We start from the raw sequence: 57,485 nt of genomic DNA on the forward strand, positions 1-57,485 counted from the left end.
GTTCGAGGTACTAGGGTTTATTATTACTATGACTTAGGTGGTAAACCCAGAAAAGAAATAGCCCTAGGCACTGATTATGTGCTTGCCCTGCAGAAGTGGTCAGAGCTAGAGCATCAACCACAAGCCTTCCGGCCAACATTTAATGATGCTGTTGACAGATACCTTGTTGATGTTCTGCCGTTTAAAAGCGCTCGCACGCAAACCGATAACCTTGCCGAGTTGGTTACCCTACGGGAGTTTTTTGGCGATGCCAGGTTAGAGGAAATTGAGCCGGTCCACATAAAGCAATTTATGGCATGGCGAGTAGACAAGACTCGAAAATGGCTTGCTGAAAAAGGTAAAAAAGTCACCAAGCAAAGCGGCAACGTCCGTGCTAATCGTGAGCGTGCTCTTTTTAGTCATGTGTTTAATTACGCGCGAGGAAAAGGGCTTACCTCTTCTGCAAACCCATGTTTGGGGATTTCAGGATTGGCAGAGTCAGGGCGGGACGTATATGTTGATGACGGGACATATACAAAAGTATGGAATCACGGCAGTGACCCGCTGCGCGACGCTATGGATCTCGCATACCTAACCGCACAACGCCCAGCTGATACGGTTTCAATGTCAGAAAATGACATCATAGACGGGTACCTTCATGTAGAACAGGGCAAAACATCCGCAAAACTGCGGATCGAAATCACAGGGAAACTGCAAGAGGTGATTGAGCGAATTAGAAAACGACGTAAGTCAATGCGCTCTGCCCACCTGAATTTAGTGCTAAACCAATATGGTCGCCCTGTTTCAGGCAGAACCGTATCAGAATGGTTACGGCAGGCAAGAGAGGATGCCGGTGTGGATCATGACTCATTTAAGTTTATGGACTTGCGAGCCAAAGCAGGTACAGACAAAGAGGACTCCCATGGCATGGCAGCGGCAAAAGATCAGCTTGGTCACACCTCTGAAAAAATGACGGCGCATTACGTAAGGCACCGACTTGGCAAGCGAGTTACGCCCACTAAATAGTTCCGCATCACCTCCGCAAAACCGCATAAACACTAGGTAAAAATATGCAGTTTTTCTTTTATTTGCGGAACAAAAAGCGCCCCCTAACTAGCATGAATTCTGACTTTCGTTGGTGGCTTGCAAATCCGTGTAGGTCGGTTCGATTCCGGCTTGCGCCTCCAAGAATTTAAGAAAGCCCCTAGGTTTAGCGATCTAGGGGCTTTTTGTTTTTTGCATCACACCCAAACACCTATGCAACACCCCAGCATGCTCTAAGACGCAGGGGCTCAGCCAAAGTACAATACCCTCGACTTACACACTGGAAGCACGATGGATAGAAACACAGAAGACCGCTTTACTGCGTTTTTGCACGGTAAAGCAAATGAGATGAAAAGAGAGCTGAAGTACACCCCTAGGCAGTTTATTGCCATGTTGGGTAGTGACGGCGGTTTGGCTACGGCTCAAAAATTGGTACGCAAGGAAGAGCTGTCCTACGGTATATCTGAGCTGTATATGGGTAACAGACTGGATCTATCCATAGAGGCGCTGATTCTAGAGACTGAATGGATCAGCTATTTCGATGAAGAGCTGTTAGCGCAAGCAGAAAAGAAGCTCAAGAAACTGAATTACCCCTACACACGATACGCAGAAAACGATTAACTGGCTGTGGACGTGATAGTTATCGCAAAGGCTTAGGCTTACCCCTAAGCCTTTTTGTTGGCCATCGTTTTCAGGCTCTGCGCTTGCACGTAGAATAAGTGCTCATTACCCAGATACACTGTCTTTCGTACACAGCACTTCACAGGGAACCGGTTTGGCATACGAACTAGAACACCGCCTTGTTATAGGCCTCGCCTCCAGCGCGTTATTTGATCTATCCGAGACAGACAGGATTTTCCGCACTGAAGGTGAAGAGGAATATCGTAAGCATCAGCGCGAGAATCAAAGTATTCCACTTACCCCTGGCGTGGCTTTCCCTTTTATTAAGCGTTTGCTGTCGTTGAACAATGTGCGTCCTGATGACCCGCCTGTCGAGGTTGTGCTGCTCTCGCGCAATGATCCCGATACCGGCATGCGGGTGATGCACTCTATTCGTCATCACCATTTAGATATCTCGCGCGCCGTGTTTTTACAGGGCGGAAACCCACATCGCTATATTCCCGCGTTTTCTATTTGTTTGTTTTTATCGGCAAATGAAACCGATGTGCAGCAAGCAACTCTTGCTGGCTACCCTGCAGGACAAGTGCTGGAGTCCGCCCATTTCGAGACTCAGGGCGATGATGAGCTTAGAGTTGCCTTTGACTTTGATGGGGTGTTGGCGGATGACGAAGCTGAATCCGTCTTTCAAGCCAATAAAGATTTGAACGAGTTTCATGTACATGAGCAAAGCAAGATCAATGTGCCACTGAACTCCGGCCCACTGCGCCCTTTTCTGCAAAAACTTTCTAATATTCAGCGACTGGAACAGAAACGCGCCGAGGAAGACCCAGCCTACAACCCAAAACTTAGACTGATTATTGTGACTGCCCGCAACGCCCCTGCCGAAGAACGTGTGATCAACACCATGCGTAGTTGGGGCATTAATGTGAATGAGGCGTTTTTCTTAGGTGGCGTGGAAAAGAAACGGGCATTAGAAGTGATCAACCCGCACATTTTCTTTGACGATCAGAAAACACACCTAGTACCGGCATCTGACATTCTGCCTGCAGTGCATGTACCTTTTGGCATTACTAACGGTGTGAAGTCCAAAATTAGCTAGATAAAAAAACACACTATTGAGCCGCAGCCCAATAGTGTGAACAGGAAAACTCGCTCTTTCTGCCCTACTACCATTTACCGTGCTGAATCCAGCACGTCTTGGTTTAGGAACAGCACCCTGATCTAGGGTGCTGTGGTTATTGCATCATTAATGTGGGATTTGCCCGAAATTACCGCTATTGAAGTCTTGCAATGCTTGCTCAATTTCTTGCGAGCTGTTCATCACAAAGGGGCCATACCCTACTACTGGCTCATCAATAGGCTCACCGCTTAGCAGCAGCACAATGGCATCGTTGTTGGCTTCAACAGAAACAGTTTGACCCGCTCTATCCAACACCACCATTTGCGACTCACGGGCAATGGTTTGAGCATTCACCTGAATCGTGCCGTGCAGCACCACCAAAGCAGTTGTCCACCCATCAGGCAACTCCAACGTGCTGTAGCTGCCTTGTTTCAAACGCATATCCCATACGTTCATAGGCGTAAAGGTGTGAGCTGGACCACGTTTACCCTCTAGCTCACCAGCGATAATTCGGGCCACACCCGCACCATCAGGCAAATTCACCTGTGGGATAGCGCTGTCCACAATAGCTTGGTAGTTAGGCGGGGTCATTTTGTCTTTGGCTGGCAGGTTCACCCACAGTTGCACCATTTCCAATGCACCACCGGATTTAGTGAAAGCCTCAGAGTGAAACTCCTCATGCAAAATACCTGCGCCCGCTGTCATCCACTGCACATCGCCAGGACCAATCACACCACCTTGGCCGGTAGAATCCATGTGAGCCACTTCGCCTGTGTAGACGATGGTCACGGTTTCAAACCCACGGTGAGGGTGTTGCCCTACACCACGCGGCTGCGAGGTAGGCGTGAAATCGGCGGGGCCTGCATAGTCCAACAGTAAGAATGGACTCAGTTGTTTAGCGTGTGTGTGGTACGAGAACATTGAGCGTACTGGAAAGCCATCACCCACCCAGTGAGGACGCGGTGCGCTGTAGACGCCAAGAATTTTTTTCATGTGACTCTCCTGTTGAGGTATCGTTAGAGCTATCTTATTCTTGTGCTCTTTTTGCGTGTAGCCCCTTAAAATAAGGCTCAGTGTCCTATTTATGGAACGATAAATCACCATGCAAGACTTGAATGATCTGTATTACTTTGTACAGGTAGTGGATAACGGGGGATTTGCTCCTGCAGGCCGCGCCTTGGGTGTGCCCAAGTCCAAACTCAGCCGCCGTGTCGCCATCTTGGAAGAACGCTTGGGCGTGCGCTTACTACAGCGCTCTACCCGCCGCTTTGCCGTCACCGAGATTGGCCGCACCTATTACGAGCATTGCAAAGCCATGCTGGTGGAAGCCGAGGCCGCTCAAGAAGTCATTGATGCATCTCGTGCTGAGCCGCGTGGTGTCATCCGCATGAGCTGCCCTATTACTCTGCTACAAGCCCACGTAGGTGAGATGTTGGCCGACTTCATGAAAGAGTGCCCACACATCAGTATCTATTTAGATGCCACCAACAGACGAGTGGATGTGGTGAGTGAGGCCCTTGATATCGCTATTCGTGTGCGTCCGCCGCCATTGCAAGATAGCGACTTGGTGATGCGTGTGCTGTCTAATCGTAGGCAGTGCTTGGTGGCTAGCCCCAGTTTGCTGCAAGAGCACGAGTTTCCAGCCGTTCCTGCCCAGCTCAATGGCATGCCCAGCCTAAGCCTAGGTAGCCCACAAAATGAGCACAGCTGGACGCTATACGGCCCCAACCAAGCGCAAGCCACGGTGCACCACACTCCTCGCTTTGTGACCACCGACATGACGGCACTACGAAACTCTGCCTTAGCGGGTGTAGGTATAGTGCAATTGCCTTTATTGATGGTGCATGAGCATCTGAATACGGGTGCTTTAGTACGCATTGTGCCCGAATGGGAACCTACGCCTGAAATCATTCATGCCCTCTTCCCATCACGTCGCGGGCTATTGCCTTCGGTGCGAGCCTTGCTAGATTACCTCGCCAAACGCTACGAGGAAATAGACGAGGAATAGCGTACATCACCCTGTCATCGCCACCTATAGCTCAGCCCGCGCTGGGCTATTTTTATGATCACTTGCACTTCTTTACATACAAGCACATATTTCCTCACAGGTGGCCATAAATGCGTGATTCTCGTGTTTTGTTGTGACTACGGGACATCCTTACACTATTTAACCCTCTTAATGCCTAAGCATTGTTACTCTGCCTCCACCTAAACATGGGCAAGTTTATGTGTTCGCGCCCTACGCCAAACCGACTAATTAGTCTAAAATTGGCGCGAAATGACAGGAGAGGTTAATGGGTTTTTTTTCTAAATTACTACAACGTTTGACGGGATCATCCTCCCAAAATTCTGCACCCGCGCAGTCACAACAGAATCGTGCTGAATACGCACATGGTGAGATGGAAAGCTATGATGCCGTCATCACGCGCTATGGCGATTCCACCGAAGTACAGTTTCAAGAGCAAGTCGCTAAAGCCTTGCGCAACAAAGGTATCGCACAAAGTGAGCGTGGCGACTACCAAGCTGCATTGAGCACCTTCAATGACGTTGTGACACGTTTTGGTGAATCTACTGAACCCGTCTTGCAAGAGTTGTTAGCTCGAACCCTTCTGAGCCGTGCTACGGCACAAGACGAACACGGTGATCCTCACGCTGAAATGGCCACCTACGACGAAATGGTTCGCCGCTTTGGTGCGTCGGAGACCCCAGTGCTGGCAGGCTTGGCAGCTAGAGCCTTGTTGAATAAAGGCATCACACTAGGCCAACTGGAAGACCCCAAAGCCGAGATGGTCGTCTACGATGAGATCGTAAGTCGTTACGGTGACTCCGATGAGCTGGTGTTGCAGCAATGGGTTGCCCGTGCCTTGATGAACAAAGGTATTACTCAGGGTCAACAAGACGACTCTCAGGCCGAAATCATTACTTACGACGAACTGTCCAAGCGTTTTGGTGCATCCGATGACGAAGTTCTGCAAGATCAAGTCGCTAGAGCCGTTGTCAACAAAGGCATTACGCAAGGCATGCTGGACGATCACGAAGGCGCCATTGTGACCTTTGATGGCCTGATTGCACGTTACGGCTCTTTTGACACAGCAGAGCTGCAAGATCAAATCGGTAAAGCCCTGGCAAACAAAGCCGTTGCGCTGGATCAGTTGGGTCGTCATGACGAAGAAATCGCAGTCTACGACGAAATCATTCGCCGCTTTGGTGACTCCCATCTACCAAACATGCAAGAACGTGTAGCGAAATCGTTGCTGAACAAAGGCATTACACAAGCCCAAGCCGATGATTTCCAAGATGCGCTGAAAACGTACGACACCCTGATTAACCGTTACGATGCGTCTGCCTCTATAGACATACAAGAACGTATTGCTAGTGCTATGCTGAACAAAGCTCTGCTGTACGATCAACGCGATGAGCACGACAAAGAAGTAGAAACCTACGATGAAATTATTCGTCGTTTCAGCAACTCTGAGTCCACTTACATCCAAGAGCGTGTTGGTCGATCCATGATCAATAAAGCCATGGTAATGGATCAAAGCGGCGATCACCGCAAAGAAATGGCGCTGTACGATGAAGTGATCAAACGCTACAGTGGCTCCCCAGAACAAGCGCTGCAAGAGTTTGTCGCCCGATCCCTGATGAACAGCGGTATTACGCTGGATGATATGGGTGATCTAAAAGGCGCAATTCGCAGCTACGACGAGCTGATCAAACGCTTTGGTGAATCTACTGACGAGAATCTGCAAGAGTTTGTGGCTAAAGCGCTGGTCAACAAAGGTGCAGTACAAGGTAGACTGGGCTCGGCCTAATCTATGCAATGCTAGTGTAAGGTGTGCGTAAAGCCCACCTACAAAAAAGGCCAGGAAAATTCCTGGCCTTTTTTTGACTGTAGCCGCTGTGGCTACCTCATCCAAGCTTATTCGCTTTGGTTGATGTCAGCCAATGCGCTCACAACTACGTCGGAGCATTTAGCTTGTTCGCTCAGCCATTTTTGAACAGCTGCACGGTCATCTTCGCTTGGGGAGTCGTAACGGCCAGCAGCCACTACAAAACCACCGAAGGATGTGCTGTTTACACCGCCACCCAACAACAAGTTACGGTCTTCGATGAAAGCAGTGAAAGATTCCACCAGCGCATCGATTTCTGTTTCGCTTTCCATTGCTAGCGTGCAAGAGAATTCAAATCCCAGTACGACGAACTCACCGGTGTACAGTTTTTTTCTCAAGCGTCTGCTGCGTTGTTTTGCCATCTTTATACCTTTGCCTTAGCAATTTACATGGTATGGGCCATACGGCACTATGCACACACGCCCACTCATCCCGCTATTACACCACACCCGGCAAGCGTAGCGCCATCTTCAAGCCGCCTAGGTCTGATCGCTCGGCCTGTATGCTGCCTTGGTACAACTCCGCCATTTCAGCCACTATGTGCAGCCCCAAGCCAGAGCCGGGGGTCTGATTATCCAACCGCACACCACGCTTAAACGCAGCGATGCTTTCTTCTGCAGATAATCCTGGGCCGTCGTCTTCCACCAGAAACACCACACACAGATCATCTGCCATGGCCTGTATACGCACCTGTGTAGTCGCCCATTTGCAGGCGTTATCAATCAGATTCCCTAGCATCTCGTGCAGGTCTTGTTCCTCGCCTTTAAACGACAAATCAGGCGGGGATACCTGTGCGTGAATATCCAGCTTGCGCTCCATATACAAGCGCTGCATAGTGCGCACCATCGCTGCCACCACAGGCTCTACCGGCGTATGTAGTCCACTAGCCTGCATGGCCGCTGCTGCTCGTGCTCGTGCCAAATGGTAGTCGATTTGCCTACGTGCAATAGCGACCTGCTCACTCACTAACGCCCCCAACGCACCAGAGTCGTTGTGTGCAGCGTTTTCCAAGATGCTTAATGGCGTCTTGATGGCATGCGCCAAATTACCCGCTTGAGTGCGAGCACGCTGTACGATTTCGGTATTAGTGGTAAGCACGGCATTAAACTCATCCACCAAGGGTTGTACCTCGCTAGGAAACTCCCCTTCTAACTGTGACGCTGTGCCCTTACGCACTAACGCCAACTTTTGGCGTAGTCTGGCTAACGGACGCAATCCCCCCGCTATCAACGCCACTGAGGCCACCCCCATACCCAATGCCAATGCCCCTAAGGCCACACTTAGCATGGTGGTGAAATGTACTAAGGGTTCGTTCAATAAACCTTGATCCGCAGCCACCATCAAACGCCAATTCTGATGTGCCTCGTCCTCATCAGTTAACTGAATACGGCGAGATAACACATCTAAGGTTTCTAACGTGGGGGAGTCATAGGAATACAACGTGTCACGCTTGCCATCCTCGCGTTCAGGGCCAGCTGGCAACACCTGATCCCAGAGCGAGCGAGACCGCAGCACCCCCGCCTGTTTGATCTGGCCGGAGGCATCCAATAAATCCACCTGCCAATACAACCCGGATAAAGGCTGATCCAACCTAGGGTCACTTAAAGGGACAAGCAATGTAGGATCATCATCTTCTACAGAAAAAGCACCTGTGAGTTGGTTAAGGTGCAAATCCATTTCGTTTCTGAACTGCTGCGATGCATGCTGCACGAACAACTGCTGCAACGCCCACCCGGCCACTACCACCGACACCACAATCCAAATCAGGCTGCCCACCAGCATGCGAAAGCGCAGGGACTGCACCCGTTTTTTCGGAGAATGTGATGAATGATTAGACATCATTTGTGTTTGCCAATCGGTAGCCCATGCCGCGTACCGTTTCAATAAAACCTTCGGGTAACTTACGGCGTAACCTAGCGATAAACACATCAATAGTGTTGGAGTCTCTGTCGCCATCGTGTGCATAAATGGCGTCTATCAATGCCGAGCGCGACACCACCTCGCCGGGTTGGCGCATCAATACTTCCAGCACTTTATATTCATGGCTGGTCAGGCTTAAAGGCTGTTCTTTCACCAACACGCGTCCACTGACGGTATCCATCACTACTGGGCCACACTGCCATTGCGCGCTAGCGTGCACACCCGTCCGTCGGTTCAATGCGCGCAAACGCGCTAGCAGCTCTTCCATATGAAAAGGCTTGGTCAAGTAATCGTCGGCACCCGCATCAATACCTGCGACTTTTTCATACCAATGATCTCGCGCAGTCAGTATTAGCACCGGCATTGTTAAGCCTTCAGCACGCCAACGCTTCAACACGCTAATGCCATCCATGACCGGCAAGCCTAAATCCAATACCACTGCATCAAAATGCTCTACGCTGCCCAGATAATGACCTTGCTCACCATCTGCGGCTTTATCTACAACATGGCCAGCCGCTTGCAACGCTGTCACCAGTTGCGCCTGCAAGGTGGGCTCATCTTCGACGACCAGAATACGCATCTGTTCCTCTGCTTGTATTGATTACTTGCTTTTGACCCTAAGTACCTCGCCTGTGCGAGCGTCAAGAATCAGTTTCAGCCGTTGCCCCGAAGCTTGCAGCACTTTGATTTCGTACACCAACAGGCCATCTTCGTGCTCCAGCTCTACCTCTACAACCTGGCCGGGATAATCCGTTTCCACCACGTCCAAGAGACTACGCAATGGCATGATCTCGCCTGCTTCTACTGCACGGCGAGCTTGCTCGTGATCCGATCTACTGGCATCAGCAGGCCCAGCCATCATCACAAACCCCAAACTACCTGCCACAAAAAGAGCGGCTACTTTTCTGTTCAATAGGTGATTCCACATAGTTACCTCTGCCAAAGCAAAGCATGAATAGAACCTTTTTATACCGTCTGTAACATGAACGGAACATGAACAAGCGCTTCAGAATAGGTTCATGCGGGTTGGCGCAAACTGCTCAACATGGATTCCACTTTTAGGAATCTTTTCTTCACGTTGACGACTAGGAGTCTACCTTATGAAAACCCGCCACGCTGTTATTACTAGTGTTTTGTGTTCCGCTCTGTTACTGGGCGGCGTAGCTCAAGCTCAAACCACTGCACCTGCCGCAGCCCCTCAGGCTACCACCCAACAACAAACTGCGTTGACCATCCGCGATGTGTACGACCTGCTGGAAAAACAGGGCTACAAAAACATCCGCGAAATCGAGCGCGAACGTGATCGTTTCGATGTGAAAGCCGATGATGCTCAAGGCCAGCGCATGAAATTGCGTGTGGATATGTACACCGGTGAAGTAGTGCGTAGCCGTTTTGATGACTAAGCCTGGCTTGCTCAGCCTCTACAGCGGCTGAGCCTCCCTTGAAAACTATTGGAGAATGAACATGATTGGGACACGCAAGGCCTTGGTAGCATTTAGTGGCGCATTTGGCCTCGCCTGGTTATTGGAACTGTTTCTAGCTAGCCCATTTACTGGAGACAGCCTGTGGATTCTGCGACAACAATCGCTGTACATCACGGGGGTTTTATCCATTGCCTTGATGTCTCTGTCCATGCTCCTTGCGGCGCGCCCTACTTGGTTGGAAAAACCTCTAGGTGGTTTAGACCGCATGTATGCGCTGCACAAACAAAGTAGTATCTGGGCCATTATCATGGCCGCCGCACACTGGCTAAGCAAATTAGCCAGTGGCCCCATACGTGATTTAATTGGCACCGACAACCGCCCTGCCCGCGATATTGTGCTTTACGGCATGGAAAGCCTACGTGGTGTTGCCAAAGACATGGGCGAATGGACGCTGTACCTGATGTTCGGCATGTTAGTACTCAGCTTGTGGAAACTGTTCCCTTACCGCCCTTGGCGACTGCTGCACCGTAGTATGCCTGTGCTGTACTTGGTACTGGTGTTTCACACCATTGCGCTAAGCCCTATGCGCTACTGGCTACAACCCTTAGGTGTGATGTTGCTGGTCATGATGGTATTGGGTAGTTGGGCCGCCCTGCGTGCCTTGAGCAACAGTATTGGTAAACAGAAAAAACACCACGGCGTGGTGCAATCTGTGACCCAACACGATGACTTGGTAGCACTGCAATGTAAGGTGGATAGCAACTGGCAGCACCACGCAGGTCAATTCGCATTGGTCACCTTTGATGCTAAAGAAGGCTCGCACCCGTTCACAATTTCTAGCGCCTGTATGCCCGGCACCGGTTTAGTCAGCTTTCACATCAAAGCCTTAGGTGACTACACCTCTACCTTGGCAAACTCGGTGCAACCTGGCCAAACCGTAACCATTGAAGGCCCTTATGGCTGTTTTAACACCCAGCATGCCGACGACCGTTACGAACAAGTATGGGTAGCAGGCGGTATAGGTCTTACCCCTTTCTTAGCCATGTTGCAGCAACGTCAGCAGTACGCTCTTGACACACGCACACCGGTACACATGCACTACTGTACTCGTGATGCTGCACAAGATGCCTTATTGCCTACCTTGCAACAGTTATGCGTGAAAGACGGCCATGTAGAACTGTCCCTACACGACGCCGCCTGTAAGCAGCGCTTTAGCGCCCAACAACTGCCTAATAACTCTGCTTTCCAAGTGTGGTTCTGTGGCCCCAAAGGGTTACGTAGTGCCCTGAAAGCTGGCATTGAATCACTGCAACTACGCTGTAAAGGCTTTCACCACGAAATGTTTGATATGCGCTAACACCTTATACACTGCCCAGCAGCAAACGTAACGCAAACCCCACTAAGACAACGCCCATCCCGCGGTCTACCCAGTAGCCACTGCGGGTAAAGCGTTGTCGTACTTGCTGATTAGAAAACAGCAAACACACCAGCACAAACCACGCGGCATTCACTAAACACATCCACAGACCATAAAGTGCTTGTACGGACAAAGGCGTGGTGGCTTGCACCACCGATGTAAATACTGCCAAAAAGAACAGCGTCGCTTTAGGGTTTGTGGCATTGGTCATAAAACCAATCCAAAACGAGCGTGAGGCACTCTGCCCTGCATCTTCAGGTTTGCAATCTGGGTCTAACGCATCAGGCGATGCTGGTTTGCTGCGCAAGAAGTTAATCCCCAAATACAGCAAATATGCGCCCCCAATAAACTTGGCTGCTGTCATTAACCACGGTGTGGTGTGCATCAATGCACTCACCCCTATCAGGGTGTACAACACATGCACAGAAATACCAGCCCCAATACCTAAGGCAGTATAAATTCCTGCACGTCGGCCAAAGCGCACACTCTGTCTAATCGTAATCGCGAAGTCTGGCCCAGGGGCCAACACCGCCAAGAAATGAATCAGCGCTAATCCTAAAAATTCCTGCCAATATGTTGCCAACATGCTCAACTCATACCTGTGGGGATTCAAGGTAATTATTGTAGCCACCTCTTAGTGCTGCGATAATCATCCAAAATATCAAATAATTATTTCCCCATGAGCACAAATCAATTACTGCCTTTATTGGCTGAAATGGCGATATTTGTTAGGGTGGTAGAGGTAGGCAGCTTTTCAGAGGCCGCTCGCCAGCTAGGCTCTACACCTTCCGCTATCAGCCGCGCTATTGCACGGTTGGAAAAAGCGCTGGGTAATCGCTTACTACAACGCACCACCCGAAAGCTACGCTTAAGTGATACTGGCAAAGCGGTGTATGCCCACTGCCAAGACATGTTGCATGCCGCCCAAGCCGCCATTGAGGTGTCTGGCCATCATCATGAAGAGCCATATGGGCAGTTGCGCCTAAGCGTTCCTAAAGCGGTAGGCCATTTTTTGATTCACCCGCATATCCCAGATTTCCTAGCGCGTTACCCCAAGGTGGATATTTCCATGCGCTTGGATGACCACTATGTAGACCTGATTGATGACGAAGTAGACGTTGCCATACGCATTACCAATCAGCCCCCACCTGGGCTGATGGGTCGCCCACTGCTGTCTATTGAGCACCTATTGTGTGCCACGCCAGAATATCTAGCACAGCATGGCACACCACAGCACCCGCACGATCTGAAACAACACAGCTGTATTTATTTGGGGGAAGAGCCTAGTGACTCACGTTGGAAGTTCACCCAAGGTAATAAACAGCTCACCGTACAAGTGCAGGGACGCTATGCCGCCAACCATACCGGTGTGCGTTTAGACGCAGTACTGCAAAATCTGGGCATAGGTAGCCTACCTTTTTTCACCGCGCGGCAGGCTTTGGCAACAGGCCGTATAGTGCCAGTATTACCTGAGTGGAATTTCAAAACCAACTACAGTGGCATGGCATGGGCACTGTATCCGCCCACCCGGCATTTACCCTCCAAACTACGCGCTTTTTTAGAATTTCTCTCTGATCGCCTAGAGCACTAGTAGTCCCCATATAAACTGCCTCATAATAGAGGCTTAGTCTTCTTACACCGCATCTTGCATGAAACGTTTCCATATAGAGCAGCTGAAACAGCGTGCTAAACAATTTCACCAGCACCAACCACTGCCATTACTGCAGGGCCTGTACAACCTGCAGCGCCTAGGCCGTTCACACGATGCCTTCACGTATGAAGCCAATGCCATCTTTGTGCAAAATGACCACCGTGTGTATTTGCACTGGGAACACCCTCGCCTGCGTTACATGCGTCTAGTAGAAGAACTAGCATGGCAACAATTGCAGCACCAGCCTACATTGGAACAAGAGTTGTGGATTGCGGATAACAGCGCGAACTACCGCAACCTAAGCCTGTCATCGCACCAACTATTAAGCTGGTCGCCCGCCTCGCACGAAGCCAGACAAGCGTTCTATCAAGAACTTAGTCAAAAGATTCAAGAAGTGGGTCAAGACACCGACTTCCATATACGTCCTGAACTGCGTAGCTACTGGACCGCACAAGGGCGTGTGGTAGAACTTTGCTGCCCTATAGAGGTGCGCAGCGTTCAAGACCTACAAGCACTCACTGCCTTGGCCAAACAACTGCTACAAGGCGAGCAAAACGTACAAAGCCTGTATGGTGATGCCGACTACACGCAAGCTGATTGGGCGCGTGAATTTACATCCCCCACTTCGGCAGCCACGCCTATAATGCCTGAGTGACAGTTTGATAACGCTTCTCAAGCGTAGCATCTGATGGATGAACTCGTGCTGCAAGGCCAGCAAAAATGGCCTAATGTTCCGCATGCTTATGGCTACTTGGCGCTTTCAGCACAAGGCCATTGGCATATTTATGCTGCCCCTCATGTCGTACCTGACTTTGCGGCATCAAGCCGCGTCACTTCGCCGGCGTTGCAGCATTTCATTGAACGCAATTATGCGGCAGATGAACGCGGTTGCTGGTACTTTCAAAATGGCCCACAGCGCGTTTATGTGATGCTAGAAAAAGCACCTTTGCTACTGCGATTGAATAGTGAACTACAACTGTGCAGCCATACACACCACCGTATTGAACAGGCCTCAGCGTGGTATATCACCGATCTGGGTGAGCTTTACCTGCAAAGCCCCGAAGGTTGCGGTCTGATTGCTGGCAGAGATCTGCCGGCGTTAACAGAACAATTACGTCTTAGCGATGACATGTCATTGTTGGACTATCTGGAAAATCACGATCCTCAAACTCTGCATGGCAAAACATTACAGTATCACTGTGCAATGTTAGCCATACCGCAAAGTGCTACGGTGTACTACACTCAGGATCAAGATCTACCCGGGCTATCCGGCTTTGTTAGGCTCCCCGCCCCCACCCCTATCACAGACCAATCATCATTATGAGCAGCCCCTCTCCCGAATTTTATTTCCCTGTTCCACGCAGTCAAAAATATTGCAGCCAATGCGCTCACCCCCTGACAAAAATGGTGCCTCCGGGGGATAACCGTCTGCGTGATGTATGTGAAAATTGTGGGGCTGTGCATTACCAAAACCCACGCAACGTCGTGGGTGTACTGCCTATTTGGGATGGCAAAATTTTGCTGTGCAAACGCGCTATTGAACCGCGCTATGGGATGTGGACCTTACCCGCAGGCTTTATGGAACTCAATGAAACTACCGCAGAAGGGGCATTGCGGGAAACAGATGAAGAAGCCGGCGCATCGGTAGAATTAAGCAAACTGTACACCGTGATTGATGTACCTCACGCCGAGCAAGTGCATTTTTACTACTTGGGTAATTTGCGTAGCCCTGAACTGAACCCCGGGCCAGAAACGCTGGAAACTATGTTTGTCACACCAGACGAAATCCCTTGGGATGACTTGGCTTTCCGCACGGTACGCACCACCTTAGAACACTACTGCAATGACGTAAAACGTGGCCGTTTTGATTCTCACTTCTACGCGCTGGAAACCCCTTTCCAAATACGCTAGTCATGACCACTCTGGCGCTGCTGTCACCCCATAGCCCTTTTCCTCCTGTGGAAGCCGCCTTGCCAGGCGGTTTACTGGCGGTGGGTGCAGACTTAAGTTTGCAACGCCTGATTACCGCGTATCAACACGGTATTTTTCCATGGTTTAGCGAAGGCGACCCCATATTGTGGTGGAGCCCCGATCCGCGCATGGTGCTGGCAACCGAGCACTTTAAGCTGTCGCGTTCCTTGGGTAAAAAGTGCCGGCAAATCGCTAGGCAAGAACAATCACCTAACGCTTCCATACAAGTACATACAGATAGAAGCTTTAGTGACGTTATACGTCATTGCGCGGAAACACGTGCCGAACAAGGTACGTGGATTACACAAGACATTATGGATGCTTACGAACGTATGCATCACGCAGGTTACGCCCACAGTGTAGAAACCTGGGTAGATGGCCAGTTGGTAGGTGGGCTGTATGGTATTTGCATGGGCCGCTTCTTTTTTGGTGAATCCATGTTTGCCCTGCAAACGGATGCCAGCAAAATTGCCCTCTATTATTTAGTACAGTTTTTGCGTGCCAATCAGGTGCCCTACATAGATTGCCAACAAGAAACCGCCCACTTGGCTAGCTTAGGTGCTGCCGCAATGCCCAGGGCTGATTTTGTACACCTACTACAACAGGGGCAGCGTTATGCCGCGCCAACGTGGCATCAAGGGCAACTGCTGCACGATGGTGTGCTATGTTCAACAGTCCACTTCTTAGCAGATCAGAGCGCCCTATGATGCATGCGCCAGACCCCACCGTACAACCCTTGCAGTTTTACATCACTGCGCCCTACATCTGCAGTTACTTGCCTAAACGACAAGCACGTTCCAAGGTTGCAGTTCCTGCCGATGCCATTACCCCCAGCACGTATTCACAGTTGGTGGATCAAGGCTTTAGACGTAGTGGCACATTTGTGTATAAACCCAACTGCCAACAATGTAAGGCCTGCACGTCGTTACGCATTGATGTGCATAACTTTAGGGCGGACCGTACTCAGCGCCGTGTGTGGAAACGTCTTCAGCACCTGAGTGTGCAATTGCTGCCATTGGCATGGAACGAAGAGCACTACTTGCTGTATCGCGACTATCAGGCACAACGCCACGACTTGCATCAAGACGACCACGAGGTGCGTGCGCAATATGCCCAGTTTTTATTGTCCAGTCAGGTGGAATCCCGACTGGTTGAGTTCCGTGACCCCGAGACACAGGCACTAAAAATTGTGGCGCTTTGCGATATGCTCGACCAAGGACTCTCTGCGGTCTATACTTTTTTTTCGCCAGACTCTACAGAGAGTCTGGGAACTTATGCCATACTTTGGCAAATACATTTATGCCAATCTTTGGGGCTACCTTGGCTATATCTGGGCTACTGGATTGAGCAGAGCCGGAAAATGGCCTACAAGACCCGATTTACTCCCTACCAACTTTTACAAAACGGGAGTTGGTCGGCCCCCTAACCCTAGTTCTTTGTGCCTATGTCTCTACTATTCAAAAGTTACGCTGCTGTTCGCCCACTTCTGTTTTCCATGGATGCAGAGCAGGCCCACAACTTTACTTTGCAGCGCTTGAGTACTCTGCACCAGAACCCGGTTACTCAACGTTTGCTACCCAAACCTCCAGAAGGTAAACCCATTCAACTGATGGGGCTGACCTGTAGGAACCCGGTGGGTTTGGCTGCCGGCTTGGACAAAAATGGCGCGCATATTGATGCGCTGGCAAGCTTAGGCTTTGGTTTTGTAGAGGTAGGTACAGTGACCCCTCTTGCACAGCCTGGTAACCCACAGCCACGTCTGTTCCGATTGCCGGAGCGTCAAGCACTGATCAACCGTTTTGGTTTTAATAACGACGGATTGGATACCTTCTTAAGCAACGTCAAGCGCAGCAACTGGCGTAAACAAGGCGGTATTCTGGGGCTGAATATTGGTAAAAATGCCAGCACACCGATTGAAGCGGCCGTGGATGATTACCTAAAAGGCTTGGTAGGCGTCTACCCTGAAGCCGATTACATCACCGTCAACATCTCGTCGCCCAACACACAAAACCTGCGCGCGCTACAAGCGGCTGACGAACTGAGCAGTCTGCTACGTGCGTTGTCCGAGAAGCGTAAAGAACTAAGCGATCAACATCAGCGCTACGTACCCATCGCTGTCAAAATCGCCCCCGATTTGAACCAAGAGCAAATTGCGGCTATTGCTGACAGTCTGCGTGAAAACGGTATTGATGGTGTGATTGCTACGAACACCACATTAAGCCGTGAAACCGTAGAAGGCTTGCCACACTCTGACGAGCAAGGCGGTTTGTCTGGCCCTCCGGTACATGCTCTGTCGTTGTCGGTTATTCGAGGTCTGCGCCGTCAATTGGGCGATGACTTCCCCATTATTGGTGTGGGTGGTATTCAATCCGCACACGATGCTCAAGACAAGCTGGATGCCGGCGCGAATGCCGTGCAGTTGTACACCGGCTTAATCTACCGTGGCCCCGCGCTGATTCATGAGTGCATACGTGCCCTGAAAGACTAAAACTATAGTCCTCACACGTGATAAGGCAGAGCCGCATACGCGCTCTGCCTTTTTCTTTGGCTACTATCTTGCAGGTTCTTTACTCCCCAGCGACAATACATGCATACCGTATGTAAGGAGAACACAATGGCCAGACGCACTCGCGCCGAAATGGAAGAAACCCGCCAACAACTCATCACGTCGGCCAGACAAGCCTTTAGTGAGCACGGTTATGCCAATACATCCATGGATGAGTTAACCGCTCAAGCAGGCTTCACACGCGGAGCGTTATACCATCACTTCGGGGACAAGAAAGGCTTACTACAAGCCGTAGTAGAACAAATAGACGCTGAAATGGATGCGCGTTTACATACTATTTCCAGCAACGCAGACGATTCATGGGAAGGCTTTTGTGCCCGTTGCCGTGGTTATTTGGAAATGGCTTTAGAGCCTGAAATACAGCGTATTGTGCTGCGAGATGCCAAATCGGTATTAGGCGGTGCCACACCGGAATCCCAACGTCATTGCATCAGTTCTATGCAAGGGTTGATCCAGAACCTGATTACACAAGGTACGGTTGCCAACGTAGACCCACAAGCACTAGCGTCATTGATTTACGGCAGTTTGGCCGAAGCAGCCTTTTGGATTGCAGACGGTGAAGATGGTAACGCCAGACTTAGTCAAAGTGTCGCTGCGTTAGATCTACTATTGCGTGGCCTGCGCGCACACTAGGCAAAAACCAGATAAAAAAATCCCCCGAACCAGCCGGGGGAAAATATACAACGCAGATGAGGTACGGGCAGCCCTAATGGCTGCCATGCAGCGTATTAGGCTGGTGTGGAAGCAGCGCGTGTTGCACGGCTTACCGTTTTCTCTACAGCTTCAGCAGCTTTTTCTGTTGCTTTAACCGCGGCGTTACGTGCAGCATTGATGTTGGAATCAACCACATCGCTTACTTGGCGACCAGCTTTAACCATGCTGTCTGCCACGTGAGTGGAGTTCAACACAGCGGTTTTCAACATTGCAAAGAAGCTTTCGCTACCGGCTGGAGCATTTTTCTCGGCTTGCTCGATCAGCTGGCTAACTTGCTGTTGGTTTTGGTTGATTTGAGCTTCTGTCAGGTTGCCCAGATCACGTTGCAGACCGGCAATGATGTCAAACACTTGCTGGCTGTAGTTCAGTGCGCCTTCAGCGGAGGGCTGCAACAATGTAGTAGCGAAGGAAGATGCTTGCTCTGGGTTTTTCAGGCTAGCAACTTGTTGGCTTTTTTCAGCCAAGTTTTCCAAGGAGGATTTGAACACTGTCAGGTTCAAATCAATCAGCGCTTCAAAACCAGCAAACATGCGATTTTGTGCTGCAACCAAGTTATCCAAATTGGCTTTGCCAGTGGCGATGAATTGCTGTTGTGGGGTGCTCATGTCGTTAACCTCGGTGGAGTAAAGAGTAAGGAGACAGCTTACGAGGAAGGCTGACCGTTAACGCTACCCTACGGCTACCTTCATGTTGCAATGCAACATAACGACCATTTTACATCTTACTTAGCTGCGGTCAAGTACATACGACCAAATAGTTGGATTGCACGCACAACAGAGAACTTTTTATTATCAGTAAGTTATATAAATATAAAAAAACCGGACTACGTTTTACGGTGTCCGGCTATTTTTTAGTGACCATGCCCCAATGCGTGGGAGATCGTTTTGGCGGTACTCATTAATACCGGTATCCAGTCATCGCGCATACGTTCCGCAGGGGCCGATAACGACAAACCAGCCAGTAGTTTGCCTGTGTCATCGTAAATGCCTGCGGCTATACACCGTACACCCAGTTCCAGCTCTTCGTTATCACGCGCGTAGCCGTGTCGTCGTACTAAGGCCAGCTCGCGATCCAGATCTTCGATTTGGGTAATGCTGTTGCGTGTGGTGCCCGACAGCCCGGTGCGCATGACGTAGGCGCGTACTTGACGGCTTTCCCATTTAGATAAAAACAGTTTGCCTGTAGAAGTTAAATGCAAGGGGGCGTGACCACCAATAGCACGCACCACCTGCATGCCAGAGTTTTCACTCCATGCACGTTCTACATACACAATTTCGTCGGCTTGTTGCAAAGACAGGTTTACTGTTTGGCCGGTAATGCGATGCAACTCGCGCATAGGCTCTAACGCTACAGCACGTACGTCCAACCGCCCTTTTACCAGTGAGCCCAATTCCAGTAAGCGCATACCCAAACGGTACAAACCGCTGTCCACACGCTCTACATAACGCCCGACTACCAAATCATTCAGAATTCGGTGTGCAGTAGAGGTATGCAGGCCAGTGGCCTTAGAAAGATCTTTAAGAGGAACAGGTTCGGATTGGCGGGCCAATTCATCCAGCAGGATCATGGCGCGCTCCAGTACTTGAATGGTGATTACACCTGAACCAAACGGAGAACTGGAGGAAGGAGTAGTAGCTGGTCGTGACATAAGATTATTTGATGCAGCGCAACATTCCCATATTATGGAAATGTATCAACTAAAGCAAGTCATTTTAGGAAGCGGAAAGCTCACCACCCAAACGTTCAACCTCTAGCCGTAAAAACTGCAATGCAGCAGCGGCCGCTTGAGCCTCACCTTTAACGCCCAATTCTATATGGGGACGACCACCCGCTTCACCCACGCTAGGCAAGCTAAACACTTTGATGCCAGGCCACTGTTGCTCTACCGACTCTAATGCCGGTGTGATGCGTGACTCGGGCAGATCAAAGGCTAAAAAGGAATATTCCATGCTGGGCTGCTGATGCTGTAACGCGCTATAGCGCGTATCCAGCGTCCATTTCATCATGGGCCATGCCATCACCGGAAAACCAGGCATGAAGGTATGGTTTTGAATGAAAAAACCAGGAATTTTATTGAATGCATTAGGGACAATTTCTGCCCCTTCTGGAAACACACCCATTTGCAAACGCTGCTGGTTTTCAGGGTGGTTAGGGTCAGAGCTGCCTTTACCAGCAGCAGCCATTTCTTGGCTGCGCTCGTTAATAAGCGCAGCCGCTTCTGGGTGCAACTGTAGCGGTACGCCTAACGCACGAGCCGCTGACTGACGGGTTTGGTCATCTGGCGTCGCACCGATACCACCACAGCAGAACACAATATCAGGCGTTGCAAAACTACGGCGCAAGGTTTCTTCTATGTGTACAGGATCATCAGAAATGATTTCTGCTCCACTTAGTCGCATCCCACGCTGTGCCAGCATTTCTACTAAGCTTGAGAAATGCTTGTCTTGACGTCGTCCAGAAAGAATTTCATCACCAATAATAATCAGGCGAATTCGTTGTTGCTCTGCCATGCCGTACGCTATCCCATCAATGACAAAACGCCATTATCCTCTAGTTAGGCGCTCTTGAGAACGTAACTGGTGCAATTGCTGCAACGAGAAATGAGAAAAGGCCAAAGCCGAGAACACGGGTAACACTAACCACGCTGGCGGCAAAAAGTTTAAAAGCGCCATTGCTAGCCCTAACAGCCAGTACTCACGCCTGTTCTTAGCCATAATTTCGTCGCGCTCAGCGCCATCTGCATGCTCAACCAACGAGTCCATACGTAGCAAACGTGTAAACAAGAAACTACCCCAAAACAACGGCACTAAGAATCCCAAAAATGGAATGAGCCAAAGTGGCATGGTTAATACCCAACCCACCATAAAAATAATACCCACACTGATTGCATTCGACACGCTCAACAACGTGGCATTACTGCTCTCTTGTTTTAGGTCTGGGTAATACTTTTGCTGCACATGACTTAAAGCCAAAGGCATCACAAAAATAGAGGCGACGATCATTCCCAGCGCACCGGAGGCTGGAAAGATAATTAACACCACAATAATTGGGATCAGGCTCGCGCTTAAGCTAAACCAACTCAACCAGCCTTGCTGTGCAAACCAACCGTCTGTCTGGTTCACCCATGCAGAGTGATCCATCCAGTTGCCCACATACAGGCTTAATGGTGTCCACAGCGTCCAGATCATGATGATCGCCCCCACCAATGCCACTGCTATAGGTAGCAGCAAAGCAGCCAGCATTTTGGGGTGTAACTGTGAAATAGCGGCTTGTTTTAGGGTAAACAGCACGCGTCCCATGCTAGAAGAAAAAGGTTGTTGCGTCGTCATCAAAACATCTACAAAGGTTGAATGGGGCTATGATAATGCATACTTAGACACTTCTAACCTGTAACGTTCAACAACCGCCATGCATTTTTTACCTGACGACCTACCTGCCCTGCAACAACGTCTACAAGGACCACACCCAGAGCTGTTGGTAGTGTGTTACTGCGCCGCATGGTGCAAAACCTGTACAGCCTATCAACCACTGTTCACGTCATTAAGTGCACAGTATCCGCAAGCAGTATTTGTATGGGTAGATGTGGAAGAAAATGAGGAGTTGCTGGGCGATGCCGATGTAGACGACTTCCCTACTCTGTTAGTGCAAAACAGCGAAGGCACGCTGTTTTTTGGCAGCTTACTGCCGCACATAGAGCATTTACAACGATTGCTGGATCACGCCGTAGAAATGCCCGTGCTCACTGACACGGGCCCTGGGCAATTTACTGACTTAGTAGCGGCCGCCACCAAGTAACACCCCCACCGAACGCTTACGGGTCTCGCCATTACTGGAGCGAGACTCTTGCGTTGCACTAGGTGCAGCAGATTGTGGCTGATAAGGTTTGGTGAAGAAGTCATCCAACGGCGCTTGATTGCGGCTGTAGCTACGACGGCTATTGCCACTGTTGTTGCTATTACCACTATTGCTACGCTCGCGCGGCTCGGCCAACTGTGGAACTTCTTGTTTAATCTTTCTACCGATCAGCTTTTCTATAGCATCTAGCAGCTGCTGCTCAGCAGGCGAGTACAACGAAAACGCCTCACCGCTTGCACCAGCACGACCTGTACGACCAATACGGTGAACATAGTCCTCAGCGTTAAATGGCAAGTCTACGTTAATCACGCAAGGCACACCGGCCACGTCCAGACCACGCGCTGCCACGTCAGTAGCCACCAACACATCTAATTCTTCTGCTTTAAACGCATCCAATACTTTCATGCGCTCAAGCTGACTTTTGTTACCGTGAATAGACTCTGCTTTCAAGCCATCACGTTCCAACTCACGCGCGAGGCGCGCTGCACCTGCTTTGGTATTGGTGAACGCAATCACTTGCTTCAAGCCTTTGGACTTCACGATATGGCTAACCGCCGCACGCTTTTGCTCAGGGCGTAAGGCATACACCACCTGAGTCACTGTATCAGCAGTAGCATTACGGGCTGCTACTTCGATGGTGACAGGGTCACGCAAGAAGTTAGAGGCCAACTTGCGGATTTCTGGACTAAAGGTAGCCGAGAACAACAAGCTTTGGCGCTGCTTAGGCAACATCTGCACAATACGCAGCAAGTCGGGCATAAAGCCCATGTCTAACATACGGTCAGCCTCATCCAGCACCAAAATGCCGACTTGAGACAGGTTCACCGTTTTTTGTTCAATGTGATCCAACAAGCGCCCTGGTGTGGCCACCAGAACTTCGCACCCACGGCGTAGCGTATCTTTCTGAGGTGCTATATCTACACCACCAAACACGACAGCTGAGCGCAATGGCGTACCTTGCGTGTACAAACGCACACTAGCTGCGACCTGGTCTGCCAACTCACGGGTAGGCGTCAGGATCAATGCGCGTACAGGGTGACGAGCAGGCGAAGCACTGCTATTAGCCAACGCCATCAGTCTATGTAAGATAGGCAGCGAAAACGCCGCCGTTTTACCTGTTCCTGTTTGCGCCGCCCCCATCACGTCTCGGCCATCCATCACTGGAGGTAAAGCTTGTGCTTGTATGGGCGTAGGTTGACTATAGCCAGCGCCTAAAACGGCTGCAAGAATGGCCGGATGTAGGCCAAAGTCAGAAAAAGATTGTGTAACGTCGAAACTTGTGGCTTCTTTCATGGAAAAAGTATAAGACCTGAGTGGCATGTCATCAGGTGAATGCAAGGGCAAGGTAGCATCATCACGACGCCATCCCATTTACTATAGGGGCCCGAGGCAGGCCGGTAATCAGGCAAAGAAGTACTTCAACAGCCAAAACATCACCATACCCGCAATAATCACGACAAGCGTGCTACGCGTACGCAAATAAGCCAGTACCGCAAAGATTGCTGCAATTGCCTTAATATCAATTTCAGGGCTCCCGCCTGCTCGCCAAGGCAGAAGTTCGGGAACAATAATAGCAATCAGTGCTGCCACCGGTGCATAACGCAACGCTCGGCGTACCGAGTCCGGCAATGGTAGGTGATCACCAATTAACCAATAACCGGAGCGGGTTATCAAGCTGCATACAAACAGCAACCCTATAACCGCTAAAACATACCAATCATACTGCCATTGCGTACTCATGGGGTCGTCCTCTTGCGTTGCAGTTGTTCAACTACCACGCCTGCTATCACGCCACAGATGACGGCAGCAAGCAAGCCCAAGCGTAGTGGCAACAGTTGCCCAGCCCATGCTACAACGCCCGCCACCACGAGACAGGCGAAGAGCGGACGCGTCGCGACTAACGGTAACAAAACCGCCAGCAACGCCAACACAGCCGCAAATTCTAACGACCAATCATCAGGAATAAAGGTGCCAAAAAAGATGCCTGCAATGGACGCAACCTGCCAGATAATCCAGCCCGGCACTACCGCGCCCATCAAATACCATACGTGTTGAGGAATACCACGCTGGGCACTTTCACCAAAGCGCGCCATAAACAACACAAAACTAATATCGCCAGTCAGATAGCCCAACCCTAAACGTTTCTTCCAGCTTAAGTGTCTAAAGAAGGGATACATTGCTGCCGAAAAAATCACAAACCGTATATTCACTATACAGGCGGCTACAAAGACCAACCATAATGGTGAACGAGATTCGATTAGAGGAAGCGACGTTAACTGCGCCGAGCCGGCATATACCAATACCGTCATCCAAGAAGCCATTGCTTCTGTGAGGCCTGATTTCAGCATAGCTACGCCTGTCACAAACCCCCACACGGAGGTAGCGATCATAGTGGGCAGCAAGTCTTGTACCCCTTGCATAAACCATGCCCGCCGCGTTGCATCCGGCCAGTGCCGTTTTATTTTTCTAATTGCTCCCACAACCCTTTCTCTACACGCAGTTTCTATGCTTTCATGTGGATAAATGGTAGCGCAATTCCCCTACGCACCCCAGACGCAACCATGGAGTTATGGGATCAAAACAACAAACTGCCCATACACCAAACAGAAACCAAACAGAATCTTACTGAACTGCCTAAGCCCGCATGGGCTTGCTACAATAGACGGCATGGAAAAATCACCTTGTTGATACAGGATCCCACCATGAGCAACACGCAACACCAAAACGACGTTATCGAAGTACCTAGCGAAGACCTTCCCGTACATTGCCCAGGTCCACACACACCCTTGTGGAATATGCACCCACGCGTATTTATTGATACCAGCAAAACCGGCGAAGCTAGCTGTCCTTACTGCGGTACAACGTACAAAGTGATCGGTGATCATTCTCACCACTAAGCTTTTCACGTTCACTGCTGCCTAGCATGACTGCCTGCTTAGGCTCATCTCCATTACGCTTCATCTTGTGACAGCCAAACTCGATCTCTCGCCGTGCCCTCTTCCCGTCTGGTTACCCGGAGGACACCTGCAAACCATTTACAGCGCGTATTGTGCCCAACATCACAATATTGCGTTTGTACGAGAGCGCGTGGACACCCCAGATGGCGACTTCGTTGACCTAGACTGGGCTGGCCCCGGTTTATTTGCCGACCGCCTTGCCGACGGTTCTATGGCGGGCAAAGATGCTCATCTGCAAAAAACGGCCGCGCGACGTTGGCTGCAACCCGAAGATTGGAAAAGCCTAACTCAGCACCACAACCTACAAGCCCTGATTCTGTTTCATGGCTTAGAAGGCAGCAGTAACAGCCATTACGCCCAAGCCATAGCACAGTACTTCCGTGCTCGCGGTTGGGTCGTAGTGGTAGCCCACTTCCGTGGCTGCTCCGGATTCCCTAATCGTATGGCGCGCGCCTACTACTCTGGCGACAGCGACGAAATTGCTTTCATGCTGCAAACCGTACGACAACGCCTACCGCAAGCCAACTGGCACACTGTGGGGGTCTCGTTGGGCGGTAATGCCATGCTTAAACATTTGGGCGAACATGCCGAACAAACCGACTGGATCAAAGCCAGCGCTGCCGTTTCCGTACCCACAGACTTAGTTGCCTGTGGCGAACGTTTATCTACGGGATTTGTAGGCCGCTATATTTACTGCCCGTATTTCTTACGCAGTATGAAAAGCAAGATTTTCGACAAATCACGCCGCTTCCCTGGCATGATCGATATCCTACGTTTAAACCATGCGCGTACGTTACGTGACTTCGATGATGTATACACTGCACCCATGCATGGTTTTAAACATGCATTGGAGTATTGGACTAAATCATCCAGCAAACAGTTTCTGAATCGTATTCAAATACCCACGTTGGTACTGAATGCGCGCAACGACCCATTTGTACCGCCTAGCTCCTTACCTACACTACAAGACGTGTCTGAACACGTAGTGCTTCACCAGCCTTCTCAAGGCGGGCACGTAGGCTTCACTACTGGCGCCTTTCCTGGCAACATCAATTGGTTGCCTGCACGATTAGCGCTGTTCTTTGAAACCGGCCAATAATCTTAGGAACGGAAACGTTCTAACAACAAGCGCTCGGATTCCAAGCGGCTACGTAGCTCTCTAATTTGCACATCCAGCTCAGACTGCTCATAGAAGTCTTTACTGCGTGAGCGTGCTTGCTGCAACTGCTCTACGGCCGTAGGTAGCGCACCAATCATTTGGTAGTACTGCGCCATCGCTTTACGCGCAGCAATAGGCTCGCCCAAACGCTCGTAGCCTTCAGCCAGTAGTTTCTGGAATTGCGGAATATGGGGCCACTTGCGTAAGGCTGTCGTTAGGAAGTCCACCGCTTGCTGTTCTTGACGCTGTTGCTGCAACGACTGCACATACACCAAAGCTACTGCTTGGCTATCCGGCCATCTGCGGCGTGCTTGATCTGCCAATGTAGCTGCTTGCTGGAATTCGCCTTGGCCTTGCGCCAAGTTAATGGCTAACACATCTAGCGCGCTAGACTGATAACGCCCACCATCACGAGCCGCCGTTAGATGCTGCTCAGCGGTAGCAAAATCTCTGCGCTGCCACGCGGCATACGCTAAACCGTACTCAGCAGCCGATCGCTGCACACCACTACCACTTTCAGCCTCGCTGCGCATGGCTTGCATGGCATTTTGCAGATTACTTCCGCTTTTAGCCTGTATGACCCGCAGCGCTGCACGCACATACCAGAAGGTAGGATCTTGGTGGAAATTCTGCCCGCTCAGTGAAGTAATACGGCTTTCTATGTCAGACAAACGCTGTAATGATAACGGGTGAGTACTGGCATAGACGTTACGCGGCCCTTCATTCAAGCGCGACACTTCCATCAGGCGCTTGAACATATCGGCCATACCCGTAGGATCGTAGCCTGCTTTCTGCAACATTTGAAAGCCTACTCGGTCAGCTTCTTGCTCTGCCTGTCTGGAAAAGCCCAGTTGTCTATCTATAGCCGCTGCTTGACCAAAACTCGCCACACCCATCGCCAAATCTGCACTACCGGATAAGGCGGCCAACAGCGCACCCACCATCGCTGCAATCATAATATGACCCGATTGCGAACTTTGTGTCATACCGCGTGCAATGTGGCGCTGCGCCACGTGAGCAATCTCGTGCCCTATTACCGATGCTAATTCAGCCTCACTTTTTGAGGCCAACACCAAGCCACTATTAATACCTATGTAACCACCCGGCAAGGCGAACGCGTTGATTTCTGGATCTCGTAGCGCAAAGATGGTGATGTTCTGCTGCAAGGAGTCGGGTGCATGTTTGGCCAGACGCTGCCCTACCTCACTCAAATACTGCTCAATCATCAAGTCGGCAATATAAGTAGGATCACGACGCCCTTGTTCCATAATGGCGTCGCCAAGCAATTTTTCTAGTCCAGGGGTTAGTTCCGCACCGGATGCTGCCCCCATGGACGGTATACCCACAGGTTGTGCCTGAACCATAACGGTAGGCTGTACCAACAAGGAAAGCGCCAGCGCTGATGACAGCAAGGTTCGCTTGAAACTCATAACCATTCCTTCCGAGTTAGGAGGCGCTTTTTTTTAGTTGCGCAACAGCGGAGTTTTTACGAAGCGGCAAAGGCAGACGATTACGGCTAGACAACCGCATAACCGTTGCCAGCGCATAGATGACACCGAAGGTTTCTACTAAGCCCGCCAATACCCACATGATAATTCCGCCCATGCCTTGGTCTTCCAACGCATTAATAGAGGGGATTGCCCGTCCACATAAATCAAAAATGGGGTAAAGATCGTTGGCAGAAAAGGTAATCCATACACCCACAATAATTTGTGGCGTCATGGTAATAATGGGGGACAACACCCTACCTACTGGCCGCATGACTGCAGGCGGGCTGGGGCGTCTATCCAAAATCAAATTCCAGTACAGCACACCACTAATCACTACTGACCAATTCATGAAGCGATACAAACGCCAATCAATCATGGAGTAGAACTGCGGAATAGGCAGTAACCAGATGAGAACAAAGAATACGAACAAAAAGGGAATTAGGATGGGGTGTGTGAGCAGACGCTCAGTCACTTTACCTATGCCAGTTTCACGGAAGTCGCGCAATTTATAGCGCCATGACATAGGTAGCCCAGCACGCATCACTTGACCAGGGTAAGCACCCATGATGATGAGCGGACCCAAGTGGTGCAAAACTAAGTGCTGCAAACGGTGGATGAAAAACATGCGTTCAGCATAGTAATCCACACGAGTATGCAGCGAGAGGTACAGCATAATCAGGCCTACCCAGAACAACCACTGCCTAAATCTACCTACGTGGTGCACCTTGGCACCACGCCAGAATAGCCATGCGCTGGCGATAAACACCACCACCAGCGTAGGTGAAAATTCCCAAGGGGTAAGCCAGTCAATAACGATCATGAGAGCCCGTATTCAACATAACAGGCCCTAGTTTAATGCATTACTGCGCTGACGCGGTTCCCATTGCACATTCAAAATAGAAGGATGATCGCGCAGCCTACGGGCTTGAGTCATCAGCTCGGGACGCATTTCAGGTGGGCAACTGATGGTTACACACGCTTTGGCATTTTCATGCGAGGCATGTTCCACACTTAAGTTGCTCACACGCAGACCTGCTGCCTGAAAGTCGGTATAGATACGTTTGCGCACAGACGCCATGTCTTGACGCATGCACAACACGGACAGCCGCGACTCAGAAGCCGATTCTGGACGAATCACAGGCTGCTGTACACCAGCCCGACGTAAAAAACGATTGAAGATTTTCATCGCCATCTCCCATCTCCCGGCAACGCGAAACGCGCCCAGGATCAAAAACATAGAGGGACAGTAATGACGTGAGATTCTAGTGAGGAATAACACGCCCTTTTGCTTTGTGTAGCACCAGGGCGTGGCTGTGTAGAGAAGGCTCTAGCCTAACGCACCTGGTTAATAAGTTGCCAGCCAATGCTGGCTGCTACTTTCACCGGGGTCTGGATTCACCACACAGTCCTTTTAAAGTTAAGTTGGCAATATTTTAGCCAATCTGGCCAAATGACTCAAGCAGCGACCAAAGAACGCGCCCTATGCGCAACATCAGTACCACAGGCCGTAAAAAGCCGTCCGGTTTTAGCATTATCAAGGCTTGGCCAGCAGGCATCCGTTACAATGCCAGCACTCTTTGCTTTGACTCCAACGCCATGCACGCCACTGATTACGATCTAGTCATTTGCGGCGCCGGGCCAGTAGGTTGCGCCCTAGCACTACAGCTAGCACAACTGGCTCCCGATCCCAGCCGCATCGCCCTTATCGGCCGCCCTCTGCCTGAGCACAGCGCAGGTACGCCCGGAGATCCACGCGCCTTAGCGCTGAATCATGGCAGTGCCATGCTGCTGCAAGGTGTGCAAGCGTGGCCAGACACAGGCTTGGCCACAATGGAAACCGTGCATGTTTCCCAGCAAGGCAGATTAGGTAGGGCGTTGATAGAAGCATCAGAATTACAGGTGCCGTTTTTAGGTGCCGTCATACGCTACGACACCCTTTTGCGCACCTTACATGCCGCTATTGCGCGCAGCCCAGTACATTTCTTGCACGCTGACATCGATGCGACTAAAAGTCTGCAGAACGCCAACCTTATCGTGACTGACCAAGGTCAGTTCAGTACCCGCGTACGAGTGCTCTCGGATGGCGTGCGTCCGCAAGGCATGCATAGAAATTACAAACAACACGGCGTGATTAGTACCCTGCGCAGCCAACTGCCGAAAAAAGGGTGGGCATACGAACGCTTTACTAAAAATGGCCCCTTTGCCCTGCTACCCCACCCAGATGGTGAAGATTTGTACGCCTTGGTATGGTGCAATCCACCAGAAATCGCGGCCAATCTTGCAGCCATGCCAGAAGAAGAATTTAACCGACATGCACAAGCCGCCTTCGGCTCGCGCATGGGGAACATCAGCGTTGTAGAGAAACGATCAGTGTTCCCATTAAGCATGTATGCAGGCGCTACGTTGCCCGACCACCACACTGTAGCTATCGGGAATGCGGCGCAAACCTTGCACCCAGTTGCGGGTCAGGGGTTAAACTTAGGACTACGCGATGCAGCGCAACTTGCGCAAGTGCTACGCCCTTGGCTAGCCTGCCCCACAAATGATGCTGCACCCGTACTCGCCCACTATGCCAACACGCGACGACAAGACCGATGGCTGACCCTTGGTGTCACCGATATACTGCCGCGCGTTTTCAGCACCACCAATCCACTCGTACAACATGCCTGTGGCTTGGGTTTGCTAAGCATGGACCTGTTTGCTGCAACGAAAAACGCCTTAGCCACGCACCTGTTGCAAGGCACCCGAATCTGAACCTTGGCCTGCGTTGAGCAGGCCTCACTATCTCTGTTTTATGCATATAGGCTCCTGGTCCTTCGCTAACCCCGTCTTTGTTGCCCCTATGGCAGGGGTGACGGACCGTCCTTACCGACGTCTGTGCAAGGCGTTGGGGGCTGGGCATGCGGTATCAGAGATGGCAGCAAGCAATCCTAAGCTATGGAATAGCGTTAAAACCTCCAGACGCATAGACCACCAAGGCGAAACCGCACCTATTGCTGTACAAATTGCTGGCTCAGATCCTGAAATGATGGCTGAGGCTGCCCGCTTCAATATAGAAAAAGGCGCACGCATCATTGATATCAACATGGGTTGCCCCGTCAAGAAAGTCTGTAATGTCGCCTCGGGCTCCGCTTTGTTGCGTGATGAGCCCCGCATTGCTGCCATCTTGGAAAGCGTTGTAGCGGCATGTCAGCCCCTAGATGTACCGGTTACACTGAAAACCCGCACTGGATGGGATAGAGAATCGAAAAATGCGTTGCGTATTGCCCGTTTAGCACGTGAAAGCGGCATTGCGGCACTCACCTTACATGGCCGTACACGCTGCGACCTGTACCAAGGCGAAGCCGAATACGACACCATCCGTCAGGTTAAGCAAGAAGTGGATATACCACTGATTGCTAATGGGGATATCGATAGTCCCGAAAAAGCCAAATACGTACTACAGTACACTGAAGCGGACGCAATCATGGTCGGCCGTGCTGCGCAAGGCCGTCCCTGGATTTTCAGAGAAATTAATCATTACCTGCAACATGGCGAGCATCTCGCCCCACCCACCTTTGGTGAGCTGCGCGATGTGTTGCTGGAACACCTAGAAGACCATTACGCCTTCTACGGAGAGTTCACGGGTGTACGCACTGCCCGTAAACACATAGGGTGGTATTTCGCCCATCTTCCGGATATCCGGACGTGGTTAGATCAGATTAACAAGATCGAAACTACCCACGAACAGTTTCACGCTATATCGCAGTGGTTTGATCAACGCGATCCTACTGCACCTTTTGTAAACGAACCAGCTGTTGCCTGATCGGAACAGCGTTGCCTGTTACACCCAATTTAGAAAATATGTCTACTACCAACCCACTAGAACAATCTGTCAGAGACCGCCTAGAGCGTTATTTTGCTGACCTAGGCGAATCTGAGCCGCGCGATATGCTGGCCATGGTCATCAGTTGTGTCGAACGCCCTGTTCTTCAAGTGGCACTGGAGCGTACCCAGGGCAACCAGTCCAAAGCAGCCGAAATGCTCGGTATTACCCGCAGCACGCTGCGCAAAAAGCTGCAATCGCATAATCTACAACCCTGATTCTTAACTACTCTCGTCTACTCTCATGAAAATCCAGACCGCTTTGCTCTCGGTTTCCGACAAAACCGGCATTGTTGATTTCGCCCAAGCGCTAGCTAGCCGTGGCGTGCGCCTGCTTTCCACTGGCGGCACTGCTAAGTTGCTGAAAGAAGCTGGCTTGTCCGTCACCGAAGTGGCTGAGCACACCGGCTCCCCAGAAATTCTGGATGGCCGCGTTAAAACCTTGCACCCAAAAATTCACGGTGGCCTGTTGGCTAGACGTGACGATGCAGCTCATCTGAAAACACTGGAAGAACACGGCATCAGCCGCATCGACCTGTTGGCAGTGAACCTGTACCCATTTCGCGAAACCATTGCGAAGAAAGACTGTAGTTTTGGCGACGCCATCGAAAACATCGATATTGGCGGCCCAGCTATGTTGCGTGCAGCGGCGAAAAACCACGGTGGCCCAGCAGGTGGCGTAACCGTTGTGATCGACCCTCTGGATTACAGCCGTATCTTGGCTGAAATGGATGCTGACGAAGGTCGTACCAGCTACGCACTGCGTTTGGAATTGGCTGGCAAAGTGTACGCACACACAGCCTCCTACGATGGCGCTATTGCTTCTTACTTGAGCAGCCTGACTAACCCTGAGCCTGCCGCTGAGAGCACACCTGAGCGCGAAGAATGGCCTCAAGTCTTGAGCCTGCAATTGCACCAATCTCAAGCATTGCGTTACGGCGAAAACCCACACCAAAGCGCCGCCTTCTACAAAGACCAAGAAGTAGGCCGTGGTTTGCTGGGCAACTACCAACAGTTGCAAGGCAAAGAACTGTCCTACAACAACATTGCCGATGCGGATGCTGCATGGGAATGCGTACGCAGTTTTGACACTGGTGCATGTGTGATTGTTAAGCACTCCAACCCTTGCGGCGTAGCCTTGGGTGACACACCCTTGGCAGCGTACCAACAAGCTCTGAAAACTGATCCTACGTCGGCATTTGGTGGCATCATCGCCCTGAACCGTACAGTAGATGCTGCTGCGGCAACTGCTATCAGCGCTCAGTTCTTGGAAGTACTGCTAGCACCTTCTTACTCCCCAGAAGCGCTGGATATTCTGGCTCAGAAGAAAAACGTACGCGTGTTGGTAGTACCTGATGGTCAATCCCATAACGACTTCAACGTGAAGCGTGTGGGTGGCGGCTGGTTGGTACAAACTCCTGACACCTACCGCGACGCTGTGGAAAACTTCAAAGTAGTTTCCGAGAAGCAGCCTACCGAACAGCAATTGCAAGACATGCTGTTTGCATGGAACGTGGCTAAATACGTGAAATCCAACGCCATTGTGTTTACTGCTGGCGGTATGACATTGGGCGTAGGTGCTGGCCAAATGAGCCGCGTAGACTCCGCACGTATTGCTTCCATTAAAGCCTCTAACGCTGGCCTGACCCTGCAAGGTTCCGCCGTAGCATCTGATGCTTTCTTCCCCTTCCGTGATGGTCTGGACGTGGTTGCTGATGCAGGCGCTACCTGCGTGATTCAACCCGGTGGCAGTATCCGTGACGATGAAGTGATTGCAGCCGCTAACGAGCGCGGTATTGTGATGATCTTCACTGGCACACGCCACTTCTATCACTAATGCGCATCCTTGGCATTGACCCTGGCCTACGACGTACCGGTTTCGGTGTAATCGAGGCTCAGGGGTCCAGCTTGACCTATGTAGCCAGTGGCACCATCGTGGTGCCCACTGAGCTAGCTCTCTCAGATCGCTTAAAGGTCATTTTGGATAACGTACGCGAAGTCGTTGGCTTGTATATGCCTGATCAGGCGGCCATTGAACAGGTGTTCGTCAATGCCAACCCGCAATCTACCCTACTACTGGGGCAAGCCCGCGGCGCTGCGCTGTGTGCCTTAGCGGACAAGAACCTCCCCGTAATGGAATACACCGCCCTACAAATAAAGAAAACCACAGTAGGTCGCGGTCACGCCGCCAAAGAACAAGTACAAATGATGGTGCAACATCTGCTGCGTCTGGATGGTGCTCCCGCCCCCGATGCCGCTGATGCCTTAGCATGTGCCATTTGCCACGCCCATCACTATCCACTGACCAACCGTTTAGGCGTTCAGCTGGAACAAGCAAGCTCTACACCCCGCATACGCGGAGGCCGACTGATCTCTTAATGGAGTCCTCATGATTGGACGCATTACAGGCACGCTCATTGAAAAACAGCCCCCCACCATCTGTGTGGATGTAAACGGTGTGGGCTACGACATTGATGTGCCCATGAGTACCTATTACGATTTGGGTGAACTAAACAGCCGTATTTCACTGTTTACCCACCTCACTGTGCGCGAAGATGCACACGTACTCTACGGTTTTGGCAACGCTGCCGAACGCGCTGCATTCCGTACTTTGATCAAAGTTAGCGGCATTGGCGCCCGCACTGCCCTGTCTATTTTGTCAGGACTCAGTGTGCAAGATTTAGCTGCTGCCATTCATCAGCAAGACGCGAGTCTACTCACCACTGTTCCTGGCATTGGCAAGAAAACAGCAGAGCGTTTGCTATTGGAATTACGTGGGAAATTTTCTGCGGACAGCGCGATTGCTGCCAGCATGCCTGAGCAGGCACATAATGAACGCAGTGATATTCTTAATGCCTTGCTAGCCTTGGGTTACAACAACACCGAAGCCAGCAAAGCGCTTAAAGCCCTACCCGAAGACGTGTCGGTATCAGACGGCATCCGGTTGGCACTGCAAAGCCTGTCCAAGCGCTAAATACTTGCATAACTGCAGGCTATCCAAGTTACCACCACTGACCATCACCCCTACACGCTTACCGCGAATCTGCTCAGCAGCCTGCACGGCTGCTGCGGCAGCCAAACATCCCGTAGGTTCTACTACCATCTTCATACGTTCAGCAAAGAAACGCAGCATATTGAGCAGTTGCTGATCATTCACCGTCACAATGTCAGTCACATTCTGCGTGATGATATTGAACGTGGTGGTAGATAAGGACTGCGTTTGTGCGCCATCGGCAATAGTTTGTGGCGTAGCAATACGCACCAACTGACCTTGTCGTAACGACTGCTGCGCATCATTACCCAGTTCTGGCTCTACACCAAACACCTTGCATGCTGGCGATAACGCTTTAGCTGACAGCAATGAGCCCGACAGTAAACCACCACCACCTATAGGCACAAACAACTGATCCAGTTCGCCTACATCGTCAAATAACTCTTTAGCAGCGGTGCCCTGCCCCGCGATGATGCCTTCATCACCAAAAGGTGGAATGAAATATAGACCTTGCTCAGCGGCCAATTGCCGCGTCAGGCTGTCTCTATCATCAAGATGGCGGTCATACTCCACAATAGTGGCGCCATAACCTTGGGTAGCCGCTTTTTTAGCCTGTGGTGCATCAGCAGGCATCACTATCGTTGCATGCACACCTTGCATACTTGCAGCCAACGCCACCGCTTGTGCCATGTTGCCAGAAGAATACGTTATGACGCCTCGCGCTCGCTGTTCCGGCGTTAGCCGGGCAACCGCGTTATAGCCCCCTCGGAATTTAAATGCACCTACACGCTGAAAGTTTTCGCATTTAAAGAAAACCTCTGCGCCCAACCAGGCATTCAAAGTAGAGGATTGCAATACCGGTGTACGATGCGCCACACCTTTTAAACGCTGTTCAGCCCGCTCAACCTCTTCAAAATCGAGCCCATTCGACACAGCATACATCTTCGTAAATTCTCCCATGGCTCTGTCATAGAGCTGACAGATAAGTAAAGCATTATGCCACCAGCAAGGCTTGCGCGACACTCCCACGCAGCGATGTGTTTGGTGTACCATACTGTGTATTCATTCAGTGAACTGCTATGGCCATTTATTCAGACTCTCTTCGCAGCGATCCGTCCCCAGCACCCCGTATGGTTGAGGCTACAGCACAGTCTCCCAACGAAGAATCTATAGAGCGCGCACTACGCCCTAAAACACTACATGACTACGTAGGTCAGCAGCGCGTACGCGATCAACTAGAGATCTTTATTACCGCTGCTCGCGGCCGTCACGAAGCTCTGGATCACGTGCTGCTGTTTGGCCCTCCAGGTTTGGGAAAAACCACACTAGCGCACATCGTGGCGCAAGAAATGGGCGTACGCCTGCACCAAACCTCTGGCCCCGTGCTAGAAAAACCCGGTGACTTAGCTGCTTTGCTGACCAATCTGGATAAAAACGATGTGCTGTTCATCGATGAAATCCACCGCCTATCCCCCGTGGTAGAGGAAATCCTCTACCCCGCCATGGAAGACTATCAAATCGACATCATGATTGGCGAAGGCCCGGCCGCCCGCAGCGTCAAAATCGATTTACAGCCCTTCACGTTGGTAGGCGCTACGACACGCGCCGGTATGCTCACCAACCCTCTGCGTGACCGCTTTGGTATTGTCTCCAGACTAGAGTTCTACAACACCGCCGACCTACAGCATATTGTGGAGCGCAGCGCACGCTTATTGAATGTGGAATGTGTGGGCGACGGTGCCCAAGAAATTGCCCGACGTTCTCGCGGCACACCACGTATTGCTAACCGCTTGCTGCGCCGTGTACGCGACTACGCTGATGTCAAAGCCAACGGCACTATCAGCCCACAAACTGCCAACGATGCACTAGCATTGCTAGAGGTTGATCCATTAGGCTTAGACTTAATGGACAGAAAATTACTGGAAGCTATCATTCATCGTTTTGATGGCGGCCCAGTAGGCGTAGACAGCTTGGCTGCGGCTATTGGCGAAGAACGCGACACCATCGAAGACGTGATAGAACCCTATTTGATTCAGCACGGGTTTATGCAACGTACTCCTCGTGGGCGTACCGCTACCCGTATGGCATGGACACACTTGGGGCTTACGCCTAATGCTAATGCAGCCGCTGGCGGTGCGTTATTCGACTGACGACTCAGCAACGCTGGCCACGCAGGCCAGCAAATCGTCACCGTAGGCTTTAAGCTTACGCACGCCCACACCCGAAATACAGCGTAAATCATCTAAATCTTGAGGCTGCTCTATGGCTATCTGTCTCAAGGTCGCATCATTAAAAATAATGTAAGCAGGCACTTCGTGCTCTTTAGCCACCACTGAGCGCCACTCTCGCAAGGCTTGAAAAAAGGGCTGTGCTTCAGGTGGCAACTGCGTGGCGGGTTTACTGCTGCGTGTAGCCTTGGAGGCAATGGTAGCCTCACGCCTAAACATGAGCTTCTGCTCACCCTTAAGCACTGGTCTAGCTTTTTCCGTTAACCCTAGAGTGCCGTAACCTTGCGTGTCTACAGACAGCACATTGAGTGCCAACAGTTGTCGCAACACACCACGCCAACCTTGGTCGTTAATGTCGCTGCCTATACCAAACACACTGAGACTTTGATGGCCATACTCTTTGACTCGCTCAGTTTCTTTGCCGCGCAAAATATCAATCAAGTGTCCTGCACCAAAGCGTTGCCCTCGCTCTCGCCATAAGCGATATACCGCTGACAATAATTTTTGAGCGGCTACCGTGCCGTCCCAGGATTCTGGTGGCTGCATACACGTATCGCAGTTTTGGCAGTTATGTATGGTCTCACCAAAATACGCCAACAACGATTGGCGTCTACAACTCACGGTTTCGCACAAGCCCAGCATGGCATCCAACTGACGCCCTTGTGTACGCCTGTGGCTTTCTTCGGCTTGTGAATCACTAATCATGCGGTGCAACTGCACCACGTCTTGCAACCCATACGCCAGCCATGCCGTAGCCGGCTCACCATCACGGCCTGCACGCCCGGTTTCTTGGTAATAGCCTTCAATAGATTTGGGCAAATCAATGTGCGCCACAAACCGCACATCGGGCTTATTCACGCCCATACCAAAGGCAATGGTCGCCACCATCACCACCCCATCCTCTCGCAGAAAACGGGATTGATTCTGCGCACGTACCGCAGCACTTAGGCCTGCATGGTACGGCAATGCGTTAACACCTTCTCGTACTAGGAACTCGGCCGTATCCTCTACGCGAGCTCGCGATAAGCAATACACAATACCGCTCTCGCCAGGATGCTCGTCTCGAACCAAACTCAATAACTGACGACGCACATCGTTTTTCTCTACGATGCGATAGCAAATATTGGGTCTATCAAAGCTGGACACAAAATGCTCGGCATGATGTAGCGATAAACGCTCAGCAATTTCATGACGAGTTTCGGCGGTGGCGGTGGCTGTCAGTGCGATACGCGGCACATCTGGCCAGCGCTCTGCCAAGTACGACAAGCCCAAATATTCAGGACGAAAATCGTGCCCCCACTGTGACACACAGTGCGCCTCGTCAATGGCAAACAAGGCAATATGACCACGCGCCAGTAAATCTAGGCAACGGTCAGTCAACAAGCGCTCGGGAGCCACATACAACAGATCTAGCTCGCCCGCCAAAAACGCGCGCTCCACCTCGCGGGTTTGCGCCCATTCTTGAGTAGAGTTTAAATAGGCCGCGCGCACCCCTAGCTCAGTCAGGGCATCAACCTGATCTTGCATCAACGCAATAAGGGGGGAAATCACAATGCCTGTACCCGGCCGTATCAAGGCGGGAATTTGATAACACAGCGACTTACCACCACCGGTTGGCATTAATACCAGCGCATCACCGCCAGTTACTACTTGTTCGATAATCGCGCGTTGGTCTCCCCTGAAGGCATCATAGCCAAACACATTTTGCAGGGTTTCCAGAGCGGGATCAGACATGAAAATTTTCAATCAAAACAAGAGATAAGCGTGCCGCAGAATGAGCAACGCTTTTACTTCAGCCCGTAGACTGTACCAGAAAACCCTAGGCGACTCACGATTTGGTGCTATTAAAAACCGCTGTGACTTCTGCTGCATCTAGGGAGCGTTTGATGGCCGTATATTTTTCCAACAACGCCGACTTATAGACTACACCCAATAAGCGGGGCTCGGCCTCTTCGCTTAACACTGGCAAACGCTCACCACTAAAACTCACAAAGTAATCTTGAGCTTCATCCAAACTCATATTGGGCGTTAAGGTTTTCACAAAGTCTGGGCGCAACACATCAGCCAGAGTGAGTTTTTCAGTATCCAAGTGATGCAATAACAAGCGGGTTAAATCTTGTTGAGCCACCACTCCTTGGAACACATTATTCGCATCCACCACGTACACATATTTGACGGGGTAATCCAAGAACATCTGCAACGCTTCGCTAATCTTGGCGTCGTCTTTGAGTACGGTTTCGGCGGGTCGTACCAATTCGTTCAAACGCGTATGCCGCAAAGTACTGCGCAAACGTTCGTTTTGCTCACGCACCAGCACCACGTCATACATGGCAACTTCGGCGAGTAAACGCGCCACAAAGTACGCCACTACCGTCGCAATAATCAGCGGCAACACCAACGCATAGCTAAGCGTCATTTCAAACAGCATCAAAATAGCCATGAGTGGCGCACTGGTTGCAGCACCCAAAAAAGCCCCCATCCCCACCAAGGTAAACAGGTGCAAAGGCATGCTCAAACCCGGCACCACTGACAGCAACAGCTGCCCGCACAAGGTACCAAATGCTGCGCCCACAAATAGTGCTGGAGTAAACACACCGCCAATAGCCCCCGAGCCCACGGTTAAGGCTGTAGCCAGCACTTTGGCAAACAGCATGCCCACCACCATGTACCACGCCCAAGGCTCGTGCAATAAGGCTGTCACCACACTGTAGCCATTACCCGCCACATCAGGGATAGCAATCAACAGTAAGCCTAGTAACACACCACCTACGGCCAAACGCAAAAACAGCGGGATACCCGTACGTTCAAAATAGGCTTTAAATACCGTCATCAGTTTCAGGAAGCCTGGCGCTGCCACCCCTACCAAGATACCCAGTAACACAAACACCCAGATATCCACACCTACCACGCTTTGCACATCAGGCATTTCGTATAAGGGCTGATAAATCCCCAAAATACGCATGGTTAGGTTGGCTACTGCCGCCGCCACCAACAAAGGACCTAGACTTTGTATATTCAACGTACCCAGCACAATCTCGGCCACAAACACCGCACCAGCCAAGGGCGTACCATACGCAGCACTCACACCAGCAGCTCCACCACAGGCCACTAACAAGCGCAGATGCGTCGTGCCCACTTGCAGTAAACGCCCCAATACCGATGCCACTAGCGACGCCAAGTGGATCATGGCCCCTTCTCTACCTATGGAACCACCCGTCGCTACCGTAAACAAGGACGACAACGTGCGTAACAACCCTTGGCGAATAGACAAACGCCCGTCGCCCAAGGTAACCGCTTCCATATAATCATCGGCCATAGCGCTTTTGCGACGCTTTGCTAGCCACAACAAGATACCGGCCACCAACCCGCCAATCGTAGGCAGCAATAAGCGCCACCACCACGGCAAGTCGTGCATCACATCGGAAATTTCTCCGGATTGCCCCGTTAATAAACGTTGCACCAGAAACATGGCTTCATGAAACAGCCAAATAGACAGGGCACCCGCAATACCCATTAACACAGCCCAACCCAGCACCCACAGCATGGTAGATGCTTGCCCCAGCTTTTGTCGTGTAGACATCAACCGGGGGGATGAGCTTGGAGTGTCCTGCACAGCTAACCTCTGAACTCGGGTGGCTCAGGCGGTTTAGAAAGCCCAAACATTCCCTTATAAACCCAAATATTAAAGAGCAACATAATAGGAATGATCAGTACTGCCACCCCTCCTACTATTTGCATCACGGGCAATGAGGCAGCGGCATCCCAGATGGTGATTTCATCCAACACCAAGAATGGGAAAAAGCTAAAGGCTAAACCGGACATCACGGCCACAAACACTATCAGGGTCAGCATAAAAGGCAATGCGGTTGTGCGATAACTACTGTTAATCATGCGCTGCAAACACATCTCTAGCGAGATAAAGCACAGCAGCAAGGCGCCCCATAGCACCAGCACAATCACGCGCTGTAGACCTTCGCTCCATTTCAGCAGCACACCGGGGTTAGCCAACGCTAACACCACCGACGCAGCAATCGCACCAGCGGCAAACCAGCGTACAGTCACACTCCCCCAACGCACGGCTCTGGCTCGTAGCTCACCTGCCTCACGCATAATTAACCAGCTAGCGCCCAGCAACGCATACGCCGCTACGGAACATAGCCCCATAAAAATGCTGAACCAGAAATAGCCTGCGCCGCTATTAAAGCTGACCACCACTTTAGCTAACAGTACGCCGTGCACAAAGGCGGTAATCACTGAGCCCACACCAAAAGCCACTTGCCACTTGGCTTGTAATTCAGCGGGCGCTCGTAAGCGCATTTCAAAACTGACCGAACGCAGCAATACCCCTAAAGCCAATCCACACAACGGCAAGTACAAGCTGCCCATCACGGCTTCCCAGGCATAGGGGAAAGCGCAGAAAAACAGCACCATACCTAAGAACAGCCAGTACTCATTGGCATCACGCCACGGGCTGAGCAAGGACAACATACGTGGGCGTAGTGCTGCAGGCGCTATCAGCGACAAGCTGCCTACGCCTATATCAAAACCATCCAGAATAGTGCCCGCCAGTACGACTACGAAAAACAGTCCTAAGAATACCAGCGGCATCCAGAACACAGGATCAGTAATGGCCAGCCCCATCGCATTGGCTAAGACTTCAATCATGCACGTCCCCTTCTACGAGCCACCGGCACCACACCGTAGCGCACGATATAGCGAACCAGCATGAAAAAACCTACTAAGCAAAAGCCATAGACGACGGCATAGCTCACCAATGAAACCAAGGCTGACTCAAACGGTACGTCGGAAAATACGTCGGTAAACTTGATAGAGCCATTCACCATATACGGCAAGGCACCCGAGAAGTGGTACAGCAAGCCCACGACCAAGAGCAGCCATCCAGCCGCCCCCATGCCAATTAACACTCTACGCCACCCTACGGACAGAGCAGAAGGGTCGTAATGCTGTGGTCGTACGCGCCAGCACGTCAGTACAGACACCACGAGAATCGCCGCACCTAACAGCAAGGCAATTCTAAAACTAAAAAACACTAGTGCCACCGGCGGCAAAATACTTTGCCCTTCCAAGCTCAGATACTCACCGGTTTCAGACAACGGAACCCACATCGCCCCCACGCCACGCCAGCCATAGCTATATAAGTTACCGGCTTCGGGACCTGCTGGATACGCAATAAATGGCCAGAACACATCGGCATTTGCATGCCAGCGCGCTACCGTAGAGAGCGCTTTCAAGGGTTCATATTGCACCACCATTTGCCCATAGCCCCACACCGAGGCTACTAGCAAGACGGTGCTTAGCAACAACACCCACAGCACCAACCTAAAAGCACGACGCTCACTTTCATCGGCTGGTCTACGCAAGCTTTTAGCAGCAGTGACTGCCATCACAAAGCAGCACGAGACCACCATGCTCAACAGCAAAAACACCGCCAATTGCCATACAAAAGCAGGGCCGGTTAAGAGCTCATACCAATCGGTAACCAGATACCCCTTATCTTGCCACTGCACGCCGGTAGGTACCTGCATCCATGACGACAAGGCGATCAGCACACTCACCGTTACGGTACTACCTATAGCCACAATCGCTACCACAATAGTATGCAGCCAATGCGGTAAGGTCCTGTAAGCAAAGAGCATTAAGCCCAAGAAACCACTTTTGAAGACTAAGGTTACGGCCAAAGCCAACGCGATTAATGGCCCAGATACTTCGCTGGTGCGACTGCTAAAACCTGGCCACAAACTGCCTAATTGAATCAGTATGGGCAAGCTGGATGCAAAACCCAGCACCACGGTTAACGCAAATACCCGTACCCAAAAGCGGTAGCTAGCTAGCCAGACTGAATGCAAGCCAGACAAGGTACGTAATCTAAATATCAGCAACAGCCACGCGAGTCCAAGCTCCATTGCAAAGAAGATCGCCATGAAGCTCAGACTGCTAAAAAACTGCAACTGTGATAACCAAAGGGCAGAATGCGTCATAATGTCAGCTAGTTTAGAACGTGTTTATGAATTGTGCTGATGAAAAGCGCATGATGTGAACAGAACATGGCAAAATGGGTGATTCACCCGATTTATTTTCTTTGTATTTTACGTATGACCACTGAATCTACAACGGCTCCTGTTTCGAATTTCCTACGCTCCATTATCGACCAAGATCTGAAGGCTCAGCGTCATGCGTCCAAACGCTGGGGCGGGAAACCAGGCCCTGCTCAGGCACACGCCTCTGCAGACGTAGACCCTGCGCGCATCCGCACTCGCTTCCCCCCCGAACCTAATGGCTATCTGCACATTGGTCACGCCAAAAGCATTTGCCTGAACTTCGGTTTAGCACGCGACTACTTGGGTGCCTGCCATTTGCGTTTTGACGACACCAACCCTGAAAAAGAAGAACAGGAATACGTAGACGCCATTATTGATATGGTGCACTGGTTAGGCTTCGATTGGAATTTCCAAAATGAAACTAACTTGTACTTTGCCAGCGACTATTTCGATGACATGTACGCGTTTGCAGAAGCGCTGATCAAAGCCGGCTTCGCTTACGTTGACGAACAAAGCCCAGAGCAAATGCGTGAAACCCGTGGCACCTTAAAATCGCCCGGCACGAACTCCCCATGGCGTGATCGCCCTGTAGAAGAATCCCTGACATTGCTGCGAGAAATGCGTGATGGCAAGCATCCAGATGGCAGCATGGCGTTGCGCGCCAAAATTGATATGGCATCGCCCAATATCAACATGCGTGACCCAGTTATGTACCGTATTCGTCATGCTGAACACCACCGCACTGGCAACAAATGGTGCATTTACCCTATGTACAGCTGGGCGCATCCAGTAGAAGACGCACTGGAAAAAATTACGCACAGTATCTGTACGCTGGAATTTGAAGACCAACGCCCCTTCTACAACTGGACATTAGAACGCCTGCGCGACTTAAACCTTTTGGCTGACCCGCTACCACAGCAGTACGAGTTTGCACGCTTGTACCTAAGCTACGTGGTCACCAGCAAACGTAAACTACGTCAATTGGTAGTCGAAAACCACGTTAACGGTTGGGACGACCCACGTATGCCTACCTTGGCTGGTTTGCGCCGTCGTGGTTACACACCCGAAGCTATTCGCCTTTTCTGCGAGCGCATTGGTGTGTCCAAAGCCGATTCCCGTATTGATTACAGCATTCTGGAACAAGCACTGCGTGACGATCTGGACCCTAAAGCACCCCGTAGCGTTGCGGTGTTGGATCCTATCAAACTGATCATCACCAACTACCCGGAAGGTCAAAGCGAAGAGTGCACAGCACCTGCTCACCCCAAAGATCCTGAAGCAGGCGTACGCAGCTTCCCCTTGAGCCGCGAACTGTGGATTGAGCGTGACGACTTCCGTATTGAGCCAGAGAAAAAATACTTCCGTCTGTACCCCGGCAACACCGTACGTCTGAAATACGGCTACGTCGTGACATGCACTGGCTACAAACAAGATGACAACGGCAACGTGACTGAAGTGTATGTAGAGTACATGCCTGAAACAAAGAGCGGCACACCGGGTGCAGACTCGGTCAAAGTGAAAGGCAATATCACGTGGATTAGCGTGCCTCACGCCATCCCTGCTCAAGTACGTCTGTACGACCGCCTGTTCAGCGACCCGCATCCTGACACTGGTGACAAAGACTTCTTGGCACTGCTGAACCCTAACTCGCTAACTACAGTAGACGCATGGGTAGAACCTGGCTTGGTAGCTGAACCTGGTGCTCGCTGGCAGTTTGAGCGTTTGGGTTACTTTATGGCGGATCCTATTGAGTCCACGCCAGAAAAACCTGTACTGAACCGTACAGCCACCTTGCGTGATACTTGGGTGTAATAATGTCTGGAACACGTAAAGGTCCTCAGGCGCTAGACTTCAAAAGCGCCACCTTATACACCGTACGACTGGTTCTGCACAGCAGCGACCCAGACGAGCTACTGACAGCATTGACACAGCGCATGCACGACGCAGGTTCATTCTTCGAGAATGAACCTGTAGTGGTGGATGCCAGCCAGTTGGCTGACGACGCCTCACTGGATTGGACAGCCCTATTAGAAGCCCTGAACACCCACAAGCTCAATGCTGTGGGTGTGGTAGCAAAAGGTGCATTGCTGAAAGCCGCGCAAGACGCAGGCTTGCAAGAAGTAGACCTCTCTAATGCACCTACCCGACCAACGGCTAGTCCTAACGTGCCTGAAGCCGAAGTTCCTACGCTATCTACAGCGCAAGAACAAAGTGCAGAACCCGCTGCAGTCACCCCTGCGGTAATCAGCCAAATCGCTCCTGCAGCGATGGTCATCAACCGACAATTACGTTCTGGTCAGCGCATTTACGCGCGTGATACCGATTTAGTAGTGATTGGTGTGGTAGGTCAAGGCGCCGAAGTCATTGCCGATGGTAACATCCACGTGTATGGCCCCTTGCGCGGTAAAGCGATGGCAGGAGCCCGTGGTGACACCAATGCTCGCATCTTCACTACCGAGTTAGACCCGGAACTGATTGCGATTGCAGGTGTGTACCGCGTCGTGGAAGAACCGCTGGAAAAACCAGTACACAAACAACCCGCTGTAATCCAGCTAGAAGGCGAGAATCTGAGTATCCACCCGCTTTCTTAACAGTTGATTACAAATGAAGTCTGTCAAGCAGTTACACTTGCCAGATGCGTCCCGTACGGCCTAGCCGTATAACCGATCAAAAACCTGAGGAATAGCTCTATCATGACGCGAATTGTTGTGGTGACATCCGGTAAAGGTGGTGTAGGTAAAACCACCACTAGCGCCAGTTTTGCTTCTGGCCTTGCCATGCGCGGCCACAAAACCGCAGTAATCGACTTTGACGTAGGCTTGCGTAACCTGGATCTCATCATGGGTTGCGAACGCCGTGTAGTCTACGACTTTGTTAATGTCATCCAGGGTGAAGCCACGCTGCACCAAGCCCTGATTCGCGACAAACAGCTTGAAAACCTGTATATCCTGCCAGCTTCACAAACGCGTGATAAAGATGCGCTGAGCAAGGATACTGTTCGCAAGGTTCTGGATGACCTGAAAGCCATGGACTTTGAGTTCATCGTCTGCGACTCCCCTGCCGGGATTGAAACAGGTGCATTGATGGCCTCTTACTTTGCAGACGATGCATTGGTGGTTACCAACCCTGAAGTATCCTCTGTACGTGACTCTGACCGTATGTTGGGTATTTTGTCTGCCAAATCCCTGCGCGCAGAAACTGCACAAACACCAATTAAAGAGCACCTGCTCATTACACGTTACAGCCCTAAACGCGTACTTGATGGTGAAATGCTTTCCCTTAAAGATGTGGAAGACATTTTGCGTATTAAGTTAATTGGCGTTATTCCAGAATCCGAAGAAGTCTTGCAAGCCTCCAACCAAGGTGTACCCGTGATCCATGATCGCGGCTGCGATGCAGCAGCAGCGTATCAAGACGTGGTTGATCGTTTTCTAGGTGACGAAAAACCCCTGCGTTTTGTTGATTACGAGAAGCCAGGCCTGTTTAAACGCCTTTTCGGAGGAAAGTAATATGTCTTTCCTTTCTTTGCTACTGGGCAAGAAAAAAACGTCTGCCAATGTTGCCAAGGATAGACTGCAGCTAATTTTGATCAACGAGCGGGGCAAAGGTGGCGTTACGCCTGATTACCTTCCCCGCTTGCAAAAAGAGCTGATTGAGGTTATCTCACGGTACGTCAGCATCAACCCTGACGACATCAAGGTCAACCTGGAACGCCAAGACGACCTAGAAGTTCTGGAAGTGAAAATCGAAATGCCACAAGCAGAAAACGACAAGGCTAATTAACTTATAGCCCTCGTTTTCCAGTGGTGTAAGGCATTATCCTTACATTAAAAAGGCCTGAGTCCACACTAGAACTCAGGCCTTTTTGCTATGGTTTTGCCCAGAAAAAAAGCTTGCCTAGAATAGACAAGCTTTTTAGTTTTCACCTGACTATGCATCAGGGAAATGTACTACTGCTTAGTTGGAGTTCTTGCCGATCTGATCACCGATCAAACCACCCAAGGCTGCACCACCAATAGTACCCAATACACCGCCATCCGTAATCACAGCACCAGCTAGACCACCAACCCCAGCGCCGGATACCGCGCCTTTTTGACGGCTAGTCATGCCATCCCAAGCGGTACATCCTGCCACAGATGCTAACAACGTTACTAAAATACCAACTTTAGCAATACGGCTGTGAATTTTCATGACGATACTCCTTAAAACTCTAGTCAGATAGATATAGCTTAACGGACTTCACTGTCAGGAACGTGTACGGATTACGACAAATTGTATGGAGAAGAAACAGCCCACTCCAACATATTTCATTTTACCAGTTTCAACACTGACTTAAAGGCAGGGTTTGCTGGTGTTTCCAACCACTCAAACAAGGCCATTTCCATGGTGACGCTTTCTAAACCATGATACGCCCAACGCTTGCAAGCAGCTTCGTAACTAGATGACAAACGTGAACCTATGCCATCTAACACCAAGATAGGATGGTAGCCCGCCTGATGCAAGCTCAAGCCTGTTTGTAGCACACAAATATGAGCTTCTGCCCCCAACAACAACACTTTGGGTCTATGTGTAGGCAGACTCTCGCGTACCGCAGGTTCACGCAACGCATCAAAATGCGTTTTGGCAATCACCGAATCCACATGAGGCAACAACGACGGATGTGTAGGCCCAATTTTGTCAGGCCAATGCTCGGTAGCCACGACGGTTACCGAGCATAGCTTTGCCCCCTCTATGAAGCGCTGTACTCGCTCCAACAATGCTTCGTGATCCGCAATAGCAGGCAATAACTTCTCCTGCATATCAATCAATAACACACTGCACTGATGTGCTTTCAATAACGCCATAGAGGACTCCTTTAAGGATTATTTCAGGGCTTTGTAACGAATACGTGTAGGTTTGGCAGCTTCCTCACCCAAACGACGACGTTTATCTTCCTCGTACTCTTGGTAGTTACCTGCGAAGAACTCCACATGGGAATCGCCTTCAAACGCCAAGATGTGGGTAGCAATACGGTCCAAGAACCAACGGTCATGGCTGATCACCATCACACAACCGGCGAATTCCAGCAACGCGTCTTCCAACGCACGCAATGTTTCAACGTCCAAATCGTTAGACGGTTCATCCAGCAGTAACACGTTACCGCCAGAGATTAGTGTCTTGGCCAAGTGCAAACGACCACGTTCACCACCGGACAACTCACCTACGATCTTGTTCTGGTCGGAACCACGGAAGTTAAAACGACCTACGTATGCACGGGCAGGCATTTCAAAGCGGCCTACGGTCAGGATGTCGGAGCCTTCCGAGATCGCATCAAATACCGATTTATCGTTAGGCAATGAGTCACGCGACTGATCAACATAAGACAAGTTCACTGTTTGACCAATCTCTACGCTACCGGAATCTGGTTGCTCTTCGCCAGCAATCATGCGGAACAGCGTGGATTTACCCGCACCGTTAGGACCGATAATCCCAACAATCGCGCCTGGTGGCACTTTGAAGCTCAGGTCTTCAATCAGCAAACGATCGCCGAAGGACTTGTTCACGTTTTTGAACTCAATCACTTCGTTACCCAAACGCTCTGCTACAGGGATAAAGATCTCCTGAGTTTCATTACGTTTTTGGTACTCGTGGGATGCCAATTCCTCAAAGCGATTCAAACGAGCTTTGGACTTAGCCTGACGGCCTTTAGGATTCTGGCGCACCCATTCCAACTCTTTCTGAATGGTACGTTGGCGAGCGCTTTCAGACGCTTCCTCTTGTTTCAGACGGTCTTCTTTTTGCTCCAGCCACGAGCTGTAGTTACCTTTCCAAGGAATACCGTGACCACGGTCAAGCTCTAGAATCCACTCAGCCGCGTTATCCAAGAAGTATCGATCGTGCGTTACCGCCACAACAGTACCGGGGAATTTGCTCAGGAACTGCTCTAACCAGTGCACGCTTTCCGCATCCAAGTGGTTAGTAGGTTCGTCTAGCAGCAGCATATCTGGTTTGGACAGCAACAACTGACAGAGCGCAACACGACGTTTCTCACCACCAGATAGGTTGGCAATTTTGGCATCCCATGGTGGCAAACGCAGTGCGTCTGCAGCAATTTCCATTTGGGTAGCGATATCATCACTACCGCTGGTGGCAGCCGCTTCAATAATCGCTTCTAGCTCACCCTGCTCAGCAGCCAATGCATCGAAATCAGCATCGGGCTCGGCGTAGGCAGCGTACACTTCTTCCAAACGCTGTTTAGCAGTAAATACCGCACCCAAACCCGCTTCTACTTCTTCGCGTACGGTGTGTTCTGGGTTCAGCTTAGGTTCCTGCGGCAGGTAGCCAATGTTCAACCCCGGCATGGGGATGGCTTCACCTTCAATTTCTTTATCCACACCTGCCATAATTTTCAGCAAGGTAGACTTACCTGACCCGTTCAGACCCAGCACACCAATTTTGGCACCAGGAAAGAAAGACAGGGAGATATCACGTAGAATCTGACGTTTGGGAGGGACGATCTTGCCCACCCGGTTCATGGTGTATACAAACTGAGCCATAAATACTCGATGCTAAGAAAAAAGGGAAATAGCAAAGCCCCAATTGTAGGCCAGGCACTGCTCATTACGCTAATGTCAGACGTAACAATGCGGGAAAGCCGCAACCACTGACAAGCCAAAGCTGTGCATCTGCTTTAAAATGATTTTTTATTCTTTTACGACATAAACATGACTGACTCCGCTTCCCTGCTGTTCACCGAAGCCGATATAGACCTGCTGGCACGCACTGCAGACGCCTTGAGCGCCTACTTAGGCAAACCAGTACTCGCCGAAGTCATGGATGCTGGTGAAACGGGTTTTGAATGGGTGATATTCGCCATTCCACTGAATGTGGAAGATGACTCCACCGACATGACGGTTGTGCAAATAGGCGGCGCTAACTCACGCTTATTGGGTAGCCAAGGCGGTGTGCAATTGGCCGAAAATGAAACCTACAGTTGTCGTTTCTTGTGGGCTGTGCAGCGTATAGACATGGAAGGCATACGCTACGTGAAACTCGACGACCAAGGTGATGATGTGGGTTGGAGCGAAACGCTGAACGAACTATTGCCTTTCGATCTCAGTATCGACGACGAGCCAGACGATGAAGAAAGCGATGCCCAGATATTCATCCCCGATGCTCCTAACCGCACTCTGCACTAATTAACGTCGCTTATCTCGCATATATAACGCCCATCCTACTGGCCACATGAGTGCTACCAACAGATGGGCGGTTATGCCTTTCAAGGTATAGTAAGGTGGTGTAGCCTGCTGTGTGGCTTTGCAATGCAACCTGAAACGTGTATAGCGCGCTGCCGCTTTGAGAAACTCCACCGGTGCATACCTAAACCACGGCATACAGTTGCTCAAGGTATCTTGTGCGAGCAACCACAACCCCAGTGCATGCTGTTGGCTATTACGCCCTTGGTGAGACAGCGAGTCTGCGCTGTCGTAATACACCCTAAATACCTGATTCACAAAACGGGTCAAAAACCCGGCTCGTGCAATGGCACGCCACACTATGCTTTCAGGCACGAAACCCGATACGAGCTCTGGAAATGGGAACTGCCTCAGCACCGTAGTGCTTAAACAGCCAAATTTTTCGCCCCGCACTTTGTATTGAAAATTCAGGTCTAACGAGGTCACATCTAGGGGGTCTTCCGGGAACTTATCGCCCACGACACTACCATCTGGCCTTTGGCAAAGCCCAACGACAGCCACGTAAAAATGACGTGATTCTGCAGGGATATTCAGCCACTCTTTTTCTAATCGGCTGAGTGCGTCCTCCAGCAGACTATCATCACTATCCAACGCCACGATCAACTCGCCTTGCGCTAAGCGCACCCCAGTATTAAAGGCTGTTTTTTTATGTTGATTAGGTTGCCAGTGATACACAATAGGGAAGTTAGCCTCACTCTGCCAACGCTGTACCAGACTACGCGTGTCGTCAATGGAGCCATCGTCCACCACCACCCACTCAAAGTTTCGTATGGTCTGTGCGCATAGGGAACGGTAAACCCGCTCTAAGGTATGAGCACGGTTGTAAGAGGGGGTCAGTACCGTAAATCGGTATGCCCAACAAGCAGCCGCAGGAGCCATACACCCTCACAAAAGAGAAACATTGAGTGAACACCAACTATACTGCTACAAACAGGCATAAAAAAACCACAACTACGAAAGTAGGTTGTGGTTTTTTTATGCTAAAGCATACTGGGCGGAAATCCGCCTACATTACACTTAGGCGCGTTTTACTTTCTCAAGCATTTTGAACACGCCCTTAGGGGAGCGAATGAACAAACGTTTGAAAGCTTTACCCAGGCAACGACGCTCAAGCGTGTTGCGGCGAGTGCGTTTGATTTCTGCCATGCTGATCTCCGAATTCTATAACCCGGCGACAAATAAAAAGCCGCCTTTAGGGACAATCCGAAATTCTACCGTAAACCGCGCTAAGATACAAAGAACCGCAGTCTAATCCTTGGCTACTTTCCTTCCTAACTGTCGTTTTCTCTGCACCATGAGCTCTCAAATACGTCTGTATGGCGCCCGCCAAAATAACCTAAAAAACCTGGATGTCAGCTTTAATACGGGCGAACTGACAGTACTGACGGGTGTATCTGGCTCAGGAAAAAGCTCGTTAGCCTTTGATACCTTGTATGCCGAAGGCCAGCGCCGCTACGTAGAAACCTTCTCTCCGTACGCGCGACAATTCTTGGATCGCATGGACAAACCGCAGGTAGACCGCATAGAAGGTGTGCTGCCTGCCATTGCGATTGACCAGGTTAACCCTGTGCGTAACTCTCGCAGCTCAGTAGGTACCATGACTGAGCTGAACGACTACCTAAAACTGCTCTATGCACGTTTAGGAAAACTGTACTGCCGCAGTTGTGCCCACGAAGTGAAGCCGGATAGCGCGCAATCCATCGCTGAAGACTTACAGCAACGCTGCGCTGAACATGATCCCCGCTTAGTGATTAGCTTTGCTGTCACTGTGCCCGCTAACTTCACCCAAGAGGAAGTAGAAAACTTCTTGGCGCAGCAAGGCTACACACGCGTTCACAAAGAAAAGCCGGAGGACGCGGTCTCACTACGTACTCTCTATGTAGTACAAGACCGATTCCGCCTAAGCAACGCCGAACCCGCACGATTGATGGAAGCCTTAGACGCTGCCCTCACCCACGGTAACGGACAGGTCAGTATCTTTGCGTCTCAATCCACTGACGGCCCTGAACAAGAATGGCGCTACAACAACCGCCTACACTGCACACGCTGCGATATTGATTACCAAACTCCGCTGCCCAGCACCTTTTCGTTCAACTCGCCGTTAGGGGCCTGCGAACATTGCCGTGGCTTTGGCCGCGTCATGGGCATTGATTATGGTTTGGTCATTCCTGACGAAAACAAAAGCTTGCTGGAAGGGGCTATACGCCCTTGGCAGAGCGCGTCAAACAAGCAATGCCAAGACGACATGCAACGCTATGCGCCTGCTGCCGGCGTACGCTTATCTGCCCCATGGAACACCCTCAGCGAACACGAAAAACATTGGGTAATCTACGGCGCAGACGATTGGAAAGAAAGCCGTAAAGCATGGGAAACCCAATGGTATGGTGTGGCCCGCTTCTTTGATTGGCTAGAAAGCCGTAGTTACCGTATGCACGTACGGGTGATGCTGTCTAAATACCGCAGCTACACCCCCTGCCCACATTGCAAAGGCTCACGCTTAAAACCGGACGCCCTTTTATGGCGCGTAGGTACGGAATCACATGACGCCGACGGCAGCTATCAGCGCTTCATGCCTGTACGCGCATTGTGGAGCCAAGCACAGTTAGACGCCCTACCCGGGCTACACATCCACGACTTGATGCGAATGCCTATAGATCAGGTCAATGAGTACTTCAAACACTTCCAAACCGGCGGTGCTTTTGATGTAGCTACTGCATTACTGCGCGATGAAGTGTGCTCGCGGCTGCAATTCTTGTGTGATGTGGGCTTAGGCTATTTATCTTTAGACAGGCAAAGCCGCACCTTATCCGGTGGTGAAGTTCAACGTATTAACCTGACGACGGCACTGGGTACCTCTTTGGTGAACACCTTATTTGTGTTGGATGAGCCGTCCATCGGTTTGCACCCTCGTGATATGCACCGCATCGTAGAGGTAATGCACCGTCTGCGTAACAACGGCAATACCTTGGTGGTGGTAGAACACGATCCACAAGTCATGGTGGCCGCTGACCGCATTATGGATATAGGCCCTGGCCCCGGTGAACGTGGTGGTCAAATTCTGTTTGATGGTGCGCCTAAAGATCTGCGCAATGCCAACACGCTCACAGGCGATTACCTCAGTGGTAGAAAACGCATACACGCCCCCAACCCTATGCCGGTGCAAGACAATACACCGCGTTTACTGTTGGAAAACGTCAGTGCCCATAACCTGAAAAACATCAACGTCTCCATTCCGTTAGGGCGTTTGGTGTGTGTGACTGGGGTATCCGGTTCAGGCAAATCTACACTTATTCAAGATGTGCTGTACCCCGCCATCCTGAAAAACAAAGGGTTGGCCACCGAAGCTCCTGGCGAGTTTGGCGCGCTGCTAGGGGCAGAACAGATCGCTGAAGTCTTTATGGTGGATCAAAGCCCCATAGGCAAAACAGCGCGTTCTAACCCGGCTAGTTACGTGGGTGCCTTTGACCCCATACGCAAACTCTTTTCCCGTGCACCGCTGGCACTGGAACGCGGCTACACCCCCGGCATGTTCAGCTTCAACAGTGGCGAAGGCCGCTGCCCTACCTGTGGCGGCACCGGTTTTGAACATATAGAGATGCAATTCTTGTCAGACGTGTATTTACGCTGCCCTGACTGTGATGGCAAACGCTTCCGCCCCGAAGTGCTGGAGGTCGAAATTGAGCACTTAGGTAAACGCACCAACATTGCCGATGTCCTAGACATGACCGTGCACGAAGCACTGGCCTTCTTTGCAGGACTGCGCGATGTACAACTGGCCCTGACGCCATTGTGCGACGTGGGCTTGGATTACCTCAAATTAGGGCAACCCGTACCCACCTTATCAGGCGGTGAAGCTCAACGTTTGAAACTGGCTGGTCACTTGGCTGGCGCAGCAAAAAGTCCACTTGCCCAAGCCAGAGTCGCCAAAAAGGGTAACCTATTCCTATTTGATGAGCCCACCACTGGCTTGCACTTTGATGACATTGCCAAACTGATGCTGGCTTTCCGCAAGTTGTTAGCAGCTGGGCATTCATTAGTGGTGATTGAGCACAATCTGGATATGGTGCTAGCAGCCGACTGGGTGATAGACCTGGGCCCCGATGGCGGCTTGTATGGCGGCGAACTGGTCGCCACTGGCACACCAGCTGACCTGATGCTCAGCACCTCGTCCTACACCGGTAAAGCCTTAAAAGAGTACCAAGCCAGCATCGTGGGTGAAGGCGCTATCCCAATGCCGGTAGTCAAAGAGCCTACCGCGTCTTACGAGCTGCAAAATGTGATCAGCATTTTGAACGCCAAAGAGCACAACCTACAGAATATTAACGTCAGCATTCCTCGCGATACCTTTACCGTGATTACCGGTGTATCGGGCTCGGGGAAATCTACCTTGGCCTTCGATATTCTGTTTAATGAAGGTCAGCGCCGCTACTTAGAATCGCTGAATGCGTATGCACGTTCTATTGTGCAGCCTGCTGGTAAGCCCGATGTAGATGCCATCTATGGCATTCCGCCTACCGTGGCTATCGAACAGCGCACCAGCCGTGGGGGACGTAAGTCTACCGTGGCCACGATGACAGAAATCCACCACTTCCTACGCTTGTTGTATGTGAAGCTGGCCACGCAATACTGCCCTACTTGCCATGTACCGGTTGAGCCACAAACGGCAGAGCAAATCGTGGCGCAAATCATGACGCAGCACCGTGGTGAACACATAGGTATTTTGGCGCCGTTGGTTAATGCTAGGAAAGGCTACTACACCGACTTGGCCACATGGGCAGGCAGCAAAGGTTACAGCCATTTGCGTGTGGACGGTGAGTTTATCCCCGTCTCGCCCTGGCCGCGACTGGACCGCTATAAAGAACACAGCATTGATCTGCCTATTGCTGATCTGATCGTAGACCCCAAAGAAGAGCAAGCACTTCGACAAGCGTTGCACACGGCGTTGGATCACGGCAAAGGTAGCGTGATCGTACTGGCCCCTATCAGCCAAGCCACTAGCGGCACCGTAGAAAGCAGACGCGACAGTGGCCTGCAATTGCAACCGAACACACAGCGTTTTTCTACCAAACGCTCTTGCCCATGCTGCGCCACCAGTTTCCCTGAACCTGATCCGCGCATGTTCTCGTATAACTCCAAGCACGGTTGGTGCCCTAGCTGTTTCGGTACTGGCGTACAGCTCAAAGGTTTCACTAGCGAACAAAGCGGTGAAGAAGCCAGCTGGACTACTCAATACGAAGGCGAAGCCCATACCTGCCCAAGCTGCCAAGGTAAACGCCTGAACCCCGTGTCGCTAGCCTTCTCGTGGCGCGACCGCTCTATTGCCGAGCTGGCTGCTCTGCCCGTGGATGAAGCCTGCTCCTTCTTTACCGGCTTGAACACTAAAGGCCGCGAAGAAGATATTGCTCGCGACTTACTGGCTGAAATACGTAGCCGCCTGCACTTTATGGAAGAAGTGGGGCTGGGGTATTTAGCCTTAGACCGTGCCGCCCCCACCCTATCCGGTGGTGAGGCACAGCGTATACGTCTCGCATCGCAACTGGGGTCAAACCTACAAGGGGTGTGCTACGTACTGGATGAGCCCACCATTGGGCTGCACCCACGCGACAACAAGATTTTATTGAACGCCATGCAAAGGCTGGAGTCCAACGGCAATACGTTGGTGGTGGTGGAGCACGATGAAGACACCATACGCCAAGCCAAACACATTATTGATATGGGGCCAGGTGCTGGCTCTCGTGGTGGTAAGGTGGTTGCCGAGGGAACAGTAGAAGAAATCATGCAGAACCCCGACTCCCTGACAGGTCGCTATCTGCGTCAGCCTATTGTTCACCCTATGCAGCCACGTCGCCCCATCGACGACGAGCACCCTATGCTCACCGTAGTAGGCGCACACCTGCATAACCTGCGTAATGTAGAGGCTCAAGTCCCCTTGGAACGTCTAACCGTTGTCACAGGTGTATCAGGCTCCGGAAAATCCACCTTCGCTCGCGAAGTGCTGTTGGATAACCTACTGCGTACACTGCCCAAACGTGAAGATGGGCCATGGCAAGGTTGTGTCAGTATCAAAGGCTGGGAGCCCTTAGACCGTGTGTTAGAAGTAGACCAAACTCCTATTGGTAAAACACCGCGCTCGTGCCCTGCCACCTACATTGGTTTCTGGGACAACATCCGTCGTCTATTAGCCGACACCCGCGATGCCAGAATGCGCGGTTGGAATGCCTCTCGCTTCTCGTTTAATACTGGCGATGGTCGCTGCGCTGCCTGCGGTGGGCAAGGTATGTTGACGCTAGAAATGAGCTTCTTGCCAGACATTAAAGTGCCTTGTGAAAGCTGCCACGGCCAACGCTTCAACGACGATACCCTCAGCATACGCTGGCAAGGTAAAAATGCTGGCGAGATTCTGAAAATGGAAGTGGATGAAGCGGTAGAGTTCTTTGCTACCAGCCCCAAAATTGCCCGCCCATTGAAACTGATGCAAGACGTAGGCTTGGGATATTTAACCTTAGGCCAAGCTTCACCCACCTTATCGGGTGGTGAAGCGCAGCGCGTTAAACTGGTGACCGAACTAAGCAAAGCCCGTTTGGACGAAGGTGTAATCCGCACCGGTAGAGCCAGCCGACTGCCCCACACCTTGTACGTGCTGGACGAGCCTACTGTTGGTCTGTCTATTCCCGATACCGAAAAACTAATTCATGTGCTGCACCGCCTTACCGATGCGGGCAATACTGTCATGGTGATTGAGCACAACTTGGATGTGATTGCCGAAGCCGACTGGATTGTAGACTTAGGCCCTGAAGGAGGCTCTGGCGGTGGTCGTTTAGTCGTACAGGCAGACCCAGACGTTGTTCGTCGCACCAAAACCTCCCATACCGGTATAGCTCTCAACGAATTTTTAACCCCTTGATTCATGTATTGTCGTTTTGAAAACCGCCTGACTCGTCAGGCGTTAGTACTAGAAAACCCGGTTGACCGTGTAGCGGCTCACCATGCAGACGAATTGCCTGCTGTCTTTGAGGCCATTCGTCGCGCTCAGCAAAAAGGGCTGTGGACAAGTTTGCTGCTGGACTATGAGTTGGGTGCTGCCCTGTTGGGCGTCGCTGGACCTACAGCACCTCGCGCTGCCCCTTTGCTCACCGCCCAGTTTTATAGTTCTGCGCAACATACCCAACCATGGGAGTCCGCAGAACACGAACCTACTCTACGCTGCACATTGGCACAGAAAAAAGCCGATTACGTTCGTGCCATAGAACGCATACGCACTGACATTCACAACGGCGAATACTACCAAGCCAATTACACCGTGCCCATTCACGTGCACAGTGATCAAGC

At 51.1% G+C, this 57,485-nt stretch carries 58 protein-coding genes (2 of these 58 running past the window's edge); 32 read left to right on the plus strand and 26 right to left on the minus strand.

The features are described 5' to 3' along the window. The 3 genes from AC3QL0_RS12675 to AC3QL0_RS12685 all read left to right on the plus strand — a co-directional run. On the plus strand, positions 1-1,005 hold the 3' portion of the coding sequence (locus tag AC3QL0_RS12675) for a tyrosine-type recombinase/integrase (protein WP_493008806.1). 54 nt of this gene lie to the left of the window's left edge; the window shows 1,005 of its 1,059 coding nt (coding positions 55-1,059); the start codon falls outside the window, past its left edge; its stop codon occupies positions 1,003-1,005. Positions 1,006-1,314: 309 nt separating this feature from the next. After that, entirely contained in the window at positions 1,315-1,644 is a 330-nt protein-coding gene (locus AC3QL0_RS12680) for a hypothetical protein (RefSeq protein ID WP_493008807.1), read from the plus strand. A 154-nt stretch (positions 1,645-1,798) separates the two neighbouring features. After that, positions 1,799-2,743, plus strand: a complete 945-nt coding sequence (locus AC3QL0_RS12685; protein WP_493008808.1) for a 5'-nucleotidase — start codon at positions 1,799-1,801, stop codon at positions 2,741-2,743. Positions 2,744-2,890: 147 nt separating this feature from the next. On the opposite strand, the gene AC3QL0_RS12690 is transcribed toward AC3QL0_RS12685, so the two are convergent. Next, positions 2,891-3,757, minus strand: coding sequence for a pirin family protein (locus AC3QL0_RS12690; protein ID WP_493008809.1), 867 nt, complete (start codon positions 3,755-3,757; stop codon positions 2,891-2,893). Positions 3,758-3,866: 109 nt separating this feature from the next. Between AC3QL0_RS12690 and AC3QL0_RS12695 the strand changes: the two genes are divergently transcribed. Continuing rightward, positions 3,867-4,772 (plus strand): LysR family transcriptional regulator, encoded by a 906-nt coding sequence (locus tag AC3QL0_RS12695; RefSeq protein ID WP_493008810.1) that lies wholly within the window; start codon positions 3,867-3,869, stop codon positions 4,770-4,772. Positions 4,773-5,058: 286 nt separating this feature from the next. Continuing rightward, positions 5,059-6,576: a tetratricopeptide repeat protein gene (locus AC3QL0_RS12700; RefSeq protein WP_493008811.1), complete on the plus strand. Its 1,518-nt coding sequence runs from the start codon at positions 5,059-5,061 to the stop codon at positions 6,574-6,576. 107 nt (positions 6,577-6,683) lie between these two features. Here AC3QL0_RS12700 and AC3QL0_RS12705 read toward each other — a convergent pair whose 3' ends face one another. The 4 genes from AC3QL0_RS12705 to AC3QL0_RS12720 form a co-directional block, all read right to left on the minus strand. Then, positions 6,684-7,016, minus strand: coding sequence for a YggL 50S ribosome-binding family protein (locus AC3QL0_RS12705; protein WP_430220619.1), 333 nt, complete (start codon positions 7,014-7,016; stop codon positions 6,684-6,686). Positions 7,017-7,092: 76 nt separating this feature from the next. Continuing rightward, on the minus strand, positions 7,093-8,496 hold the full coding sequence (locus AC3QL0_RS12710) for an ATP-binding protein (protein WP_493008812.1): 1,404 nt from the start codon (positions 8,494-8,496) through the stop codon (positions 7,093-7,095). After that, positions 8,486-9,154: a response regulator transcription factor gene (locus tag AC3QL0_RS12715; protein ID WP_493008813.1), complete on the minus strand. Its 669-nt coding sequence runs from the start codon at positions 9,152-9,154 to the stop codon at positions 8,486-8,488. The genes AC3QL0_RS12710 and AC3QL0_RS12715 overlap by 11 nt, the downstream gene beginning before the upstream one ends. A 21-nt stretch (positions 9,155-9,175) precedes the next feature. Beyond that, positions 9,176-9,487 (minus strand): PepSY domain-containing protein, encoded by a 312-nt coding sequence (locus AC3QL0_RS12720; RefSeq protein WP_493008814.1) that lies wholly within the window; start codon positions 9,485-9,487, stop codon positions 9,176-9,178. A 187-nt stretch (positions 9,488-9,674) separates the two neighbouring features. Between AC3QL0_RS12720 and AC3QL0_RS12725 the strand changes: the two genes are divergently transcribed. Continuing rightward, complete coding sequence (locus AC3QL0_RS12725; protein WP_493008815.1) at positions 9,675-9,977, plus strand: PepSY domain-containing protein; 303 nt, start codon at positions 9,675-9,677, stop codon at positions 9,975-9,977. A 61-nt stretch (positions 9,978-10,038) separates the two neighbouring features. Further along, positions 10,039-11,355 (plus strand): ferredoxin reductase family protein, encoded by a 1,317-nt coding sequence (locus AC3QL0_RS12730; protein ID WP_493008816.1) that lies wholly within the window; start codon positions 10,039-10,041, stop codon positions 11,353-11,355. Between the two features lie 4 nt (positions 11,356-11,359). Here the strand turns inward: AC3QL0_RS12730 and AC3QL0_RS12735 are convergent, their stop codons facing one another. Next, complete coding sequence (locus AC3QL0_RS12735) at positions 11,360-12,001, minus strand: LysE family translocator (protein WP_493008817.1); 642 nt, start codon at positions 11,999-12,001, stop codon at positions 11,360-11,362. Positions 12,002-12,094: 93 nt separating this feature from the next. On the opposite strand from AC3QL0_RS12735, the gene AC3QL0_RS12740 reads away from it, so the two are divergent. From AC3QL0_RS12740 to AC3QL0_RS12775, 8 genes are all read left to right on the plus strand, one after another. After that, a complete protein-coding gene (locus tag AC3QL0_RS12740) occupies positions 12,095-13,006 on the plus strand; it encodes a LysR family transcriptional regulator (protein WP_493008818.1) in 912 nt (303 codons plus the stop codon). Positions 13,007-13,064: 58 nt separating this feature from the next. Then, on the plus strand, positions 13,065-13,721 hold the full coding sequence (locus tag AC3QL0_RS12745; RefSeq protein WP_493008819.1) for a hypothetical protein: 657 nt from the start codon (positions 13,065-13,067) through the stop codon (positions 13,719-13,721). 33 nt (positions 13,722-13,754) lie between these two features. Beyond that, positions 13,755-14,390, plus strand: a complete 636-nt coding sequence (locus AC3QL0_RS12750) for a DUF2946 family protein (RefSeq protein WP_493008820.1) — start codon at positions 13,755-13,757, stop codon at positions 14,388-14,390. Beyond that, positions 14,387-14,977, plus strand: coding sequence for an NUDIX hydrolase (locus AC3QL0_RS12755; RefSeq protein ID WP_493008821.1), 591 nt, complete (start codon positions 14,387-14,389; stop codon positions 14,975-14,977). The genes AC3QL0_RS12750 and AC3QL0_RS12755 overlap by 4 nt, the downstream gene beginning before the upstream one ends. A 2-nt stretch (positions 14,978-14,979) precedes the next feature. Next, positions 14,980-15,744: a leucyl/phenylalanyl-tRNA--protein transferase gene (gene aat / locus AC3QL0_RS12760; RefSeq protein ID WP_493008822.1), complete on the plus strand. Its 765-nt coding sequence runs from the start codon at positions 14,980-14,982 to the stop codon at positions 15,742-15,744. Continuing rightward, entirely contained in the window at positions 15,741-16,463 is a 723-nt protein-coding gene (locus tag AC3QL0_RS12765; RefSeq protein WP_493008823.1) for an arginyltransferase, read from the plus strand. The genes aat and AC3QL0_RS12765 overlap by 4 nt, the downstream gene beginning before the upstream one ends. 18 nt (positions 16,464-16,481) lie before the next feature. After that, positions 16,482-17,525 (plus strand): quinone-dependent dihydroorotate dehydrogenase, encoded by a 1,044-nt coding sequence (locus tag AC3QL0_RS12770; protein ID WP_430220631.1) that lies wholly within the window; start codon positions 16,482-16,484, stop codon positions 17,523-17,525. Between the two features lie 126 nt (positions 17,526-17,651). Further along, complete coding sequence (locus AC3QL0_RS12775) at positions 17,652-18,236, plus strand: TetR/AcrR family transcriptional regulator (RefSeq protein ID WP_493008824.1); 585 nt, start codon at positions 17,652-17,654, stop codon at positions 18,234-18,236. A 95-nt stretch (positions 18,237-18,331) separates the two neighbouring features. Here AC3QL0_RS12775 and phaP read toward each other — a convergent pair whose 3' ends face one another. The 4 genes from phaP to AC3QL0_RS12795 form a co-directional block, all read right to left on the minus strand. After that, positions 18,332-18,922, minus strand: a complete 591-nt coding sequence (gene phaP, locus AC3QL0_RS12780) for a TIGR01841 family phasin (protein WP_493008825.1) — start codon at positions 18,920-18,922, stop codon at positions 18,332-18,334. A gap of 245 nt (positions 18,923-19,167) precedes the next feature. Next, complete coding sequence (locus tag AC3QL0_RS12785) at positions 19,168-19,965, minus strand: IclR family transcriptional regulator (protein ID WP_493008826.1); 798 nt, start codon at positions 19,963-19,965, stop codon at positions 19,168-19,170. A gap of 64 nt (positions 19,966-20,029) precedes the next feature. Beyond that, positions 20,030-20,827, minus strand: a complete 798-nt coding sequence (locus tag AC3QL0_RS12790; RefSeq protein ID WP_493008827.1) for a competence/damage-inducible protein A — start codon at positions 20,825-20,827, stop codon at positions 20,030-20,032. 33 nt (positions 20,828-20,860) lie between these two features. Then, the gene (locus AC3QL0_RS12795; protein WP_493008828.1) at positions 20,861-21,646 is read right to left on the minus strand and encodes an EI24 domain-containing protein; all 786 of its coding nucleotides are present in this window, start codon (positions 21,644-21,646) and stop codon (positions 20,861-20,863) included. Between the two features lie 79 nt (positions 21,647-21,725). Between AC3QL0_RS12795 and AC3QL0_RS12800 the strand changes: the two genes are divergently transcribed. Next, positions 21,726-22,112: a thioredoxin family protein gene (locus tag AC3QL0_RS12800; protein WP_493008829.1), complete on the plus strand. Its 387-nt coding sequence runs from the start codon at positions 21,726-21,728 to the stop codon at positions 22,110-22,112. Here the strand turns inward: AC3QL0_RS12800 and AC3QL0_RS12805 are convergent. From AC3QL0_RS12805 to AC3QL0_RS12815, 3 genes are all read right to left on the minus strand, one after another. Beyond that, positions 22,089-23,465, minus strand: a complete 1,377-nt coding sequence (locus AC3QL0_RS12805; RefSeq protein WP_493008830.1) for a DEAD/DEAH box helicase — start codon at positions 23,463-23,465, stop codon at positions 22,089-22,091. The genes AC3QL0_RS12800 and AC3QL0_RS12805 overlap by 24 nt on opposite strands. A gap of 108 nt (positions 23,466-23,573) precedes the next feature. Next, on the minus strand, positions 23,574-23,912 hold the full coding sequence (locus AC3QL0_RS12810; protein WP_493008831.1) for an AzlD domain-containing protein: 339 nt from the start codon (positions 23,910-23,912) through the stop codon (positions 23,574-23,576). Continuing rightward, the gene (locus AC3QL0_RS12815; protein ID WP_493008832.1) at positions 23,909-24,592 is read right to left on the minus strand and encodes an AzlC family ABC transporter permease; all 684 of its coding nucleotides are present in this window, start codon (positions 24,590-24,592) and stop codon (positions 23,909-23,911) included. Before AC3QL0_RS12815 ends, AC3QL0_RS12810 begins: the two co-directional genes overlap by 4 nt. 282 nt (positions 24,593-24,874) lie before the next feature. Here AC3QL0_RS12815 and AC3QL0_RS12820 point away from each other — a divergent pair, with 282 nt between their 5' ends. Both AC3QL0_RS12820 and AC3QL0_RS12825 read left to right on the plus strand, forming a co-directional pair. Then, positions 24,875-25,069 carry a zinc-finger domain-containing protein gene (locus AC3QL0_RS12820; protein ID WP_493008833.1) on the plus strand — a complete coding sequence of 65 codons (195 nt, stop codon included), beginning with the start codon at positions 24,875-24,877 and terminating at the stop codon, positions 25,067-25,069. Between the two features lie 67 nt (positions 25,070-25,136). Then, positions 25,137-26,228: a YheT family hydrolase gene (locus AC3QL0_RS12825; RefSeq protein ID WP_493008834.1), complete on the plus strand. Its 1,092-nt coding sequence runs from the start codon at positions 25,137-25,139 to the stop codon at positions 26,226-26,228. Between the two features lie 2 nt (positions 26,229-26,230). Here AC3QL0_RS12825 and AC3QL0_RS12830 read toward each other — a convergent pair whose 3' ends face one another. Genes AC3QL0_RS12830 through AC3QL0_RS12840 form a run of 3 tightly spaced genes read right to left on the minus strand, consistent with a single transcriptional unit; the run spans position 26,231 to position 28,964 of the window. Then, positions 26,231-27,718: a M48 family metalloprotease gene (locus AC3QL0_RS12830; RefSeq protein ID WP_493008835.1), complete on the minus strand. Its 1,488-nt coding sequence runs from the start codon at positions 27,716-27,718 to the stop codon at positions 26,231-26,233. 16 nt (positions 27,719-27,734) lie between these two features. Continuing rightward, a complete protein-coding gene (locus AC3QL0_RS12835) occupies positions 27,735-28,598 on the minus strand; it encodes a cytochrome c oxidase assembly protein (protein ID WP_493008836.1) in 864 nt (287 codons plus the stop codon). Positions 28,599-28,625: 27 nt separating this feature from the next. Beyond that, on the minus strand, positions 28,626-28,964 hold the full coding sequence (locus tag AC3QL0_RS12840; protein WP_493008837.1) for a hypothetical protein: 339 nt from the start codon (positions 28,962-28,964) through the stop codon (positions 28,626-28,628). 296 nt (positions 28,965-29,260) lie between these two features. On the opposite strand from AC3QL0_RS12840, the gene AC3QL0_RS12845 reads away from it, so the two are divergent. The 6 genes from AC3QL0_RS12845 to ruvA are packed head-to-tail and all read left to right on the plus strand — an operon-like array spanning position 29,261 to position 34,616. Continuing rightward, positions 29,261-30,532 (plus strand): FAD-dependent monooxygenase, encoded by a 1,272-nt coding sequence (locus tag AC3QL0_RS12845; protein WP_493008838.1) that lies wholly within the window; start codon positions 29,261-29,263, stop codon positions 30,530-30,532. Between the two features lie 40 nt (positions 30,533-30,572). Further along, positions 30,573-31,583, plus strand: a complete 1,011-nt coding sequence (dusB, locus tag AC3QL0_RS12850) for a tRNA dihydrouridine synthase DusB (RefSeq protein WP_135861588.1) — start codon at positions 30,573-30,575, stop codon at positions 31,581-31,583. Between the two features lie 38 nt (positions 31,584-31,621). Further along, a complete protein-coding gene (locus AC3QL0_RS12855; protein WP_135861587.1) occupies positions 31,622-31,861 on the plus strand; it encodes a helix-turn-helix domain-containing protein in 240 nt (79 codons plus the stop codon). Positions 31,862-31,886: 25 nt separating this feature from the next. Further along, on the plus strand, positions 31,887-33,479 hold the full coding sequence (purH, locus tag AC3QL0_RS12860; RefSeq protein ID WP_493008839.1) for a bifunctional phosphoribosylaminoimidazolecarboxamide formyltransferase/IMP cyclohydrolase: 1,593 nt from the start codon (positions 31,887-31,889) through the stop codon (positions 33,477-33,479). Further along, on the plus strand, positions 33,479-34,021 hold the full coding sequence (gene ruvC, locus AC3QL0_RS12865; RefSeq protein ID WP_493008840.1) for a crossover junction endodeoxyribonuclease RuvC: 543 nt from the start codon (positions 33,479-33,481) through the stop codon (positions 34,019-34,021). Before purH ends, ruvC begins: the two co-directional genes overlap by 1 nt. A gap of 10 nt (positions 34,022-34,031) precedes the next feature. Beyond that, the gene (gene ruvA, locus AC3QL0_RS12870) at positions 34,032-34,616 is read left to right on the plus strand and encodes a Holliday junction branch migration protein RuvA (protein WP_493008841.1); all 585 of its coding nucleotides are present in this window, start codon (positions 34,032-34,034) and stop codon (positions 34,614-34,616) included. Here ruvA and AC3QL0_RS12875 read toward each other — a convergent pair. Continuing rightward, a complete protein-coding gene (locus AC3QL0_RS12875; protein ID WP_493008842.1) occupies positions 34,572-35,567 on the minus strand; it encodes a threo-3-hydroxy-L-aspartate ammonia-lyase in 996 nt (331 codons plus the stop codon). The genes ruvA and AC3QL0_RS12875 overlap by 45 nt on opposite strands. A 146-nt stretch (positions 35,568-35,713) precedes the next feature. Between AC3QL0_RS12875 and ruvB the strand changes: the two genes are divergently transcribed. Next, positions 35,714-36,784, plus strand: coding sequence for a Holliday junction branch migration DNA helicase RuvB (gene ruvB / locus AC3QL0_RS12880; RefSeq protein ID WP_430220650.1), 1,071 nt, complete (start codon positions 35,714-35,716; stop codon positions 36,782-36,784). Here ruvB and recQ read toward each other — a convergent pair. From recQ to AC3QL0_RS12900, 4 genes are all read right to left on the minus strand, one after another. Next, positions 36,773-38,596 (minus strand): DNA helicase RecQ, encoded by a 1,824-nt coding sequence (recQ, locus tag AC3QL0_RS12885; RefSeq protein ID WP_493008843.1) that lies wholly within the window; start codon positions 38,594-38,596, stop codon positions 36,773-36,775. The two genes, ruvB and recQ, sit on opposite strands and share 12 nt — an antisense overlap. 94 nt (positions 38,597-38,690) lie before the next feature. Then, positions 38,691-40,442 (minus strand): ClcB-like voltage-gated chloride channel protein, encoded by a 1,752-nt coding sequence (locus AC3QL0_RS12890; RefSeq protein WP_493008844.1) that lies wholly within the window; start codon positions 40,440-40,442, stop codon positions 38,691-38,693. Between the two features lie 35 nt (positions 40,443-40,477). Continuing rightward, the gene (locus tag AC3QL0_RS12895; RefSeq protein ID WP_493008845.1) at positions 40,478-41,527 is read right to left on the minus strand and encodes a cytochrome d ubiquinol oxidase subunit II; all 1,050 of its coding nucleotides are present in this window, start codon (positions 41,525-41,527) and stop codon (positions 40,478-40,480) included. Next, positions 41,524-42,861 (minus strand): cytochrome ubiquinol oxidase subunit I, encoded by a 1,338-nt coding sequence (locus AC3QL0_RS12900; RefSeq protein WP_493008846.1) that lies wholly within the window; start codon positions 42,859-42,861, stop codon positions 41,524-41,526. The genes AC3QL0_RS12895 and AC3QL0_RS12900 overlap by 4 nt, the downstream gene beginning before the upstream one ends. A 114-nt stretch (positions 42,862-42,975) precedes the next feature. On the opposite strand from AC3QL0_RS12900, the gene AC3QL0_RS12905 reads away from it, so the two are divergent. The 4 genes from AC3QL0_RS12905 to minE all read left to right on the plus strand — a co-directional run bounded on the left by AC3QL0_RS12905 (position 42,976) and on the right by minE (position 46,704). Continuing rightward, on the plus strand, positions 42,976-44,733 hold the full coding sequence (locus AC3QL0_RS12905) for a glutamine--tRNA ligase/YqeY domain fusion protein (RefSeq protein ID WP_493008847.1): 1,758 nt from the start codon (positions 42,976-42,978) through the stop codon (positions 44,731-44,733). A 2-nt stretch (positions 44,734-44,735) separates the two neighbouring features. After that, a complete protein-coding gene (gene minC, locus AC3QL0_RS12910) occupies positions 44,736-45,512 on the plus strand; it encodes a septum site-determining protein MinC (RefSeq protein WP_493008848.1) in 777 nt (258 codons plus the stop codon). A gap of 102 nt (positions 45,513-45,614) precedes the next feature. After that, the gene (minD, locus tag AC3QL0_RS12915) at positions 45,615-46,430 is read left to right on the plus strand and encodes a septum site-determining protein MinD (protein ID WP_493008849.1); all 816 of its coding nucleotides are present in this window, start codon (positions 45,615-45,617) and stop codon (positions 46,428-46,430) included. 1 nt (position 46,431) lies between these two features. After that, positions 46,432-46,704 (plus strand): cell division topological specificity factor MinE, encoded by a 273-nt coding sequence (minE, locus tag AC3QL0_RS12920; RefSeq protein WP_493008850.1) that lies wholly within the window; start codon positions 46,432-46,434, stop codon positions 46,702-46,704. Between the two features lie 174 nt (positions 46,705-46,878). Here the strand turns inward: minE and AC3QL0_RS12925 are convergent, their stop codons facing one another. From AC3QL0_RS12925 to ettA, 3 genes are all read right to left on the minus strand, one after another. Beyond that, positions 46,879-47,112, minus strand: coding sequence for a YMGG-like glycine zipper-containing protein (locus tag AC3QL0_RS12925; protein WP_493008851.1), 234 nt, complete (start codon positions 47,110-47,112; stop codon positions 46,879-46,881). 116 nt (positions 47,113-47,228) lie between these two features. Next, positions 47,229-47,765 carry an isochorismatase family protein gene (locus AC3QL0_RS12930; RefSeq protein WP_493008852.1) on the minus strand — a complete coding sequence of 179 codons (537 nt, stop codon included), beginning with the start codon at positions 47,763-47,765 and terminating at the stop codon, positions 47,229-47,231. An 18-nt stretch (positions 47,766-47,783) separates the two neighbouring features. Then, positions 47,784-49,457: an energy-dependent translational throttle protein EttA gene (ettA, locus tag AC3QL0_RS12935; RefSeq protein WP_135861572.1), complete on the minus strand. Its 1,674-nt coding sequence runs from the start codon at positions 49,455-49,457 to the stop codon at positions 47,784-47,786. A 168-nt stretch (positions 49,458-49,625) separates the two neighbouring features. Between ettA and AC3QL0_RS12940 the strand changes: the two genes are divergently transcribed. Then, positions 49,626-50,099 carry a hypothetical protein gene (locus AC3QL0_RS12940; protein ID WP_493008853.1) on the plus strand — a complete coding sequence of 158 codons (474 nt, stop codon included), beginning with the start codon at positions 49,626-49,628 and terminating at the stop codon, positions 50,097-50,099. On the opposite strand, the gene AC3QL0_RS12945 is transcribed toward AC3QL0_RS12940, so the two are convergent. Next, entirely contained in the window at positions 50,100-51,035 is a 936-nt protein-coding gene (locus AC3QL0_RS12945; protein WP_493008854.1) for a glycosyltransferase family 2 protein, read from the minus strand. A 138-nt stretch (positions 51,036-51,173) separates the two neighbouring features. Next, positions 51,174-51,302 (minus strand): hypothetical protein, encoded by a 129-nt coding sequence (locus AC3QL0_RS12950; RefSeq protein WP_278249003.1) that lies wholly within the window; start codon positions 51,300-51,302, stop codon positions 51,174-51,176. Positions 51,303-51,450: 148 nt separating this feature from the next. Between AC3QL0_RS12950 and uvrA the strand changes: the two genes are divergently transcribed. Next, a complete protein-coding gene (gene uvrA / locus AC3QL0_RS12955; protein WP_493008855.1) occupies positions 51,451-57,060 on the plus strand; it encodes an excinuclease ABC subunit UvrA in 5,610 nt (1,869 codons plus the stop codon). A 3-nt stretch (positions 57,061-57,063) separates the two neighbouring features. Continuing rightward, a protein-coding gene (gene pabB, locus AC3QL0_RS12960) for an aminodeoxychorismate synthase component I (protein ID WP_493008856.1) crosses the window boundary here: on the plus strand, positions 57,064-57,485 show its 5' portion. It continues 691 nt past the right edge of the window; only the first 422 of its 1,113 coding nucleotides appear in the window; its start codon is at positions 57,064-57,066; the stop codon falls past the right edge of the window.

It is taken from the genome of Paenalcaligenes sp. GW821-LYS-B07-1 (genome assembly GCF_058803365.1).

Bases quoted from the DNA above. Each gene is read 5' to 3' on its own strand.
- AC3QL0_RS12680 (WP_493008807.1), top strand. From the start codon at position 1,315: ATGGATAGAAACACAGAAGACCGCTTTACTGCGTTTTTGCACGGTAAA.
- AC3QL0_RS12690 (WP_493008809.1), bottom strand. From the start codon at position 3,757: ATGAAAAAAATTCTTGGCGTCTACAGCGCACCGCGTCCTCACTGGGTG.
- AC3QL0_RS12695 (WP_493008810.1), top strand. From the start codon at position 3,867: ATGCAAGACTTGAATGATCTGTATTACTTTGTACAGGTAGTGGATAAC.
- AC3QL0_RS12700 (WP_493008811.1), top strand. From the start codon at position 5,059: ATGGGTTTTTTTTCTAAATTACTACAACGTTTGACGGGATCATCCTCC.
- AC3QL0_RS12705 (WP_430220619.1), bottom strand. From the start codon at position 7,016: ATGGCAAAACAACGCAGCAGACGCTTGAGAAAAAAACTGTACACCGGT.
- AC3QL0_RS12710 (WP_493008812.1), bottom strand. From the start codon at position 8,496: ATGATGTCTAATCATTCATCACATTCTCCGAAAAAACGGGTGCAGTCC.
- AC3QL0_RS12715 (WP_493008813.1), bottom strand. From the start codon at position 9,154: ATGCGTATTCTGGTCGTCGAAGATGAGCCCACCTTGCAGGCGCAACTG.
- AC3QL0_RS12725 (WP_493008815.1), top strand. From the start codon at position 9,675: ATGAAAACCCGCCACGCTGTTATTACTAGTGTTTTGTGTTCCGCTCTG.
- AC3QL0_RS12730 (WP_493008816.1), top strand. From the start codon at position 10,039: ATGATTGGGACACGCAAGGCCTTGGTAGCATTTAGTGGCGCATTTGGC.
- AC3QL0_RS12735 (WP_493008817.1), bottom strand. From the start codon at position 12,001: ATGTTGGCAACATATTGGCAGGAATTTTTAGGATTAGCGCTGATTCAT.
- AC3QL0_RS12740 (WP_493008818.1), top strand. From the start codon at position 12,095: ATGAGCACAAATCAATTACTGCCTTTATTGGCTGAAATGGCGATATTT.
- AC3QL0_RS12745 (WP_493008819.1), top strand. From the start codon at position 13,065: ATGAAACGTTTCCATATAGAGCAGCTGAAACAGCGTGCTAAACAATTT.
- AC3QL0_RS12750 (WP_493008820.1), top strand. From the start codon at position 13,755: ATGGATGAACTCGTGCTGCAAGGCCAGCAAAAATGGCCTAATGTTCCG.
- AC3QL0_RS12755 (WP_493008821.1), top strand. From the start codon at position 14,387: ATGAGCAGCCCCTCTCCCGAATTTTATTTCCCTGTTCCACGCAGTCAA.
- aat (WP_493008822.1), top strand. From the start codon at position 14,980: ATGACCACTCTGGCGCTGCTGTCACCCCATAGCCCTTTTCCTCCTGTG.
- AC3QL0_RS12765 (WP_493008823.1), top strand. From the start codon at position 15,741: ATGATGCATGCGCCAGACCCCACCGTACAACCCTTGCAGTTTTACATC.
- AC3QL0_RS12770 (WP_430220631.1), top strand. From the start codon at position 16,482: ATGTCTCTACTATTCAAAAGTTACGCTGCTGTTCGCCCACTTCTGTTT.
- AC3QL0_RS12775 (WP_493008824.1), top strand. From the start codon at position 17,652: ATGGCCAGACGCACTCGCGCCGAAATGGAAGAAACCCGCCAACAACTC.
- phaP (WP_493008825.1), bottom strand. From the start codon at position 18,922: ATGAGCACCCCACAACAGCAATTCATCGCCACTGGCAAAGCCAATTTG.
- AC3QL0_RS12785 (WP_493008826.1), bottom strand. From the start codon at position 19,965: ATGTCACGACCAGCTACTACTCCTTCCTCCAGTTCTCCGTTTGGTTCA.
- AC3QL0_RS12790 (WP_493008827.1), bottom strand. From the start codon at position 20,827: ATGGCAGAGCAACAACGAATTCGCCTGATTATTATTGGTGATGAAATT.
- AC3QL0_RS12795 (WP_493008828.1), bottom strand. From the start codon at position 21,646: ATGACGACGCAACAACCTTTTTCTTCTAGCATGGGACGCGTGCTGTTT.
- AC3QL0_RS12800 (WP_493008829.1), top strand. From the start codon at position 21,726: ATGCATTTTTTACCTGACGACCTACCTGCCCTGCAACAACGTCTACAA.
- AC3QL0_RS12805 (WP_493008830.1), bottom strand. From the start codon at position 23,465: ATGAAAGAAGCCACAAGTTTCGACGTTACACAATCTTTTTCTGACTTT.
- AC3QL0_RS12810 (WP_493008831.1), bottom strand. From the start codon at position 23,912: ATGAGTACGCAATGGCAGTATGATTGGTATGTTTTAGCGGTTATAGGG.
- AC3QL0_RS12815 (WP_493008832.1), bottom strand. From the start codon at position 24,592: ATGCAAGGGGTACAAGACTTGCTGCCCACTATGATCGCTACCTCCGTG.
- AC3QL0_RS12820 (WP_493008833.1), top strand. From the start codon at position 24,875: ATGAGCAACACGCAACACCAAAACGACGTTATCGAAGTACCTAGCGAA.
- AC3QL0_RS12830 (WP_493008835.1), bottom strand. From the start codon at position 27,718: ATGAGTTTCAAGCGAACCTTGCTGTCATCAGCGCTGGCGCTTTCCTTG.
- AC3QL0_RS12835 (WP_493008836.1), bottom strand. From the start codon at position 28,598: ATGATCGTTATTGACTGGCTTACCCCTTGGGAATTTTCACCTACGCTG.
- AC3QL0_RS12840 (WP_493008837.1), bottom strand. From the start codon at position 28,964: ATGAAAATCTTCAATCGTTTTTTACGTCGGGCTGGTGTACAGCAGCCT.
- AC3QL0_RS12845 (WP_493008838.1), top strand. From the start codon at position 29,261: ATGCGCAACATCAGTACCACAGGCCGTAAAAAGCCGTCCGGTTTTAGC.
- dusB (WP_135861588.1), top strand. From the start codon at position 30,573: ATGCATATAGGCTCCTGGTCCTTCGCTAACCCCGTCTTTGTTGCCCCT.
- AC3QL0_RS12855 (WP_135861587.1), top strand. From the start codon at position 31,622: ATGTCTACTACCAACCCACTAGAACAATCTGTCAGAGACCGCCTAGAG.
- purH (WP_493008839.1), top strand. From the start codon at position 31,887: ATGAAAATCCAGACCGCTTTGCTCTCGGTTTCCGACAAAACCGGCATT.
- ruvC (WP_493008840.1), top strand. From the start codon at position 33,479: ATGCGCATCCTTGGCATTGACCCTGGCCTACGACGTACCGGTTTCGGT.
- ruvA (WP_493008841.1), top strand. From the start codon at position 34,032: ATGATTGGACGCATTACAGGCACGCTCATTGAAAAACAGCCCCCCACC.
- ruvB (WP_430220650.1), top strand. From the start codon at position 35,714: ATGGCCATTTATTCAGACTCTCTTCGCAGCGATCCGTCCCCAGCACCC.
- recQ (WP_493008843.1), bottom strand. From the start codon at position 38,596: ATGTCTGATCCCGCTCTGGAAACCCTGCAAAATGTGTTTGGCTATGAT.
- AC3QL0_RS12890 (WP_493008844.1), bottom strand. From the start codon at position 40,442: ATGTCTACACGACAAAAGCTGGGGCAAGCATCTACCATGCTGTGGGTG.
- AC3QL0_RS12895 (WP_493008845.1), bottom strand. From the start codon at position 41,527: ATGATTGAAGTCTTAGCCAATGCGATGGGGCTGGCCATTACTGATCCT.
- AC3QL0_RS12900 (WP_493008846.1), bottom strand. From the start codon at position 42,861: ATGACGCATTCTGCCCTTTGGTTATCACAGTTGCAGTTTTTTAGCAGT.
- AC3QL0_RS12905 (WP_493008847.1), top strand. From the start codon at position 42,976: ATGACCACTGAATCTACAACGGCTCCTGTTTCGAATTTCCTACGCTCC.
- minC (WP_493008848.1), top strand. From the start codon at position 44,736: ATGTCTGGAACACGTAAAGGTCCTCAGGCGCTAGACTTCAAAAGCGCC.
- minD (WP_493008849.1), top strand. From the start codon at position 45,615: ATGACGCGAATTGTTGTGGTGACATCCGGTAAAGGTGGTGTAGGTAAA.
- minE (WP_493008850.1), top strand. From the start codon at position 46,432: ATGTCTTTCCTTTCTTTGCTACTGGGCAAGAAAAAAACGTCTGCCAAT.
- AC3QL0_RS12925 (WP_493008851.1), bottom strand. From the start codon at position 47,112: ATGAAAATTCACAGCCGTATTGCTAAAGTTGGTATTTTAGTAACGTTG.
- AC3QL0_RS12930 (WP_493008852.1), bottom strand. From the start codon at position 47,765: ATGGCGTTATTGAAAGCACATCAGTGCAGTGTGTTATTGATTGATATG.
- ettA (WP_135861572.1), bottom strand. From the start codon at position 49,457: ATGGCTCAGTTTGTATACACCATGAACCGGGTGGGCAAGATCGTCCCT.
- AC3QL0_RS12940 (WP_493008853.1), top strand. From the start codon at position 49,626: ATGACTGACTCCGCTTCCCTGCTGTTCACCGAAGCCGATATAGACCTG.
- AC3QL0_RS12945 (WP_493008854.1), bottom strand. From the start codon at position 51,035: ATGGCTCCTGCGGCTGCTTGTTGGGCATACCGATTTACGGTACTGACC.
- AC3QL0_RS12950 (WP_278249003.1), bottom strand. From the start codon at position 51,302: ATGGCAGAAATCAAACGCACTCGCCGCAACACGCTTGAGCGTCGTTGC.
- uvrA (WP_493008855.1), top strand. From the start codon at position 51,451: ATGAGCTCTCAAATACGTCTGTATGGCGCCCGCCAAAATAACCTAAAA.